Raw genomic sequence first — 57,671 nt, forward strand, 5'->3', positions numbered from 1 at the left:
GGGCAATCTCAAAAAGGTCTGGCCGTCTCTTGCTTACGCAAGACCGCAGAGTAACGAACACCCACCCTGTAGGAGTTCCTACATGTGGATTTTTCAAGAATAGAAAGAAATATTTTCTTGATGTAAGATAAAAACCGGAAAGGATTCACGAATTCGCGACCGGAAGGGAATCCCTTCGGGTCTACCTACATAACAGGGAGCATCGAACTCGAATGAAACGCATTCCATCCTTAAGATTTCTTTTATTAGGGATCTTTCTTTTAACTACCTCGTCCTTATCAGCAGCCGGAACTTATTCCGAAGGTTGGACAGTTGCAAAATTGATCCAATTTGAAAGCAGAGGGGTCATTTTTGAATCTTACGAAGGTCTTTTAGAAGTTTATACTATAAACGATTCAGAAGCTTGCGACGAAATGAAGGACGAATGTTTTGTTCCGGCAAAACAAAAGATCGAATTCAGCGTACGTCCTGAAAACGCAGATGTAGTGAACTTCTTAAGCAAAAGTTTAAACCAGGAAATTTTAGTCCAATATAGGATTCATAGATTAGAGCCTCTTGCATTGTCTTCCGACTACGAAGTGGTAGGAGCTCAGCTTCAGGAAAAATCCCTACCGAAAGGCCTTCCTGATAAGATTGTAAGCAAAAGTAAGTCCGGAGGAAAAAGAAATTTTTCCGTTACTGGACGTATTCTAAGTTTAGAATATAAGGGAACCTTAATTGGAACCTGGGAAGGCTTATATCTGGATGAGACCAGAAACAAAGTGCATCCTTTCTCTGTGACCGACGAAGAGATTGCGGCCTTCGCCACAAACACTCTCAAGTTCGGACTTAGATATTTCTTAGGTGTTTCCGTGGCTTACGTGACTGGAGCAAGAGATTCTCATTATGATATTTATGAGATCAACTTCAAAGCTCCTGCAGGCGCGCTGGAGCCGGCTGGCAAAACCCAATAATTTACATTAAGATCCTATTAAGTAAAAGGCCGATCTAGGAGTTCCTATATCGGCCTTTTTATTTTAGAGTGTTACGAGAATATCTCTGTAGGAGCTCCTACATGGTTTTGAAGACGGCCCCCACCCTGTCCAGGGTGGAGGAGGTGGGTTAGTGGGAGAAGCCTTTTCCCCTATATCATAAAATTGTAAAATTTACAATTAAAAATTTAGGAAAAATTTGTAGGAGCTCCTACATATAATAGTTTCAATTAAGGATGGAAACTTCCGTCGGACTGGATTTTAGGTCCTTTTCCTGGGAAATCAGATTTAGTCAAAGACTGGATCAGTTCGGTAGTCTTAGCGTCTGGATCCGGAGCAGGAATTCCATTTTGGCTTAATTGTAATGGATGGATCTTACCTTTAATAAAATTCCCTTGTTTATCTAAGTCTGCTTCTAAGACCAAAGAATATCCGCCATATCCTTTCGTAGAGAATACTCTATATCCTAAAAAATTTCCTAAAGAGTAAGCGACCAGTTTTCCTTTATACAATTCGAATGCTCTAGGTAAATGAGGTCCATGTCCGATAAATAAGTCTGCACCTGCATCGATCAAAGCATGGGAAAGAGCGACTAGGTTTCCTCTATATTCTCCGTAAAATCTTTCTTGTTCATTTTTTACGTGTAAAGCAGGTCCACCTTCTGCTCCGCCATGAACGGATATAAAAACCAATTGTGCTTTTTTCTTAGCTTCTTTTACGAGAGCTACACCTTCTTCTATATGGTTCACATGATTATGAGCGCTTTCCATATGGCTGAATCCGATCCAAGCCACTGAAATTCCTTTTACGTTCATATAAGTGATCGCGCCTTTTTTGCCAGTGTATCTAACTCCAGCTTCTGAGAGATTTTTACCTGTATCTTCGAAACCTTGTTGGTGAAAATCCAAACTATGATTATTCGCAATGGAAACTATATCGAATCCAACATCCTTTAGGATTTTTGCATATGATGGAGGAGTCCTGAAAGCAAATATAAGAGGACGATTTATATTTTTAGCACAATGAGGATAATCAGTCAGAGTACTTTCGAAATTTGCAAATAGTATATCCGCCCCTCTCAAACTAGGCTCCACCTGAGAGAACAAAGTGTTTCTAGGATCGGAAGGAAGTTTATTCTCCGGATAATTGGTTCCCATGACCAAATCTCCCACCGCTTTGATCTTCAAAGTTTCAGGTTCTACAGATTCAATCGGCTGGCATTGGGAAAATAAAAGAGAGAGTCCTAAAAGAAAGGACAATGCAAGGATTCTATACATAGGGGAAGGATTTTAGAAACCCTATCCCTGGCAAAGCGGTTTTTCTTAGGTTAAAGCCCCTTCTTAGGGACCTACAACAACTGCAGTAGGAGTTACTATCACAGGAATAACTCCAACAAGGAAGCCTTCGGGAAGATTAATATCCGAACTAGTGCTGATAGCTCTGAATTCAATCACGCAATTGCCAGCGGAGAAAAACGTGGTAAAAAGAGTTTGAGAAGCGTAACTATTTGAACCAGAAAACATGACTGAAGTAGAATTTTCACTACTCTGAGAAGGGCAATTTATATAATCCATAGAAGCTTGCAGAATAGACTCCGAGTTCCCGCTCCATTCGGAAGGGATAGGAGCTTTGATAGAAGCTGTAAATGAACCATTTTGGTTTTGAGCCAAAGTTAAGACGGGAGGATTAAATTGTAAAAGATAAGGACTCAAAACTACTCCGAGCACTGATAATAAGGCTGCTCTCTGCTTTTCCGGATCCTTTTTCTCTTCTTCTGAAAGACCTAAAAACTCTTTTCCCACATCTGTCCCTGTAAGCACGAGTCCACAACTTACGTTATGGGCAACGAGCATAAGGAAGATAAAACTTGTTATAAATTTTTTTCTGAGGCAAAGAGATATTAGCATCTTCTACGTTTAACAATAAATTTACCCAAAAAGCAAGTCTTAAAAATAAGATTAGATCCCCATTTTATGTCGGGAAACCTCTCAAATCACCGATCCTTATACTATGCAATCCATCCCTTGTAATACTTGTTCTAATTCTGAATTTACCCCACTCTTCTCCAAGGCCAGCCCCAAAGGAGAGATCTTCCAAATCGTAGAATGCAAAAAATGTAAATTAGTCCAGGTCAATCCTCAACCAAGCTTGGAAGAAGTTTCTAAGTATTATGAAGACTCATACTTCACCCAAAGAACTGATAGAGGTTATGATAATTATTATTCTGAAGAAACCAAAAAAGAGATCGCAAGAGTATTCAATCTAAATCTGAAGGATCTAGGTTTCTTCGATTGGGAAAGATTATTAGGTTCCGAAAGATCCGCTTTAGATGTGGGCTGTGCTGCAGGATATTTTTTGGATTATCTTAAAGGCAGAAATTGGAAAACCAAGGGTTTAGATATCGCAAGTGGTCCGGTACGTTTTGCAAAAGAGACCTTAGGTTTAGATGTGGAACAAAAAGATTTTTTGACCTGGGATTTGGAAGGAAAAGAAAAATTCGATCTGATCACTCTTTGGGCAAGCATAGAACATCTTCATCATCCTAAAGAAACACTTCAAAAAATCTTAAAACACTTAAAGCCGGGAGGAAGAATGATACTTTCCACTTGTAGATATGGAGTTCTTGCAAAATATCTGGGACCTAAATGGAGATATCTAAATGTTCCGGAACATCTTTATTATTATAGTTTGCCAGGTATTATTTCTTTAGGAAACGAATTGGGTTATATCCCACTCGGCCATATTTCTTATGGAAGTGGACTCACTGCTAAAAAAGGATCCGGAGTCTTCTACAAAACTTCTAAGAAAGTAGCGGATTGGGCAGTCAAAAAATTTGACCAAGGAGATATGATGGCTGTTTGTTTCGGAGTGGCGAGATAGGCGTCTATTGTACGTTTACTTGAAGGTCGCCGATATCAGTACCCACCGGTAAACCATCTCCGTTGGAAGTAATTATCACATGCTTAAACAGACCACTTGTCTTTAAGCTACAAGAAAAACTAATTCCTCCTCCACCTAAAGTCAATGGAAAGAGATCATCACTAGCAACCGTAAATGTTTGACTTGGAGCCAAACATGAAGGATTCCCGGTCCATTGTATCTCAAAAGTAAAATCTCCGCTTCCACCACCAGGCGGTGCGGCCTGGGCCTGCATTCCTAAATTTAAACCTACGACTGTAGTACCGCTTGCCCCACCCGGCCACGATGCAAGTACAATTGAATAGAGACCTTTTCCGGATGCAGCACTAAAGCTAAGAGTGCTCGGATTAAATCCAAGTATCGTGGATGTGCTTCCACCAGCTCCTCCAGAACTCAATCCAAGTGCCGCTAAAACTGAGCTATTATCGTTCTCTTGAGATACCTTTGCAGCTTCTTCTTCCGCTTGGTATCCTAAAGCAAGACCGCAATTTAAGGTCAAAATGGAAACATATATTATAAATATTTTATATATAGGGAAAATCGAATAAAAACGTTTCATAAAGGATAACCCGCAAATTCACTTACAATACGAATACTCCCCCCACGACTGAGAATTCGAGCAAGCAGGTTTCAGATCCTGGAAAAATTTCCGTCACGAAGAGTTCCACATCCCCCATTCGAGGGATGTAGAACATTCATATTTTTTAATATTATTCGAATTAAAGGAATCGAAGAGATATAATAACTGTTTGTTTCGGAGTGACTAGGAAATCTTACGTTTTAGAATATAACGGAAATATCAAGGTGTAACGGTTACTTGTAAAATTCCGATAACTGTACCCACAGTAGGAAGTCCCGTTCCTGAAGAAGATGTTATAACATGTCTTAATTGGCCAGTTCCAGCTACGTCGCAAGAAAAGGTGATACCCGCACGTAAAAGTGGAAATGTGACATCGTCTGGAACTGAAAATGTTTGAGACGGAGCTGAACACGCACCATTTCCAGTCCACTCCACGTCAAAATCAAATTGCCCAGGTCCAGTACCGGGCCAAGACGGAACGGTAAGTGCATACATATCTTTGCTCTGAGAAGCACTAAAATTAAGAGAAGTAGGACTAAAGGTGAGTAATCCGGAAGACGCCCCTCCCCCCAAAGTTCCTCCGGAACTCAATCCTAAGGCTGCCAAAATCGGACTATTACTATTATTTTCGGAAGCTTGAGCAGCTTCTTCTTCGGCTTGGTATCCTAAAGCAAGCCCACAATCCAAAACAAGGATCGCAAATAGGAATATTATAAATTTATAAAATATAGAATTGGATAAAAAACGATACGACAGCATAGGAGAATTCCCCTGACAAGTATGATAGCCGAATATCGGGCCTATACACAAGTAGGATTTTAAGAATAGATAAATTTATTGACTAAAAACGAGAGGCCGCATCCCTCATAGGAGGGATACGATAGTAAATATCAGTGTTTTTCTTTGCCTGTCTCTTTGCCAGATTCTTTTGTAGCAGGAGTATCTTTTACTTTGATGATCTTAGTTGCAAAGATCACTTTATATACTTCCTTTTTTAAAAGAGTAAATTCATGTTTTTGCCCGTTGGAATCTTCCGTTTCTAGTTTAAGGGAATCCACATCTTGGCCAACCACTCTGGCTTCGGTTGTTTTACCGGTTCTCAGAATGATCATGCTGTAATTTTTACCTGCATGTTCTGCCGGGCTAGTTTTATCTAAATACTTACGTAGAGCATCTTCCAATTCTTTTTCGGTTTTGGAGAAGAAATCTGCATGAGCTCGAGCCTTCTCTTCTTCGAAGAATTTTTCGTATTGGTCTTTATGAACGAATCTAGTTCCTAAATCACATTCATTAACCGTTACTTTATAGAATACAACTGTGCTGAAAAAACCGGTGAGCACATTCAAAGTTGCCTGCCATCCATTCACTGAATGTTCTGCGAAGTAAACCTTGCCTTCTTTCTTTTCTATCTCTATATCCCTCGAACCGGGGATACGCCATAGACCATAAAGTGCGAACCAACGATTATAATGTGTTAGTTCTTCGCAGGGTTTACTCCCTGCTTCCAGGCCCAGTTTATCCTCTCCTGCGAATTCTATTCTTTTATCTAAAGTACAGTTTTGGAGATGTAATGCGGTTATACCGATTAGGGTAATAATTTTGCAAAAATTCGAATATCGTCTACTTGGAAGCATACGACATGTTCAAAACGCTATAATAACGTAATCAAATCTATTTTAATTCTGTCCGATTTTTTTTGGAGGATGTGTAGAAGTTTTTCTGACCTTAGGATCTGTGGTTAAAGCCACTGGCCATAAAGTTTTCTTCTGCGGTTTGTCCTTAAACAACCTTACAAAAAAGTAAAATGGTACAGCGATTGCCAGAAATAGAAAAAGGTATCTAGGAAGAGTGGATTCTAGAATGGATTCGCGTATTAAACCCATGGCTCTTCCCTCGTTCTCGGGGATCTTATTTCGATAATCCGAGCCGTATTCATAGGCATAAACTTTCAATTTCAGGCCTCTCCAAGCCTTTTCAATCGGATTCAATCTATTCTCAAATGCGGATTCCGAACTTACCCGATCTAACTTTAATACGCTACCAAGCATTGCGCTTATCAAAAAAAAGCAGAATGGAATTCCTACTAAGAGAAGGAATAAAGGAGAAGAAGATCTGTTATGAGATGGGACCTTCTTTATTTGTTTTTTATTCTTCGGTTTTGCAGGATTCATCGCTTAAAACTTTGACTGTTCGGGTACAAGCTTCCTCTACTAGTATCGAACGAAAGTCCTTGCTTTTCCAAGGAGTTTTTCTAAGGTTCTAAAGAATTGCAAACATGCGACATATTCGTTTCCTTCTCCTTATCCTATTAAGCTCCTGCACCACAGTTGGATTTCACAGGTCTTCTGTGAGAGATACATATGAATACGGAAAAATGAAATTCATCCGAGTATGTGTCTGGAAGGACGAAAATGTCTCCAAGGAAAGAATGAATTATCTATTCGATTCTTGGAATGAAGAATTAATCTTATATAATTTGCAAGCAAAGGTGGCTCAGGTAAAGGATTGGCAAAGGCCAGGGTGGACTGGAAAAGCAATCATGGAAGAACTATATAATGCGGAACTTCCGGAAGGTTGTGATCGGATCTTAGCATTGGCTGGAGTTAGATTCTCCGACATTGTGTACGAATTTGCTTCTTATATACTGGCATTATTTTTTATACCCACATTCGAAGTTTTAGGAGCAGTGGATAGTCCCACCGGAACCAGAGGATTTGTTTTAGCTCATACCGCATCTCTAGGACATTTACTCGTAGGAGGAGCTTCCAATACGATTGTTCACGAAGGATATCATTTATTGGGATGCGGACATGCATTCTATCTTTCAGAATGTTATGGGCAGATCAAAGAACTGAAAACAACCTCGGAAATCGCAGGAGATTCTTTTTTCCCCGCTACTTATCCTGGAGGAGGGTTTATCACTTCTAGGAAACAATTAAATTATTTCTTTTTAGGACGTTAGCGTATAAAAACCTGGAAGAATGAGCCAAACTTCCGAGAAAACTAAAGAACATTTCTCCTTAGGATTCAGCGAAGAAACCTTGGGCTATCTATACGCTCTGGCAGGAACGGTATTATTCTCCTCCAAGGGAGTGATCGTAAAACTAGTTTATAAATTTGGAATAGACTCAGTCACGGTTCTTGCACTCAGAATGATATTTGCCATTCCGTTCTTCGCATTTGTTCTATACCGAGAATCCGGTAAAAGTTCAAACAAACCGATCAACCGGAAAGATTATGGAATCGTAGTTTTACTCGCATTCATCGGTTATTATATGGCTAGCTTTTTCGATTTCTGGGGTTTAGAATACTTATCCGCCTCGATGGAAAGACTGGTCCTATTTACATTCCCTGCACTTGTTCTTCTTTTAGGTTTTGTTTTTTTAAAGAAGAAGGTTCACAAGATCGAGATCTACTCCGTTGCCCTCACATACTCAGGCATACTATTGGCATTTTTACCAGACGCGGAAGCCCAAGGAAAATCCGCTTGGATCGGGGCAACCCTTGTGTTTCTTTCCGCATTGGCTTACGCAGTATATTTAATCGGAAGCGGGCAAATGATCCCGAAACTTGGTTCTCGAAAATTCACCGCACTTTTGATGATTTGGTCCGGAGTTTTTGTACTCATTCATTTTTTCTTCACGAAAAATTATGAGATCCTAATACAACAACCTTTGCCCGTTTATGGTTACGGATTTGCCTTAGGGTTTTTGACAACAGTATTACCTGCATTCTTAACTACAGCCGGTATCCAAAGGATAGGTTCTAATAAGGCGTCCATTGCAGGAAGTGTCGGCCCTGTCTTTACTTTATTTTTAGCGGCAATTCTTTTGGGAGAGATCATCACCTGGGAAAATGTGGTCGGAACCGTTATCGTTCTTTCTGGAGTATTTTTGTTAGGAAGAAAGAAAAAAGTTTTGGAATAATGAATTCGCACAATTGAAGCGAAATCCATTTTATCTTCGCGGCTTCGTGTGAAAATACTACCCTTTAATATCGATAACAAGCATTGCCATATCGTCTCCGAAAACACCTTCCGAAAATTGGAACACATCTGAGACAACCTGATCTAAATATTCATCTAAATTCCCAAGATCTCTATGTTGAAATAGAATGTCCTGAAAACCGGGAAGATCCAAAATCCTACCTTCCGCATTGAATACCTCATACATCCCATCCGAGTAGAATACTATTCTATCATCTTTTTGTAATTTAATGGATTCATTGAAATATTCTATAGAATCGAAGATCAAAAGAGGAAGGTTCATACCTTTCAATTCCATCTTCTCTTCCCCTCTAAACACTACAATAGGAGGGTGACCCGCATAAGAGTAGACAAGCTTCTTCTCTAAAGGAAAAAATCTGGCCCATACGGCAGCGATATGATGTTCCACTACCATAGGTTTTAGATCTTTTACGAATTGTTGGATACCTTCTGCAGGAGAAAGGCCTGCCTTTGCATGATGCCTAAAAGAAAGAACGGCCATTCCGGAAACCATTGCGGAAGAGATCCCATGACCGGAAACATCTCCGAATAATATATCCAGCACACCATTCTCATGCTGGATGTACGTTATGATATCTCCTCCCACTTTTTCGAATGGGCGGAAATAACTATCCATTTTATAAAAAGGTGAACTAGGAAATTCTCTGGAAACTAAGGATCTTTGTGTGAGGCGTGCTAATTCCAGATCATGATTCATTCTTTCATAAAAATCATTCAGATCGGATTCTCTTTTTTGTCTATCGAATGCCAGAACGATCAAATCGCCTACTAATCTCAGAACATAAATATCTTCTTCCGTCCAAAGTTTTTGGCCCTTTACGGAATCGAATCCTATAAAACCAAGCTCTTCGTCCCTGGAAGAAAGACCTACCACTACTAAAGAACGAGTTCCTCTTCTTTCCAAAAGATTCCGTAAGGAAGCATGTGTAGAAGGAACATTATCCAAAGAATCATAAACGATATGACCCTTATTACTAATCGTATCGTAATCCGATTTTGGAAAAGTTTCTATAGGAAGATTTTGTAATAGATGGATCCTATGTTCTATTCCATCCGCGCACCATTCATTCGTATTGGAGATGGTAAGACCTGCATGAGTGTATAAAAATAAAAACGCTCGATCCGCTCCGCAGAATTTTCCAAGTTCTCCTAAAGCGTGGTTCACTGCGTCCGTTGTGTTTCCGGGTTCTACACTTAAAAAATATCTGGAGAGTTGGGTGAGTAAACTTTCTAAAGCGATCGTTCTTTTCAGCCTGGATTCTGCGGCACGAATGGAAGTTACGTCCTTCTGCACTCCCCAAGCTCTAAGTAAAAACCCATTCTCCACTACTCCCAAAGCAGTGCTTAGAAAATATTTACGTTTTCCTCTTAGATCTATCTCTTCGGATTCGCTATCGTGTATCTTATAACCGGAACGAATGAATTCGTTAATGCCGAACATATTCATCTTGTTAGTCGGTCCAACAAGATCTTTTAAAAGAACACCTTTTATCTCTTCTGCGTTATGATACCCATAGATCCTGGCCATGGTATCGTTGCAATGAGTAAGCCTTGCATTCTCATAGATCAATCGGCACTGTTCCTCGATCGGAAGAGTGGTGTCTAAAGGAGAATCCAACTCGTAGGACCAGATCCCTTCCGGAGACCTGCGAAAATAACCGTCTACCTTCTCGATTTCCTCGAGTCGGGTTTTGTAATCCAATTCCATTCGTACCAGGCGGCCCTTGCCATTTTTCTATTTATTATCGGGTGAGACAGCCGGGGAATTTTCCCGGTTTTTTTATTTTCTGCCCACCCAATTTGTCCGGGGCCCGCTGTATTTTTATATACGGACCACAAGGAGGCGCCAATGAAAACCGAATATAGAAACTCGATCAACCAAGAAAAAATATCTGCTCTTGCCGAAATGCTCGCAGACAAACTCATCGAAGAAATCCGCAAAAGAGCCCTTGAAAAACACGAAAATTTCCCAAAAGAGGCGGCATAAAACAGAATGTTGTCAGAAAAAACCGATTGCCAAGGGACGTTTTCCTTACAGAATTCCGCTGGTCGGAGGTGGGAATGTCCCAAGGCGATTTTTTTCGGATCCGTAAAAGTTTTCTGATCGGTTTTACCGGTCTGACTCTGTTTTTCACAAATGCATGCGGCTATAACACAATCCAAGTCCAAGATGAGCAGGTAAAAGCTGCTTGGTCAGAAGTAATTAATATGTACCAGAGAAGAGCGGATCTCATCCCCAACCTGGTCAATACAGTCAAAGGTTACGCCGCTCAAGAAAAAGAAGTATTGATCGAGGTCACCAGGGCAAGAGCTAGTGTGGGCTCCGTCCAGGCCACACCCGAAGTATTAAATAATCCTGAACTGTTTGCAAAATTCAACCAGGCACAAGGACAAATGACCTCCGCACTATCCAGATTGATGGTGGTAGTAGAAAAATATCCTGACCTGAAATCAGACAAAAGTTTTATCGGGCTACAAGCTCAATTAGAAGGTACTGAAAACAGGATCGCCGTTGCAAGAAATCGATATATCACTTCAGTCCAAGAGTATAATATCACAGTGAGAACATTTCCAAACGTGATCACCGCTAAAATTTTCGGCTATGATATAAAACCGAATTTCAGCGTAGAAAACGAAAAAGAAATTTCTAAACCTCCTCAAGTCCAATTCTAAAAACCGGATTTCAGATGAGAAGGTACCTCTTTCTTCCAATTTTACTATTCTGTTCCGGGATTTTCGCGGATCAGGTTCCTATTCCCAAATTGGTCCATAGAGTCACGGACCTGACTTCTACATTAAACGAAGAAGAAGTTTCTAATTTAGAAGATAAATTAAAAACATTCGAAAAACGTAAAGGAAGTCAGGTTGTCTTGGTCATCATTCCAACAACTGGAGATGAGACCATAGAACAGTATTCCATTCGCCTTGCGGAAGATTGGAAAATAGGAAGAAAGGGAACTGCAGACGGAGTTATTTTTTTAGTCGCAAAAGACGATCGTAAAATGCGTTTCGAGATAGGGCGAGGGTTAGAAGGAGCCATACCGGACGTAGTCAGCAAAAGAATACAGTTAGAATACGTTAGGCCTTTATTCAAGGAAGGTAAGTATTTTGACGGAATTGACCAAGGAATAGAAAAAATCCTAGGACTAATAGACGGAGAACAATTACCTGAACCAAGTTCAACCAGCTATGAATCATCAAGCGGGTCGGCAGAAGATGATAATTTTGGACTATATATAGGTGCATTGATCGCAATAGGGATCGCAGTTGGATTCTTATTTAAAAAGTTATTCAGCCTACTCCAGGCAGGAGTCGCGACGTACGCGGGGTATTGGGTGGGAGGATTATTAGGTTTTTCGTTAGAAGTAATGCTTCCACTTTTGGTGATCTTCTTTATACTGCTATGCATCATCTATATTGCGGCTAAAAATCCAGGCTCCGGCGGAGGAAGTGGATGGTCGGGAAGTTCTTGGAGTTCCTATAGTTCCAGCGATTCTGGTTGGAGTTCTTCATCATCTTCAAGTGATTCGTTCAGCGGCGGTGGCGGAGATTTTAGCGGAGGAGGATCCTCTTCGGATTGGTAATTCTTATGAGCAAAAATCCTTCTTTAATCGAAAGACTTATACGCAATATTTTAGCCGGATTCCTTGACTTATTTAGAATAGGAAATGGTCCTTTATCAGGTTTTACTTTATTACGAAAATATTTTAGTCCCAAAGATCTGAGAGAGATCACATCTGCAGTTGCAAATTCTGAAAAAACCCATAGAGGTGAATTAAAAGTAGCAGTAGAAACAAAGATCCCAATTTTCCAAATATTCTCGAATAAAACTGCAAGAGACAGAGCTTTAGAAATGTTTTCTTTCTTAAAAGTTTGGGATACGGAAGAAAATACTGGAATATTGATCTATATTCTTCTTTCCGAAAAGAAAATTGTGACCTTGGCTGATCGCGGGATCTACAAAAAGATAGGACAGGAAAAACTGAATCTGATCTCCACAAAAATAGGAGAAGGTTTCAAGTCCGGTGCCCCTAAGAATGCGGTACTTATCGGGATTAAAGAGCTAACTGAAGAATTAAGTAAACATTTCCCGGCGAGAAAGGAAAATCCGAACGAGATATCAAACGAACCTTATATAAGTTAGAAATATTAGAAACTTCTAATCTTATTCACCATGGAATAAAGACCGTTTCTACGGCTCATGGATAGATGTTTATCCAAGCCGATCTCTTTTAAGAATTCCAAAGATGCAGACTTGATCTCCTCTTTTGTTCTTCCTGAAAAAACCCTTAGGAGTAATGCGATCATTCCTTTTGTGATCGCAGAATCGCTATCCGCTTGGATAAATAATTTGCCTTCTTTTTCTTCCGGAACGACCCAGACCCTGGACTGGCAACCTGGGACCAATCTATCTTCCGTTTTTAATTCCGGGGCCAAAACAGGAAGCTCGTCCCCTATCTCGATCAGCATCTGGTATCTTTCTTCCCAGTCTGCAGCTTCCGAGAACTCGGCGATAATTTCTTTTTGAGCTTCTTCCAGAGTCGGCATTTTTTCCCTCAGGCTAATTTCTTCTAGGCTAAAAACCATGGTTTCCCCGGAAACAAAATAATTTGGAATACTTGTGTTAAGTAAAACCCTATGAAAGCTGGTTCTCGAGATACATACAGTGTTTAACTATATTGACGCAGTCATTTTTCTATCAACCTTAGGTTTGGTCTTAGGAGTTGGATTCTACGTAGGCCGAAAAGAAAACTCAGGAGAAGATTATTTCTTAGGAGGAAGATCCCTTCCTTGGTGGGGAGTTGCGGGTTCTCTTTTCGGAACAAACGTTTCAGCAAACCATATCGTTGGGATGTTAGGAATAGGTTACTCGGTAGGTTTTGCACAAAGTAATTATATGTGGGGAGCTATTCCTGCTCTATTACTTCTTTCTTATATATTTCTTCCATTATATAGAAGGAAAAAAATTTTCACTCTCTCCCAATTTTTAGGAAATAGATACGGAGAATCTTCCAAACTACTCTATTCCGGAATACTTCTGGTATTGATCGCGATCCAATTGGCGGCAGGATTATATATCGGATCAAGATCACTTCTACCTTTCTGGAAAGACCTAGGCTGGGAGAATTTAGGCTACGCAGAAGGTGTACTGTTACTCGGAATTTTCTCTACCGCCTATACATGGTTTGGTGGATTAAAAGCGGTTGTTTATACGGACGTAATCCAATCCATTCTGATATTACTCGCCGGAGTTTTACTCGCCTATCTCACAATCCAACACCCTGCAGTAGGAGGCTGGGAAGGTTTATGGACCAAGGAAGCTATAGCCGTCGCCTCCGAAAAAAGAATGGATCTATTTTTACCAAGCGATCATTCCTCTCTTCCATGGACAGGAGCATTGACTGGATTATTTTTTCTGCATATATTCTATTGGGGGACAAATCAATATGTTGTCCAAAGAACTTTAGGAGCCAAAAGTCTAAGAGAAGCCAGGGCCGGGATCTTAGGAGATGGTTTTTTAACTTTAATAATTCCGTTTTTTACAGTTCTTACTGGAGTTGCCGCCTATCATCTTTGGAATCAAACGAACTTAATCTCTGAAGTAGATCCTGACGAAGCATTTTCTAGATTAGTATCTTTAGTGGTTCCAAGCGGTTATGGCTTTGGAGGATTGATACTCGCTGGCTTATTAGGAGCTATTTTTTCTTCCGTGGATTCTATGTTAAACTCGGCATCCACATTATTCACTGTGGATTTTTACACCAAAATAAAAGAGACCCCTTTAGGAAAAAAGTTCCTAGGAGAAAAATTAGAAGATGAAGAAGCCGTTCGCGTAGGAAGAATGTTTTTGCTCTTCTTCTCCTTCTTAACTATATTTTTAGCATTATTCACTTATACTCCAAATTCTAAAGGGAATTTTTTCTTAGAGATCTCAGGGCAAAGTGCTCATTTCACTTTAGGATTACTTTCCGTATTTCTGGTAGGAGTTTTCTGGAAAAGATCCAATTCAAAAGCGGCATGGGTCACAATACTGATCTGTCCGATCTTATCTATTTTTTTACCTTTTATTTATTCGATCCTCGCTTCCGGAATTCCTGAAATTCAATCCGCATTCGGAGAAAAATTAAATTTTCTGCATAGAGTGTTTATCGTTTCTATTTTCGGGATATTGTCTCAGATCCTATTAAGCCTTATTTTTTCTAAGGATGAAAGTGAAAACAAATCAAGACCTGGGTTTTCTGTCGGAATTCCAACAAAGACTTTTTACTTAACATTCCTCTTTTTGTTTGTTTTCGGACTATTAGTATATTCCAGGATAGGATTGGGTATAAATGCTAAAACATGCGCTTGGACAAGCTTTGCATTTTCAGGATTATTCTTTTTTGGGATCTCTTTATATAAAACGAAACGTTTCCCTAAGAAGTATAGAGTTAGGGCATTTTTTAGGAATGATATATGGGCCGCAGGACTTTTGATCTCTGCGACCCTTTGGTTATACTTTATATTTTCTTAATTTATTTGAACCATTTATTTCTGGCAAACTTCACCAGGAATAGAATTCCGACGGCAATCAATGCTAAAGGAATAATATAGATCAAAGAAAGTATCAGCTTCAGGCCAAGACTTGCCAGATCAATAAACGCATCTCCAAAACTAGGAACTTCCACGACCTTCGGTTTTTTAGGACCGTACATATGGATGCTGATCTTTGCCCAATTGACTCTATCCATAATTTTCCATTTTTCGAACTCGGCAGAGTCGGCAGAATCTTCGGATTGTCCTAATAGTTCTTCAATTTCAGCTGCGTTTTTAGGAGTGGACCTGGCACCAAGATCCGTTCTTCTTGCGATCCTGATCTTCTCTCTTTTGGCATGGATCTGTTCTAATGTATAATTTTCAGTATGGTCTTCTACTTGGATATTTTCCGAAGTGAGAGTGCCGATCTTCTCCAATTCCATCAAAACCTGATATAGATCGGATGACTTTACATGAATGATTGCAGTCATACTTGGTTCGGTGTCCCCTCCCCAATTCTGAAGGCTTTCACTCTGTACGAATCCATACTTGCCCGAAAGTTCTAATAAGAATTTTCGAGCAGCGATAAAATCTTTGGTCTCGAAATTTAGATCTACCTTATATTCTAAAAGGCGACCTATCTTTAAGTTTCCGATTTTAGGAGTGGCAAAGGTTTTGATCTGATCCTCTGGAGCTTCTTCCCTTTCCCCCGCTTTGCCGGCCAATTTTTTCTCGGCCTCCTGCATCGGTTGTTCGTCCGCAGAAGAAGGCATTGGTGCCGCTGCAGACCTAGAGCGTCCGTCTGAAAGTTCTCCGGACTGTTTTTGGGAATTTTCGGCCTTACAGACGAAAAGAAAAGATACGATTAAGATTGAAGTTAGAAAGCGAAACATTCATTTCTCCTAAAAATCCTATACGTCCCGCATCGAACCTCGGACATATTTAGGAAACTTTCTATTAGAAACAAATGGATCGCTTTTTATTCCTTCGGTTTTTATCGAATGTTCGGCTGAAATACTTTCCCTTTCATTTATGGAACGGGGGCAAAGATCACGCCCAGTTTATCAATTTCGTCCCCACTTCTTCCATGAAATCCTACAATTCCCCAGCCATTCGGTGCCGTGTATGTAGTACAACTGGAGGTACTAGATCCTCCCGTAAGAAGTCTCCCAAGGTTCGTGTGGAATTGTGCATAAAAAATACGAGTTTGACCACTTTTTTGCCCACTACAAAGTTTTACTTGGTCTAAATACTCTGTCGTTCCCAAACTTAAAGTTTGCAAACTTCCTCCTGTTCCTCCGTGATTTAAAACTGCTCCATTCGTTAATTGTAAAGAAACCGCATCTACTCTTGATCCGGATCTTAAACTTAATTTCGATGCAGATGGAGAAGAAGGCAGAGAATTCACATCGTTAAACGCAGTTCCATGTGGCCCTCCGAATGCGTCGCTATACAATAAATTCTGCAGCAAAGAATAATTGAATGTAGAAGAGACGGCGTAATGGTCAGAAAGAGGAACTCCAGTCACAGGGTGAACGAATCTTGCATCTTCAATCAAATAAGAGCTAGGTGATAAGGAAATATAGGAATTACCACGATAGAATATTTTATCCACTACCTCGCAGCCTGCACTTGTCCTATGACCTTCGCAGTCCATCAAAGCATCCGCTCCTTGTGTAGGATAAGATCCTCCCCTGATCAATTGGATCCAAACATCGGTAAATCCATGATTGATAAATTCCCTGATATTATCTCCGGATCTAGTGTATCTTGTATTCGTATCTCCCATCACGATCACTGCGTTTCCTGCAGAATTGGATTCTATAAAATTCAGAATTTGTAATACGTTCGACCTTCTCGCAGCAAGATCTGCGGTTTCCGTACTCGCGTTCGTATGCAAATTATACACGTCCAAAAACACTCCCGGCGCGACTTTATGCCTTGCTAAAGTAAATCCCTTAGGAGTTAAACAATCGGTTCCGTTGCATGCATCCCAATCCACTCTCTGGAAATCCGAGAACGGAAAATAGGAGAGAGTATTCAAACCGTCACCTATCCCCATTCCTCCGCTTGTGGCGGATCTATAAGGATGTACATCATTTGCGTACAGACTTGCGTGGTAATTAAAATCCTCCTGGACTTGGATCAGATCGAATGGAGTCATCAAAGGCCCCATATAAGGAGTGTTCTCACTAGGATTCGAACTCGAAAAAGGTTCCAGCAATCCTGCCACGTTATAAGTGAGTAAAGAGAATGTTCCAGTCCCGTTTGCAGTATTAATGACTGCCAGGTCCGAATAATTTGTGTCAATTTTCGTTTGGTCCGGTTTCTGGATCAGTCCCAGTAAACTTTCCGTGTTTATGACCTTCTCCCCGTTACAATTGAGTAGGAATAATAAGATTCCTAACAAAAGGGGGGCTCCCTTTTTGCTTTGTTCGATTTTCATTTTGGATTCTCCGTTTTTGATATCGAACGAGCAGTATAAATATAAGTATTATATTCTAATTAGAAATTTCTTATATGGTCATTTTTTTATATTAGGGAACTCTTTTACCTGTTCCCGCTTCTAAAATTTGAAACCATTCCTCTCTTCCTAGTTGAACTTGAAATGATTTTGCAGCGGATCTAATACGATCCGGTTCATTCGTCCCTAAAACTGGGACTAACTGTGCGGGATGGAATAGATACCAAGAGAATAATACTGCATCGATAGTTGCGCTTTTCTTCTTTGCAATCTCTTCTAATGTTTTATATAAAACAATTTCTTGTTCTGTTTTAGGTTGGAAAACCCTGCCCCCGGCAGTTGGGGACCAGATCATCGGCTTAATCGACAATTCTTGGGCCTGATCGAATACTCCATTTGTCAAAGGATCCGGATAAAATGGATGGAACTCCACTTGGTTTGTAACCAAAGGAAAATCCAATCTGGATTGTAAAAGTGAAAATTGAGAAGGAGTAAAATTAGAAACTCCGAAATATAAAACTTTTCCGCTTTCTTTTAGAGATCTAAAGGTTTTCGCGATCTCGTCCGCATCCATCAAGGGATCAGGCCTATGGATTAGAAGTAGATCTATTTTATCTACATTCAGTTTTTTTAATGAATTTTCCGCAGAACTTATCAGATATTCTCCGGATGTATTATAATGTTTTACCGAAATTCCTGGACGATTTGGCCCAGGTAACTGGATCCCCGCCTTAGTAACTATCTTGATCTTATCTTTTAGCCCAGGCTTGGATTTTAATACTGCGCCGAATTTTTCTTCGTTCCCGTACTCACCGTATAGATCCGCATGATCGAAAGTATCTATCCCGGATTCGAGGCAAACTTCGATCTTTTCTAAAATTCGATCAACACCTGATCCTTTTGGATCCGTATGTAGTCTCCAACAACCGTAGACTAATCTGGAAAAATTTGGACCTTCTTTAGAAAGTGAAATTTTCATTTTCTCTCTCCAGTTGTTAAAGGAGTCACAGGCTCTCTGTCCGGAATTCTGCCTTGGGCCTTCGGTAAAGAAACCGTTTGTATATGAGGCAGCACTTTTTCTGCAAATATTTTACATTCGTCCATCAAAGGATATCCTGAGAGTATAAATGCTCGGATCCCCATATTTATATACCTATTAATTTTTTCTAATACTTGTTCCGGAGTTCCTACAATTGCAGAACCACAACCCGATCTGGCAAGACCGATGCCTGACCAAATATTAGGTTCTATGAATAGATCAGAACCTGCATTCTTCCTGAGTTCGTCTTGTCTTTTGACTCCGGCAGAATTAGAATCCAAGGCTCTATGTTTGAGTTCTTCCGCTTTTTGCAGATCCAATTTGGATAATAATCTAGAAGCTGCATCTTTCGCCTCTTTTTCTGTATCTCTTACGATCACATGGATCCTTAAACCGAAATCAATTTTTCTTCCTGCAGACTTTGCTCTCCCGCTTAGATCTTTCATTGTGTCCGCCAATCTTTCTTCGGTTTCCGGCCACATCAAAAAAACATCACAGTATTCCGCGCAGAGTTGTCTTGCATCTTCCGAAATTCCTCCGAAGTATAATAAGGGTCCCCCATTTGTTTGGTAAGATTTAGAAGGATCAGAACTCAATTTGATCTTATAAAATTCTCCTTGGAAATCGATCTCATCTTTAGTCCAGGATTGTTTTAATATTTCTATAACTTCTTTAGAGATCTTATATCTTTCTTTCGAATCTCGGATCGTACCGGGAAGATCGGATGATATAATATTAATATTCAATCTTCCCTTTAACATATGATCCAATGTAGATATGGTCCTTGCAAGCATTGGAGGATGTATTTCTCCACAACGCACCGCGGTAAGTAACGAAATGTTTTTAGTAAATTGAGACGCCGCAGCAGCGAATGTCAAAGTGTCTTGCCCCACTTGGTAAGAAGAAGGAAGAAGAATATTTTGATAACCTAGCTCGTCTGCGAGTCGGATAATCTCCGCACAATGTTCGAAACTGGATCTTAGTTTTGGATCCGGAACTCCCAGATATTCGTAGTCACCGTTACAAAGATCGCAAAACCATGCCATCTCAACCTTAGGATCTTCCGAACGAATTACAATAGAACTCATGGTATACGTATTTTAGAAGAAGCCACCGAATCAAGACGGATTTGTAGGAATTCCTACAAGAGTGGAAACTGGGTTTAACTAAAAATGGTAAGCTTGATTAAACCGACCTCTAGTTTAGAGAATGAAAAGACTTGCCTTTCCCCTCTACGGTTTTATAAAAGTTTTCATTCTCTAACGGGAGAGCCTCTATGAAAACAAATACAATTTCCCGATCTGGCAAATCCGCAATTAAGAAAGTCTCCGCTAACAAAACTAAGCCGAAAGGTATAGGCCGGGTAGAAAGATCTTTTTTCCCCGGAAAAGAACTCCCCAGGATTTACGGTCCTGGAGACACGAACGCTTTAGAGTCCGGATTTTTACCTGCATGGATCTCTAAAAATAAAAAATCAATCGAAGCAGATCTATTAGAATATGGCGCAGTATTATTCAGAGGTTTTCAAATTTCCTCCGCCCAAGAATTCGAAGACGTTGCTCTCAGCTTGGACAAAAATTTAAAGACCGACTATTTAGGAACTTCTCCCAGAAACAAAGTTACTCAGTTTGTCCATACAGCTAGCGAACTTCCTCCTCATTATCCGATCATGCAACATGCTGAGATGAGCTTTTTGGATAAACCTCCCCGCAAACTGATGTTTTTCTGCGCTGTTGCACCTAATGCAAACGGCGAAACTCCAATTGCAGACCTACGAAAAATATACGAGGATCTGGATCCTGATCTATTGAAAAAGTTCGAAACTAAAGGAGTGAAATATATCCGCAAATACGACGGACCGAATGCTTCTCGTTATAATCTTTGGAAAACAAAACGTTGGGACGAAATGTTCTCCACTAAAGAAAAAAAACAAGTAGAGAAGATTGCCGCGCAGCAAAGATTCCAAGTAGAATGGTTACCGGAAGACGGATTAAAACTCACTAATAAACAGGTTGCCGTCCGTAAACACCCTATCGCCAAAACAAAAGCATGGCATAATCATAGCCAGGTATTTCACCAAGACGCGGCAAGATTAGAATATGCAAAAATCCTAAAACAACAAGGAACTATCCGTAGCTTTATCCTAGCGGGAGTTCTATATGTTCTTACATTCTTAAAGAAGAAGTTAGTAGAGCCGAAAGACCAAGACACAAATGTGATCTTCGGAGATGATTCAGAGATCAGCGTTTCCGAGATAGGAAAGGTAAGCCAGGCATTCTGGAAACACTTATCCATATTTTCCTGGCAAAAAGGGGACGTTCTTTTGATAGACAATTATTCCGTTTCCCACGGAAGATTACCATTCTCCGGACCAAGGGAAATTTTAGTCACCTGGACGGACTAAAATATAGTTTAAAAAAATCTAAAATATTAAACGGCAGCGGGCTGCTCATCCGCTGAAGGAAATACATGCAAGATTACGATTTAGTCAGATTGAATTTCAGTCCAGGAGGACTTTTTGTCCTGAATATATGTTTGGGACTGATCATGTATGGGGTCTCTTTAGAATTAACAATCGCCGATTTTACGAACTTAAGAAAACAGCCTAAAGCTGCAATTGTAGGTCTATTTTCCCAATTAGTCTTATTGCCTGCGATCACCCTAGGCTTACTATATATCTTAAAACCTCACCCGGGTTTGGCTTTAGGAATGATCTTAGTGGCTGCCTGCCCTGGCGGGAATATGTCCAATTTTATCAGCCTTCTTGCGAAAGGAAATGTTCCTCTTTCTATTTCGTTAACTGCGACTACGACGGTTCTAGCTTGGTTTTTTACCCCATTTAACTTTTTCTTTTGGGGAAAACTATATACCCCTGCAGCAGATAGATTAAAGGAGATCAGCTTAAATCCTGTAGATGTATTTCTTTCTATTTTTCTAATATTGGTCTTACCTTTAATTTTAGGCGCTCTTACGAATCGTTTTCTTCCTAAGGTTGCTTCTTCTTTAAAAAAGCCGATGAGGATCGGCTCCACAGTTCTGCTAGGTATTTTTATATTGATCGCATTCGTTGGTAACTGGAAATCCTTCGTAGACTTCGGACCTGTTTTGTTTTGGCTGGTACTTCTTCATAACGGCTCCGCCTTAACGGTAGGATATCTTGCCTCTTGGATCGCAGGCCTCGCTCATAAAGAAAGAAAAACAATCTCTCTTGAAACAGGACTACAAAACTCAGGGTTAGGACTTATCTTAATTTTTACATTCTTCCAAGGGATTGGATCCATGGCACTCATCGCAGCTTGGTGGGGAGTATGGCATTTGGTCAGCGGACTTCTTTTAGCTGCTATTTGGGGAAGAGAAAAAACTAACTGATCTTCATACTAGTCAGAGATACGGAACTCTGGATGATATCATTATAAAAACGGATCTCTTCCTTTTCCTCTGCTAGTGCCAAAGCATATAACATCGGAAGATAATGTTCAGGTGTAGGAATTGCAATCTGCACTGCAGTCCCTAATTTTTGATAATTCGCTAGGCTTTTCCAATCTCTTTTCTGGATTAGATCCTTGAATGTTTCATTCGCGTCCAATGCCCAGTCATGTGCCTTGTCTTGGTTTTTCCAATCATAAAGGCGTAAATTATGGACAAGGTCTCCGCTTCCCAAAACAAGCACACCTTGTTCTCGAAGTTTAGATAAAGACTTTGCAAATTCGTAATGCCATTCTCCAGGCTTGGTAGCATCCAAACTCAATTGAACTACCGGAATATTTGCCTTAGGATACATATTCCTAAGAACACTCCATGTCCCATGATCCAATCCCCAAGAATCATCTTGGATCACTTGTGCATCTTTGGATTTAGAAAGTTCTTCTGCAAGTTTTGGATCTCCAGGTGCAGAATACTGCACATCAAATAATTCCTGAGGGAATCCATAAAAATCATGAATAGTAGGAGGAGATTGGTTAGAGGTTACGTATGTTCCTCTTGTAAACCAATGAGCAGAAATGCTTAGGATCGCTTTAGGTTCCGGAAAATCTTTCGTAGATTCCGCCCATGTATCGGCTAACGGATTCGGTCCGAGAGCGTTCATTGGACTTCCATGGCCTACAAAAAATACCGGTAATTTCTGCATCGTTTTTTCTCCTCTTATATTTTCAAAAAACCTATGGATCGCGGCCGAACCGAATAAAAGTCCGGCTATCCCCATTAGGAAATTTTTTCGGTTCAATATCATACGATTAAAATATCATTTTTTAAAACGATATCATTTAGACTACTTGTAATAACCATAGTTACAAGAAATTCTATTTTTTTACTGAGAATTGAAATTAAAATCCGAATTATTTTCCTTTGTAAAGTTCGAAAACCTTAGGTCGGATCTTGGATTTGGAAAAATGTTGGTTGGAAGCTGCTTTACCTTTTCTTAATTTTTTCTGCTCTTCCAAAGGCAAAGAAGCGATCTTTTGGCATTCTACAGAGCAACAATTATCGAATTTTTCCGAACATGATAAACATTGGATAAATAGAATATGGCAAGCAGGATTCGCGCAATTGATATGCCTTGCAGATTTTTGATCACATTGGTGGCATTCGCTTAGGATCTCATTTCCTACGGTTTCTTGGAGTCTCGCGTCGAACACGAAATTTTTCCCCTTAAACTTGGAGTCCAGTCCCTTCTCCTTAATTTCGGAAGCATAGGAAATAATTCCTCCATGCAACTGATACACATTTTGGAATCCATGATGTTTCAGATAAGCGGAGGCTTTCTCACATCTGATCCCGCCGGTGCAATACATTACAATTTCCTTATCCTTTTTATCCTGCAGAAGATCTATTATTAGAGGTAACTCTTCTCTAAACGTATCTGCCTGAGGAAGTAACGCTCCTTCGAAATGTCCTATCTCAGATTCATAATGATTGCGAACGTCCACTACGATTGTATCTGAAGATTCCAATTTTTTATTAAATTCTTCCGCGTTTAAGTGAGTCCCCACATTGGTTACATCAAAAGTATCATCTGCAAGACCGTCCGCTACGATCTTGTTGCGGACTCTAATGTCCAATTTTAAGAATGAATAAGATTTTTGTTCCACTGCGATCTTGAATGGAACATTTTTAAATTCTTTTCTGGCATCTATTGAATCCCTGAATTTTTGAACATTGAATTCAGGCACGGATAATTGAGCGTTAATCCCTTCTCTTGCGATATAGATCCTTCCGAGCACCCCTAAAGATTCCCATTCTCTATACAGTTCGTTACGGAGAAGGTCCGGATTTTCTAAGATCACATATCTATAAAAGGAAATAGTAGTACGCTGGAAATCCTCCGCCTCGATCTTCTTTCTGAGAATATCCTTACTATAAATATTATGAAGAGGTTTATGTTTCATACGAGAGTGGATCTTTCCTAAAAATTAGGATTTGTTGGACCTCCTAACTGGCAAGCCCAAAAACCGAAATTTAGAACATGACATTTGTCCTTCTATAATGCTTGCCCTCCCCATCTGCCAAAAATAGATTTTGTCCCATGCCCAAATCCAAATCTATATTCCAAAAGAAATTATTGGGAGGAGAAACTTCCAAGGCGGAGGAAGTGATCGAAGAAGTCCGAAAACTCTCCGATCCAAAAGCGGTCGAAATACTCTCTCGATTTTTCAAAACGGGAAAGGGGCAATATGGAGAAGGTGATCTATTCCTAGGAATAAAGGTCCCACCACTTCGAAAAATTTCCAAATTATACAAGGGACTCCCGTTATCCGAACTTCAGAAAATCGTAAAATCAAAGTACCATGAAGAAAGACTTTTAGGTTTTTTTATACTATGTGAGAAGTTCCAAAAAACTCCGGAAGAAGGTCGCAAAGAACTTCATCTATTCTATTTAAAAAACTTAAAATACGTGAACAATTGGGACATCGTAGATCTAAGCTCCAGGGAATTGATCGGAGATTATCTGATAGATAAGAAAAGAGACATCTTATATAAACTAGTTAAATCGAATAATCTATGGGAAAGAAGGGTCGCGATCATCTCCACTTATGCTTTCATTCGTAAAGGTGACTTTAAAGACACATTAAAGATCTCCGAAAACCTATTAACGGATAAGGAAGATCTTATTCATAAGGCAGTGGGTTGGATGCTAAGAGAAGTTGGTAATAGAAGTTTAAAACCTGAGACTGACTTTTTGGATAAACATGCTCACAAAATGCCCAGGACAATGCTTAGATATGCGATTGAAAAGTTCCCGACAAAGCTAAAATTGAAATATATGAAGGCTGGCAAGGAATAAAAGATCTTTAATGCTATGCCGCACAAGCGGCTTTGAATTGATGGAAGAAACGATACTAGAGCCTAAATCTTTCCTTTATGTTTAAGTAGGACCATTCTACAAAGATCCAAGCTCTTAGCCAGACAGGCATAATCGTAGGGACCCGTAAAAATTTACGCGAGTATCCCAGGAGCAATCTTTGAAACCCAAAAAAACATTCCATGAACTCGGACTATCCGAGGACGTCTTAAACGCAGTATCAGATCTTGGATTTACGGAACCTTCTTCCATTCAATCCGAAGCTATTCCTCTCATTCTTTCCGGAAGAGACGTAATCGGCCATTCCCGCACTGGGACAGGTAAAACAGCAGCATTTGCAATTCCAAGTTTAGAAATATTGGAAGAAGGAGAACAGTCTCCACAAGTATTAGTACTCTGCCCAACCAGAGAATTGGTAGTCCAAGTCGCGGAAGAATATAGAAAATTAGGAAAATATAAAGAAGATTTCCAAGTAGCCGCAATCTATGGTGGAGATGATATCACCAAACAATTCAAGGCATTAAAAAGAAAACCACAAGTAGTCGTTGGTACTCCTGGAAGGACCATGGATCATATGGACCGCAAAACCTTGATCCTAAACGAGATCAAAATGGTGATCCTAGACGAAGCGGATGAAATGTTAGATATGGGATTTTTAGAGGATATGGAAATTATCCTCGCAAAAGTTCCCGAAGAAAGACAAACAATTCTATTCTCCGCGACTCTTTCCGCAAAGGTGATGGGAATTACTAAAAAATTCCAAGATTCCCCTAAGATCGTAGATGTCACAGGTGGAAAAGCGGACAGACCTAAGATCCAGCAGATTTATTTTGAAATGAGAGAAGGTCTTAAGCCTGAAGCATTAATCCGTCTATTAGAGTTTCATACCCCAAAAGCTTCATTAGTATTTTGTAATACTAAAGTCAGAGTCGACGAAACAGTGGAATTCTTAAAATCCAAAGGAGTATTTTCCGAAGGATTACACGGAGATCTTTCCCAAAACCAAAGGAACAAAGTGATGTCCGGATTCCGTGCAGGACTTGTTACAGTTCTTGTAGCAACGGATGTAGCTGGAAGAGGGATCGATGTAAGCGATGTTGAAGCCGTAGTCAATTACGATATTCCAAGAGATTCGGAAGATTATGTGCACCGTATCGGCCGGACAGGAAGAGCCGGGAGAAAAGGACTCGCCCTCAGCTTTGTTTCAAATAAAGACTTTAGAACATTGCGTAAGATCAGAGAAGACCACGAATTCGAAATGGAACTTGGAAAAATTCCTGATATTGCAGAGCTCACTGAAAAGAAATTTTTAGAATATTCTCATATAGTTAAAGAAGTCGCGGAAGAAGGAGATGTTTCCGAATATTCTAAACTTGTCAAAAAACTTACTTCAGAGGGAATTCCTGCAGAACGATTAGCTGCAGCTCTATTCAAATTAGCTCTCGCAGAGAAGTCGGAAAAATTTGACTCAGGTGCCCGCTTCGACCAAGACCAAAGAGGTTTCCGAGAAAAAGAAGGTTCTTCCCGCAATGACCGTAACGATAGACGTTTTGGTGGAAAATCCAAACAAAAAGGCAAACGGGATCATAAGGATAAAAACCGAAACTCAAATCAATACCGTGGCGGCGGCGGTGGTAATGGCGGCGGAAGAAAAAGTTCCGGCTCAGGGTCCGGCGGCCCTTCTCGCAAAAAAGGAAAACGCTAATTTTCTAAATTAAAACAAAAGGCCCCAGATTTGTCCGGGGTCTTTATAAAATGGAAATTCTATCCTGGAATATGGTATCCTGAATTGTACCGAATTCCAAAAAGGAGTCAAAATGGAATTTGCAATCGTATTACTCACCGGTCTTCTCATCGGCTTTGGCCTCGCCTTCTTCTTGGCAAAAGCCCTCTATTCCAAAGAGTCTGGGATCAATCCGAATGAACACGAAAAGTTAAAATTAGAAAGAGCGGGACTTCTCACCTCAGAACAAAGATCCAAGGAAAGGATCCTTCAGTTAGAAAAAGAATTTAAAGAGAATTCTGAAAAAACGGAAAAAGCAATCGGCTATTACCAAGCCATGAAAAAGGAATCCGATCTTTTGAAAGAAAGATTGGAGAACCAAAAAAAAGAATTCGAAGATCTAATGTCCAAGCTGGATGAAAAATTCAAACATGCAGCCAATCAGGCGTTATTAGATAATTCTCAAAAATTCAACCAGCAAACTCACGAAAAGATGAACGACCTACTTCGTCCTTTTAAGGAAGAAATAGAAAAGTTCGGAGTGAAAGTAGAACTTTCACATAAAGAGCATAAGGATGATACCGCAAACTTAAAGGCTCAGATCAATAATCTATTAGAAATGAATAAAACACTTTCGGAAGACGCCAAAAGCCTGGCATCCGCTCTGAAAGGAAACTCCAAGACCCAAGGGGATTGGGGAGAAGGGATACTCGAAAATATCCTCCAAAATAGCGGTCTAGTCAAAGGAAGAGAATACACTGCCCAAGAGTCCGTACAAACCGAGGACGGAAGGCTAAGACCGGATATAGTAGTCAAACTTCCTTCCGGAAAATCAATCGTGATAGACTCTAAGGTTTCCTTAACTGCTTACGTGGAATATGCTTCTGCGGAATCGGAAGATATAAAAAAGGCAGCTCTTCAAAGACATCTCAAAAGTTTATACGAACATGTCTCCGGATTATATAAGAAAAATTACCAGTCACTCTACGGCATAGAATCATTGGACTTTGTTCTGATGTTCCTACCGGTGGAACCTTCATATTATGAAGCAGTTCGAACAGATCCAAAATTTTTAGAAGATGCTTATGCAAAAAATATTCTGATCGTCACTCCTTCTACCCTGATGGTCTCCTTAAAGATGGTCGCCAACCTTTGGAGAAAGGAAAAACAAAACAAAAACTCGGAACAGATCGCAGAAGAATCCGGTAAGATGTACGATAAGATCGTAGAGATAGTCACTGCATTGGAAGTTTTGGGAAAATCCTTAGATAAGTCCAAGGACAATTATGATGCGGTGCTCGGAAAATTAAAATCAGGCAGAGGAAATCTTTTAGGAAGAGCGGAGAATATCCGAAAATTAGGAGCCAAAGTCCGTAAGTCTTTGGATTCCGCTTCTGAAGATTCCCAAGAAGATGCGGAAGAAACCTTGTTTTTAAATGGGGAATGATCTAAAAATTTAAGCTAGATCCGGACCGGGCTGCACTTTTACATTGGAAGAATAAATTTGCTCCGTGCAACGTTTTAAGTATAAGTTGGCGGCCCTGTCTCCGGAATAGATCCTCAAAGCTTCTCTGAAAGATTCTCCTGAATCCAAATATTTTCCATAATGAAAAAGTTCCACCCCCCTTTCAAAATTACTTTTGGAACTTAGGAACGCTTCTTTTTCAGTCTTAGTTAAATGATCGCCTAGCTCGTAGATTGCTCTATGTGCTTCCTTTCCTCTAAACTTGAGCTTATCCAATTTTCTAAGCAAAAAGTTTTGGGGAGATTTTAGTTTAGAATAAGTATCTTCACTGATCAATATATTAGAACCGTAATATTTATTCAGAGCCTCTAATTTAGAAGCAAGATGGACTGCATCAGAGATCACAGTGCTTTCCATACGATCTCCTGAACCGACAAGCCCCATCATCAAGGAACCGGTATGGATCCCGATCCCGACTCCGATTGCACGATTTCCTTGGTCCATTCTTCTTTGGTTATAATCCAAAATACGATTTTGCATAGAGATAGCGGCATTCACTGCGTCGTCGGAACTTTCGGGAAAAAGAGCCATGATTGCATCGCCGAAATACTTATCCACAAAACCGTGATTGGAATGAATAAGAGGTTCCATCTCCGAAATATAAGAATTTAACAATTCAAAACTTTCCTTGGAATCCAGACTTTCAGAAATTTCGGTAAAGGATCTAATATCCGCAAACAGGATGGTCATTTCCTTTTTGATCTGGTCCCCAGGCCTCATATCCTCCAGCTTTTCTTTTCCTAAAAATTCCAAAAAGCTGATAGGAACAAATCTACTATAAGTTGCATTCAAACGTTGTAGGCGATCCGAAAGTTTCTCTTTTTCGTTATATAGATCTCTGTATCTAGAAGATAAAATGAATGTCTGGGTCAGAATGGCCACAAACAGTCCGATCGGAATAATAAACCTCGCGAATATGATCTGCCTAGCGGCAAGCATATCAAAGATCCCTGCTACGATCAAAGCTAAGATCGCAAATCCAATAACAAGAGAATATTGTTCCTTGTGGATGATCGCCCTAAGAAGTACCACAATTGCAAATGCCACGCCCCCTAAAAATACGAACTGAAAATAAGGAACCGGCAGAGAAGGAATCGGAAAAGGAAAAAGTGTACTTAACGAAAATATAAATGAGATCAGATAAAATAATAACATCCATTTCCGAGGGAAATACGTCGGAAAAGAATGCCGCAAAAAATGAAGCCCTAACGGTAAGGCGGCATACATTGTCAGATATTCCAAGTTCATAGAAAGCGGATAATCTGCCCAAGGGAAATAAAATTGGATCAGCTTTTCCTCAGTCACGAATAAACGAAGGAATAAGCAAAAACAGAATAACGCGAATACCAATGGGGTACGGTCCTGCCTCCTCAGAAAGAAAAGACCAAGATGGTAGATAGTGGACATGAAAAAAAGTCCGGATAGAAAAAGATCCCAGTCCCTAAGTATTAAAGTTTCCTTATAAAGTGATCTTGCATCCCCGAAACGGATATCAAACCAAAGACCCGTCAACCTATGATGAAAATTAGAAATTTTGAAACTAATATCCACTTCTTTAGTGGATTCGTCCCATTCATAATATACCGGCCTATTATCCGGAGAGCTGGTCTCGAAACTAGTTCCAGGTTCTCCGGAAGTACCTGCAGAAACTCCATTGATCAAAATTTCAAAAGCAGTTGCCTGGTGTTTGGAATAGATCGCTAAACGTCCATGTTTCTCCGGAAGAAGTATTTTTAATTTAAGAAGTGCATAACCTGTGCCAGGCCAAACCCCAGGAATTTTACGAAACTCAGGAGATTTTTCAGAATTAGGATCAGGCTGGAATGTATTCGGAAAAAAAGACCAATCTCCCTGCAAATTAAATGTAGGAATAGATCTATAATCCCAATTGGTTAAATCTAAAATCCCTTTTTGAGCAACTGGTACATCCGCAGATGAGCAAGAAACTAAGAAGATACAGAAAATTATAGAAAGTAAATATCGAAATCGGAAAGCTGTCGGCTCAGGATCCATCTTTTTTTATCCGCTCATTGGTCTACGAAAACGACGACTTTGTCAAGATAATATGAATTTCCTTTTTTTTCTTTACCCTTTTCAGTAGAAAACTAACGTAATTCAAATGTTTCGAAACCGTTTCAAAATATCTGTAATTCTCTTAACCCTGTTTGGTATCCTCATAAACTGTGGAGATAGTTTAAAAGGAAAACCCACTTCGGCAATCCCGGAACTGGCAGGATTTTATGTAAATGAAAGATCCAAAGAATGGTTCGAAAACGGAAAAATCAAAATACAAACCCTTTGGATCCGACGTACCGCAAAAGGAGAGATGGAATTTAGCCATCAAATATTAACAAGACTCCAATTCAGCGTAAGCGAAAACAGAGAAGAATTAAAAGTCAAATCCGGAAAACTTCAGACCAGTGATAGAGAACTTTTATTTTTTGAAACGAATGGTAAAGAGTTCCATCGAAATTATCACGGTCACAATTCGCCAAATCCTAAAAGCTGGGCGATCCGTTCCTTCGGACCTTTTATGAAAGTAAAAGATTTTAGCAAATTAATAGGAGAAGGGACCGGAAGATCCGCAGAACTTGCCCAAGATAAAAACTCAATCGTATTCTCTAATGGAGACGTTTACAGAAGGATCGGAAATCCGCTCTTAGGTAGGATCTCCATCAATCTAGGAAAATTTAAAAAAACCTTAGATAACGAAGTGGCAGGAGTAGTACTGTTTACTTTAGATGGAGAAGCATTTCCACAAACGGAAGGAAAACAAAACTTTTTCGCGCTGTTCTCCACTACGGATAATATAGCTGTAGGAACTCCAATTAAGATCGCTGAATTCCCGGGCCAGGTACAAGAAGTTTTCGAACATGTAGCTGTGGTAGAATTGAATAAAATGAAACCGGGGATTGCGGCACCTGGTGTGCAAAACTTCTCTTCCGTAATTCTAGATGGGGTTGTGGATACTAAAACTATATCCCAAAAAGAGAGCACTGACGAACTCATCCGAAGATTAAAACAGGATCCGAATGTTTCTAAAGAGGAACTGATCCGAGAACTGGAAAAACTGAAAAACAAAGAATAAATCGCAATCGCTTAAGTCCAAGAGCCTGAACCTTAGGAAAGGCTCTTTGGCCCTTCCCATTATTTCCGGGAAAGTATCTGCAATCCGCTAACCATATCTTTTCTTTTCCCGCCTAAAATGGAAAAGAAATCCTCATCAAAATCTTCCACAACTTTGACAGCTTGTTTTAAAACCTTCTGCCCTTCTCCAGTTGTCTTCACTAATTTTGCACGCGTATCGGTTTCATGAGAGATACGTTTCACCAACTTCTTAGATTCAAGAGTTCTAAGTACGGTAGAAGTAGTCATAGGATCCGTTTTAGCTCTATCCGCAATTTTGATCTGAGTAGTCTCTTCTTCGTGGAGTTCCAACCAATGTGTAACTGCTAAAAGAACGAATTGAGCATGGGTGAGATCCAAAGGTTCTAAAACCTTTCGGATCTCCCTTTGCCAAAGATTCGTGACCTGCCATAACAAAAATCCAGGACTATCGTCGGATTTATCGTATCTAAATACTTTTTCCTTGGACACTTAAACCCATCCTTGCAGAAATCAGCCCGAAATCTTTCGGCCCGATTTCCAAAAATCCGAAACGGAACGGAAAACCCCAGGACTTTTTATTTTGGATAAAATCCAAAGAATCTACCAAAGGTAAAATGTCCGTTTCTTCCGCCTGATAGTATGTAACGTTTCTCCTAAACGGACAGAAATCCGGGCTCATTTGAAAAGAATAGACCGAATCATCCCGAATACGTCCGATCGATGTAAATTTTCGATAAGGAGTTTTGGATCCGAAGTTTTCTTTGGAAGAATATACTAAGACCCAATCCCCTTTTTTCATTCTTGCGAGAGGCGCCTTTTTTCCATGACATGCTTGGACAATTCCTTCGGACATGCCGATAGCAGAATGTTCCTTGGAAGCGACTACGATCCAGTATCTGGAATTCATCGGATTTCCTTCCGAACCAATTCTGAAAATTGTCGAATCTCTTCTTCCATCCCCTTAGCTTGTTCTTCGCCTATGATTTTTTTCCAAAGAAAACCTAGAGGTCCTGAAATACTCAGCTCCACCTTTATCTCCGTTCCTTCTGGGCTCGGTTTAAAAAAATGTAAAAATTTCATTTTTGCCCCAGGCAAATAGGTCACATCCCCGAACACAAATGGTTTCTCTGCTTCCGTAATCAAAACCTTACAGGCAAATCCTCCTTTAGGCTTCAGGACGAATTCTTTGCCTACGGAAACTTCTCCTTCTATCTTGGTCCATTCTATATCAGAATCCCATTTGGACCAATTGGAAACGTCCGATCTGGCTTCCCAAAGTGATTTAGCATCGATTCCTTTTACTGTTGTATTATATTCATACTTCCACATTTTATTCCTCCAGATAGTAAGTATGCTTACTATCTGGATTCCTTATATAATAAGTGCACATATAATGCAAGCATTTTAATAAGCACACTTACTATATTGAGGATAAAAAAAACGCCTCCCAACGGAGGCGCATCTATTTTACGAGATCGAAACTGGCTTCTTATTGATTACTTTTTGCGTTTGAAGCCATTTTTAAGAAATAACCGTTAGTATCATACCAAGCTTGTCCCAGGTATAATGCGTTGGTTGCTTCTAAGTGGTCCACACCTGTAGTCAAAACTCCGTAAGAAGGACCACCTTTCCAGGTTCCCCATCTTTGAGAATCGTCAGGGACCACACCGTCATTCCATACACTCATTCCGTAGAAAGGTGCTCCGATGGAACAAATAGGTGCAAGAAGTCCCATTGCAGGGTGCTGGATAAGATCATTACCGATCATATAAGATCCGTAAGAGAAATACTTAACTCCAGAAGCATTCGGAACACTTGCATTGAATGAAGTAGCACCGCTTACTGTTAGAAGTTTTAATGCAGCAACTGCATTTTGGCTAGATTGTCCGTAAACAACTCCCACCAAAGTATTTACCACTGTTCCTACATAAGGAAGCGCCCAATTCGGGATCACAGCTTCTATCACGCTTGCAACCGGACTTCCTTTGTGAGGAGTGTTGATTGTGGTGAGAGTTGCTACTTTGCTTGCAAAACTAAGATTCGAAACTAGGTAACGAGCGTCCAATCCACCTTGGGAATGTCCAAGGATATGAACTTTTCCAGTATAATTATTAGCTGCCATTGCAGTTTGGATCGCTGTTTTCAACTGAGCAGCTCTTGCTGCAGAAGAGTTTGTAGCTGTTACAGTAGGAGTAAGAACAGTGGCTCCTTGGGATTGAAGATAAGCTGCGTTTCCGCCCCAATAGTCTACAATACCGGTAGATTTACCCCAACCGAAAATACCATGAGTCATTACGATTGGATAAGCTCCAGCTAGAGGTTTACTTGAAGATCCTCCACCAGACGCGCTCACTGCTCCCGCTGCTAGGAAAAGTACCCCAGCTACCATTAACTTTGCTCTTTTTAACATTCTCCTTAACCCTCTTCTTTTAAACTATTCTCTCTACGGATCTCTCTTCCCGGGCTTTGCCTCTTCTGGAAGGAGTTCTTTTTATATATAACAAACAATCGATTTAAATATTTAATTTCGAACGTTCGCTATTTGAACTCCCGTTCGTTATTTATGAACGCAAGCTCACAAAGGTGATTATAGAACAGTGTTAAATTGTCAATTGAGAAAATAAGAGAATTATAAGTGTAAGTGAAAAAATAATCTTAAATCGATCGTTCAATTAAAAATAAAAAGAAGGAATATTCTGAAATTATAATATGTTTTATATCATTTGGTGTAGTAGAAATTATGTAACGCACGCTACACAAGGTGGGGCTCATTTAGAACACATACTCTCAATCTGTTCTGAAATTGATATAGAGTCAGTACATCCCCATGAGCATGAACAACCGCCTTTACTCCAAACACTAAGTTTTATGCTACAAAAACATCCGTACTCACAACTTGCAGGGCGGCTTGAAAGTTTTTTCAATGGAATTTCGTTTTTCAGAAAAACGACCGATTCCCGATTCGAATTCGCCGACCAAAAGATCGGGATTGGACCGAAAATAAACCCGTTCTTATCATTAGAATACTCTTTATGGTAATGTAAGGTACAAATGCCCTTAGTCTCAATCCGTAAAGGTGGATACGCAGATATAGATTTTTGGTATGAATTGATATCGTTAGCTTCAAATCGGTGCTCTATATAGCCGTTTTTTGCAGAGTATAACATCAATCCAAAGCAGTTATACTGAGAAATTATCAGGAAAGTTAATAGAAACCGATTCCAACAAAATAGCTTCATAGAAATGAATATCCGAGACTAAAGACGTATCTACGATCAGAGTTTCAGTATAGATCATATATTCTTTGGAATTAGAAGAAGGACAAAAAAAGGCCCGCCTAAGCGAGCCTTTTTCTTTAAATGACTTTTCGAAACTGATTATTTGGCAGCGCGCTTTCTTGCGTTTGCATCCAAATGTCTTTTACGAAGACGCATACTCTGAGGAGTTACCTCTAAAAGTTCATCATCGTCCAAGAATTCGATATTCTGCTCTAAGCTGAACTTGCGAGGAGGAACAAGTCTGATCGCCTCATCCGCTCCGGAAGATCTTACGTTAGTAAGCTTTTTCTCTTTTACAGGGTTCACTTCCAAGTCATTGTCTCTGGAGTGGATACCTATGATCATTCCAGGATATACAGCAGTTTGAGGATCGATTAATAACTCTCCCCTTTCCTGGATTTTCCAAAGGGCATATCCAGTAGTTTCTCCTGAGTCCATGGAGATAAGTGCGCCGTTCTTTCTTCCAGGAATTTCTCCCTTATAGGCGTCGAATCTCAAGAATCGGCTGGATGCGACTCCCTCACCTTTAGTCTCAGTTACGAAGTAACCTCTGAATCCGATGATACCTCTGGTAGGGATTACGAATTCTACTCTGGTCATTCCGGATGGATGAGCATCCATCAACTGAAGCTCTCCTTTTCTACGGTTTAACTCTGAAATAATACTACCTGTAAATTGGTCCGGTAGATCCATTACAAGATACTCGTAAGGCTCTAACTTTTCTCCGTTTTCTCCCTTCTTGATAATCACCTCAGGGCGGGAAACTTGTAGTTCGAAACCTTCTCTTCTCATTGTTTCGATCAATACGGAAAGATGTAATTCGCCACGACCTAAAACTTTGAAGCGGTCTTTATCTTCAGTTTCTTCCAAACGCATCGCTACGTTTGTTTCTAATTCTCTGTCCAGACGTTCGCGAATATTTCGGGTAGTTACGAACTTACCTTCCTTACTCGCAAAAGGAGAATTGTTTACCATAAAATACATGGATACGGTAGGTTCTTCTACCTCGATCGCCGGCATTGGTGCCGGTTTTCCAGGTTCGCAAACCGTATCTCCGATGAATACATCAGGCAATCCTGCGATAGAAACGATATCTCCTGCTTCTGCTTCTTCGATCTCGTTTCTTTTGAGTCCTTCGAAATTATAAAGTTTAGTAATTTTTAAAACTTGGGTTTCGTCCCTACCGTTTGCCTTAGGGGAAAGTTGAACTACACTCATTCCTCTTTGTAGTTTTCCGTTATAGATCTTACCGATCGCAATACGACCTACGTAATCATTATAATCCAAAGAAGTAACTTGGAATTGTAGAGGAGCCTCTATATTCGCTTTTACAGGAGGTACATGAGAAAGTACAGTATCGAGTAATGCATCCAAATTTGTACTAGGAGCATCTTCTAATTTGCTGACCGCCCAACCTTGTTTTGCAGAAGCATATACGATTGGAAAATCCAATTGTTCGTTTGTTGCTCCCAAATCGCTGAACAAGTCGAAAACCATATCGACTACAGCGTCAGGGCGAGCTCCATCACGGTCGATTTTGTTGATAACTAAGATAGGTCTATGTCCTAATTGTAAGGACTTTCCGAGTACGAATCTCGTTTGAGGCATGGGCCCGTCGAAAGCATCTACAAGAAGAAGACAGGAATCCGCTGTGGAAAGTACTCGTTCAACCTCTCCTCCAAAGTCCGCGTGACCAGGAGTATCTACTACGTTGATACGTGTGCCTTTATAAACAACTGCAGTGTTTTTGGCTTTGATCGTGATCCCTTTTTCTTTTTCGAGATCATTACTATCCATGATCCTTTCCCCGTCTTCCTTGGCAGTAACTGCTCCGGTTTGACGTAAAATACCGTCTAGAAGGGTTGTTTTACCGTGGTCAACGTGTGCGATAATGGCGATATTGCGGATTTCCATGCTATGACCAAAATTTACGTAAGGGCCAGGGTGACAAGGTGGAATTTTAGGAAATTCTTTTCAATAAGATGAAAAAGAACGCATCAAATCGCTATTAATAACCGGTTTTAAACGATCTTAGGATTCTTAATGTTCAGGCAAAGGGATCCTTTCAGTCTCCCCTGGCACATGAGCAAATCGATCTTCTTTCCAATCCACTTTTGCTTGTTCTATTCTTTCCAAAGAACTGGATACAAAATTCCAATACATATGCCTTGGGGTAGAAAGTGGGACCCCGCCTAGGAGTACAATTCTAGAAGTTTCTTCCGCTCTGAATTTTACTGCCCCACCCTTTGGATAGATGGCCATATCCCCTACGGAAACAATCTTTCCTTCTGCGTCTGCCTTACCCCTGGCAACATAAATGCCTGCTTCCTGTTCAGCCGGAACCGGTAGTTCTACTTCTGCACCTGCCTCTACTTCTAGGTCCGCGTAGAATAATGGAGAATATACTTTAACAGGAGAAACTTCTCCCATAAAGGAACCTGCGATCAGCCTGAGTTCCCAGCCTCCACCGCTGACTGTGGGCAATTCTTCTCTTTCATGGTGGAAAAATTCAGGAGAAGTCTCTTCGAATTCTTTGGGAAGGGCTACCCAGGTTTGGATACCTTCTAAAATATTAAATTCAGGATCTAATTTAGATCTTTCACTATGTACGATTCCGGAACCTGCAGTCATCCAGTTCACTTCGAAAGGACGGATATCTTCTACCTTTCCTATACTATCTCTATGTGTGATCACTCCATCATATAGATAAGTAACGGTTGCAAGACCTATATGAGGATGAGGACGGACTACAATTTCGGCTCCGGTCTTGATGGGAAGAGGACCCATATGATCCAGAAAAACAAAAGGCCCCACATTTCTGGCTTCGATCTGTGGAAGTACCCTTCTTACAAAAAAACCGTCTCCCAAATCTTTTTTCTTAGCGATAAGATATCTCATAATAGTATAGACTATTAGATCTGATTCCTGTCTATCTAAGCAAGATTTAAAACCCGAATAACGGAAGGTTCTAGGTGAAAGCCAATCTTCTTCCTTGCAAATCGTACCCCAAAACCCTTGACACCGGCTCGGACCGGTCAAAACTGGTCAAAACTCGAGAAAACTAGGCCAGTAATCATGTTCGCGATCATCTCTGTCGGCAATCGACAATTCAAAGTCACTCAGGATCTTGAATTCCTGACTGAAAAAACCGGTAAAAATGCTGGTGACACCTTCGATGCTAAGGTTCTACTATTCGCTGAAAATAATAAGGTCCATATCGGATCTCCGGAACTCAAATCCGCTAAAGTCTCCTTGAAAGTATTGGAAGACGTAAAGGGAGAAAAAGTAAGAGGATACGTTTACAAAAAACGTAAAAACTCTCAGAGAACCTGGGGACATAGACAACAACTGCAAAAAGTTAAGGTAGTTTCTCTTTCGGCAGTTTGATCCGGATTAAGATACTCCGAAAGGGAGAAGAAATCCTTGGTTTGGAATCTTCCGGGCATGCTTCTAAGATGCACGGATCCAAAGGACAAAATCTTCTCTGCGCCGCTGTCGGAGTACTCATCCAAACTCTTTACCTGCACTTAAGCAAGGAAGGTTTGGCAGAAGAAGCGGTGATCGGAGACGGACTCTTGGACTTCAAGATTGTCTCCGGAAAAACGACCGATCCAATTGTTCATACGAGTTTCGATCTCGTAAAAAGTGGATTGGTTAACTTGAAGGAACAATATCCTTCAGAAATTGAACTCATAGGAGAATAAATATGGCACATAAGAAAGGTGGCGGTTCATCTAAAAACGGACGCGATTCCCAATCCAAACGTCTTGGTGTAAAACGTTTCGGTGGAGAACTCGTTCTTGCAGGTAATATTCTCGTTCGTCAAAGAGGAACTAGATTAAACGCAGGAAAGAACGTAGGTGTAGGTAAAGATCACACACTCTACTCTCTTGTCGAAGGTCACGTTAAATTTGAACAAGTTTCCAAAACTAAAGTTCAAGTTTCCGTTTACCCGAAATAAGCATTAGATCTCAGATTTAGTGCGTGGAAAAAGAAAGGCCTTCCGGGGATTTTTTCCTCGAGCCTTTCTTTTTTTATTTTTAGGGCTCTGATTCAACATGGAAAAGTTTTTAGATGAAGTATTGATCGAAGTTACCGCCGGACATGGTGGAGCCGGATCCATGCATTTCAGAAGAGAGAAGTATGTGGAATTCGGAGGACCTGATGGTGGTGACGGAGGAATTGGCGGCAATATTATTATCCGTGCCAACCTTTCCATGGTTACCCTAGATCGTTATCTTACTAAAAGAAGATTTAGAGCCCAGGACGGATTCCCTGGAGAAGGTAACGAAAGATCCGGTAAAAAGGGAGAGGACCTAATCCTTTTTGTTCCTCTCGGAACCCAGGTCTTCGACGAAGAAAGTGGGGAACTACTTTACGATTTCGTAAAGGATGACGGAGAATTCCAAGTTGTAAAAGGTGGAAGAGGAGGAAAAGGGAATACCCATTTCAAATCTTCTACCCACCAAACTCCTAAATTTTCTCAACCTGGAGAAGATGGAGAATATAAACATCTACGTTTCAGCCTAAAACTTCTAGCGGATGTCGGAATTGTAGGACTTCCTAATGCAGGAAAGTCTACCCTACTTTCTAAAATTACGGAAGCTCACCCTAAGATCGCAGGATATGCGTTCACTACCCTTTCTCCTAACCTAGGTGTGGTTAAAAGAAAGGGAGATATTTATCGTTATACCATGGCTGATATTCCCGGCATTATTGAAGGTGCAAGTAAAGGAATTGGTCTAGGTCTTTCTTTTTTAAGACATATAGAAAGAGTAAAAGGTATATTATACGTTTTTGATGCTGCTGCATTGGACATCCAGGAAGATTTCAGGATGCTTCAGTCAGAATTAAGATCTTATAACCCGGAACTTCTAAACCGACCCCATTTGATCGTTTTAAATAAAATAGATATCTGGGAAGACCAGAGTTTTACGGAAGAACTACTCAAATCAGTTTCTTCTTTGGGAAGGGTGATCCCTATTTCCGCACAAGAAGAAATCAATTTAGAAGAATTACTTTCCGTAATGGATTCCACTTTCTTCCAAAAAGAATTGGAAGAATTACATTTTAACGAAGAAGAAGACCGGGAAAATTCAGATGAACAGAAATGATCTGAACGAGAGAATCAAAACATCCAATAAAATAGTAATTAAGATAGGTTCCGCAAGACTTTCAGGCTCAGAAGAGGAAGTGAATGATTTCCTTTTCAGTCTTGTATCGGACATACGACATCTAAGAGATCTTGGAAAACAAGTGATCTTAGTTTCCTCCGGAGCGATCGCAAGAGGAAGAAAACTTTTATCCTCACTTTCCAACCCGACACAGGCCGGAGAATCTCTCCCCGAAAAGCAAGCTCTGGCTGCAATGGGTCAAAACCGCTTAGTGAACTTATACGATAGTTTTTTTTCTAAGGTAAATCTTCCTATCGCTCAAATACTTTTCGGAGTTCTGGACATGGAGAATCCGGAAGGGTTTAAAAATCTGAAAAATACTTTCGGACAACTTTTGGATTGGGGCATTCTACCGATCGTAAATGAGAACGACTCGGTCGCCACAGAAGAAGTAAAATTCGGAGATAACGACGTTCTTTCCGCTATCGTAAGTCTAATCGTAGAAGCAGATCTTCTGATCATACTTACAGGTGTAGAAGGTTTTCTAAAAGATGGAAAACTTCTCCCCTTCTTGGAAGAAGTAGGAAAATCCGAACTTTCCCAAGCGGGAGGCCCAAGTGGCCCGGGCACCGGAGGAATGTATACAAAACTCAAGGCGGCTTCTATTTCCAGTGAGGCGGGAATTCCTTGCGGGATCATAGACGGGAATATTAAAAATTGTGTGCGCGAGTTTATAGAAACGAATACACTAGGGACATTGGTTGTCTCTAACGGTAAGAAGAAAAACTTTACGGAGGAGGAAATTAAATCCATTCTCCGAGCTAAACGTAACGGAGGTCAGGAATGATCCAAAGATCCGCAGAATCCATCTACGTGGACGAACTTTGTAAATCCGCGAAAGATGCTTATAGACAAATTCGATCCATCCATACGTCCCAAAAGAATAAGGTTTTGGAAAAGCTTGCCGCTGCGCTAATTTCCAGAAAATCCGAAATTTTAAAAGAGAATCTTAAGGATCTAGAAGCTGGAAAATCGAAAGGTTTATCCTCTGCACTTTTAGATAGATTAACCTTGGATGAAAAAAGGATCCAAAACCTAGCGAACGCAGTTTTAGAAATTAAGGCTCTTCCTGATCCTGTGGGAGAAACCGTCAGAGGAACTACTCTTCCAAACGGGATCAGGCTAAATACAAAAAGAGTTCCTTTAGGTGTGGTCATGGTGATCTATGAATCCAGACCAAATGTTACCATTGATGTAGGCGCCCTATCTTTCAAATCAGGCAACGCATGTATCCTCCGCGGCGGTTCGGAAGCAATCCACTCGAACACGATACTTGCTAAAATTTTCCAAGATTGTTTAAAGGAAGAAGGCCTGCCACCGAATGCTGTCACCTTCGTAGATAGAACGGAAAGAGAATATATGATCCCTTTCCTAAAACAAACTTCTTATATTGATATAGTAGTTCCGAGAGGTGGAGAAGGTCTCATCCGTTTTGTTTCTGAAAATTCTCTTATCCCTGTGGTAAAACATGATAAGGGAGTGGTGAATCTTTATATAGATAAGTCGGCTGATCCTAAAAAAGTTTTACCTATCGCGATAAATTCCAAGGTGCAAAGACCAGGGGTTTGTAATGCTGCGGAAAACTTAATTATACATTCCGAATATCCTTATACCAAAGAATTATTAGAAGGACTCGCATCTAAAGGTGTACAACTTCTTTTGGATCCAAGATCTCTTGTTATCTTTCCGAAAGGCCAACCTGTTAAAGAAGAAGACTATCTAGAAGAATTTTTAGATCTAAGATTTTCAGTAAAAACAGTTGATAAGATAGAAGAGGCGATCGAATTCATAGAGGCAACAAGCTCTGGTCATACGGAAGCAATCATAACGGAAGACGTAAGCGCTGCGAATTTTTTTAGTCGTTCCTTGGATTCTGCTGCAATCTTTGTGAATATCTCCACTCGTTTTCATGATGGAGGAGAATTCGGACTCGGTGCAGAAGTTGGAATTTCAACCGGTAAATTACATGTAAGAGGTCCTATGGGTCTTGTACATCTTACAACTACAACAACATACGCGGAAGGAGAAGGACAGGTCCGAGGATAAAGGGACCTTCTACTTGCATGAACTCTTCCGGTTTGGTCGGAGTTTTTGGCGGGAGCTTTGATCCTCCTCATCTAGGCCACGCAGAAGTCGCGTCCAGTTTCTGGGATAATTTTCCGAATGCGCAGGAACTCCTAATCGTTCCGAACCATACATCTCCTTGGAAGCAGAATAAAAAAACAACTCCGGAACTGATCCTAAATCTTGTTCAAGTTCAGTTTCAAAACTTTCCGAATACAAAAGTTTGGGACTGGGAAATCAAAAGAGAAACTCCCAGTTATACGGAAGAAACTATTTTAGAACTTTTGAAAGTAAAACCGGGTGCTGGGCTCGCACTTCTAGTCGGAGAAGATAATTATTCAGAATTTCATAGGTGGAAAAACTGGGAGAATATTTTGAATAAGATCCATTCACTTTTGGTATTCAGAAGATTTTCAGAATCTATTCCTCTAAATGAAAACCTGCAAAATTTCCGAGATAAGATCGTATTTTTACAAAATAAGATCATAGAAGCGGCTTCCATAGATTTAAGAGAAGAACTTCCTAAATGTATTTTAGATCATAGGAAACCGATTGCATTGTCGGATGAAGTGTGGGATACCATACTTAAGAATAGATCTTATACTTAAACGGTAATCCTACTTATCAATGTTTCCGAATACTACTCCAGAACAGATAAAATATTTTACTGATATTGTTCCAAAGGAAATCACTAAAACCCGTTGGGAACATAGTCTTAGAGTGGCCGAGATCGCAGAAGAACTAGCAAACATTCATTCTCCCAACGAAACAAAGGAAGCCTATTTGGCCGGTGTGGTCCACGATATCACCAAACAAAAAACCAAAGAATTCCATTTAGAACTTTTTGCTAAACTAGGAGACTCTGAATCTCCTAAACTTCCGGAAGCTGCCTGGCATTCCAGATCCGCCGCTTATTATTTAGAAACAGAATACGGCTTAAAAACAAGATCAGTTTTAGACGCGGTGAAACACCATACTCTTGGTGGAGAGGATCTGAATTTATTGGATTATATCTTATATGCGGCCGACTTTTTAGGTTCCGAGTTTGCAGAAAGACAAAAGGAATATTCAGAATGGAGAAACATGGCTAAGGAAAATCTATATAATGCCGTTTTGAATAAGGCGGTCCATACTATGCAGGACCTTTTGGATCATAAAAGAGAAATCCATAAAAGAACCATCTCCATGTATCATTTCGCCTTGGGAAAATTATCCAATTGACAGGGTTAATTTTTCTTTCTGAATGGAATCCGAGGCTTTGATTTGAGTCCTAACAAACCGATTCGACCTTTTAATCTTATTCCATTATGGATCGCTGCAGGCTTTCTATTTTTGGCGTTATTATTTTTCCTATTTCGTAATTTCAGAAGAACAGGCCTGGACGAAAAGATCAGCTCGGGCAAACCGATCCATATACTTTTCCATGCTGTAGGAAATGACGATGTATACGAGTTCGGATTTTTAGCGACCATCTTCCCTTCCCAAGAAAGAGTCGGCTTATTCTTCTTTCACCCGATCACTACATTCGAAGACCCGGAAGATAGTTTAGAACAAATTAAATCCAAGGCTACATCCGCAGTGAAAGATGCTGTCCAAGATATCTTAGGTTCTAAGCCGAATTATACAGTAAAGATAAATGCTTCTTCCTTTATTAAGATAGTAGATATCTTAGGTGGCGTGAATTTATACACTGATAATCGTACAAATAGAATTTCCCCTTCGTATGTAAGAGAACCCGGTTTGTATTCTTATTCCGGGGAAGATGCGTATGATTACGTTTCTTATATGGATAAAAAGGAAACTTTGGACTATCTGGATCGTATCAGCAGACAAGAAAGTGCTGTTCTATCCGTTTACGAAACTTTATACGAAAACAAAGAATTACTGAATTCGTTTTGGTCAGAGATGGTTTTCGGTCTGATAGATTCCGATTTTTCCAAAGAGGATTTTTACACTCTTCTAAAATTTGCTACTTCTCATAGACTTGCATTCGGGATTACCGAGCTTCCCGGAGAGCCTGCATTAGATCCAAAAACTAGGCGTTTATTCTTAACTGCGGATCCAGCTAGGGCTTCCGTAGCCATCCGAAAATTTCATAAAGATGTATCTGCGGAAATTTTTACGGACGGAGAATACGCTAGAACCGAAGTGCTGAATGGAACGGAAGTTGCAGGTCTAGCAAAAGATGTAAGAACCACTTTAGCAGACAAAAGGATCAAAGTACTTTCCGTTGACAACGCTTGGACCAAAGATATCGAAAAAACTGTCATCTTGGATAGATCCGGGAATACCGCAGTGGCGGATAAAATTTCCTCCATATTAGAAAAAACAAAAGTATATCACGTATTAAGAAAGGATCTAGGACTCGACTCTACCGTGCTCTTAGGATCCGATATAGAGCCTAAAAAATAAATATGAGTCCTTCTCCCAAAAATAACCCAGAAAACACAATGGAAATCCTGAAAACTATTCATAAGATCATGCAGGATAAAAAATGCGAAGAGATCGCGGTTTTAAACCTGGAATCCGTACATTCTTACTTAAGTTATTTTTTGATCTGCACTGTGAACTCTGCAGTGCAAGCAAATGCCGTAGCACGAGAGATCAAAAAAGCATTAAAAGGTTTTAAACTACCTCATAAGGAAACCGATAAAACGGGAACATCCTCTTCTTCCGGTTGGACTCTGTTGGACTACGGCGAATTCATAGTCCATATCATGACTCCAGAAAAAAGAGAATATTATAATCTAGACAGACTTTGGAGAGATGCAGAGAGAATCGAACTCTCTTAATCTTCTACCAATTTTGCTCTCAGACTAGCCCAGTCCGATACGGGAAGTTCGCAGTGAAATCCTACGCATACGTAAGCTTTCACTCCTCCTCCAGAATTCCTGTTTCTTAGAAGTAGGAATTTTTCTCCATTCTCTTCGGCTTCTTTATCGTTCGCCCAAACAAGTACTGTTTCCGGTAAAAATAAAGAACCAACACCTTTCCAGATAGGTAATAATTCTTCTTGGGAGGTATATACTACTGCGAGTTCTCTTCCTGGAGATTTTCTAAGCCATAATGCGGAAAGCATATATGGATAATTCATCGGATATGTTTCCATCTCAGGTTTGAAATAGGAGAAGATTAAATCCGCATATTGCAGATATTTTTCAGAATCCACTACGCCTAATTTAGAAAGTAAAACAAATGCAGTCGCAAAAGAACTATTTGCAGAAGGTTCCACTCCATCATATCCATCTACAGTTCTTCTGAGTAATGCCTCTCCATCGATTCCGGAATCAAAAAACACTCCGGAAGGACTTCTAAATAATCGGATTGCTTCTTCCGTATATCGGACCGCATTCTCTAAATATCTGAATCCTTTTCCTGCTTGGAATAGATACAAAGATGCCAATACAAACTCGGCATAATCAGTACTATATGCCAGAAATCTTGCTTCTCCTTCTCTAAATCTCCTGAGTAGTCGGCCGTCCTCTCGGATCAGATTGTTTTCTAAAAACTTATAAGTTTCTTCCGCTTCTCTTAATAGATCTCCATCTCCGAATGCCATGGCAGCTTTCGTGAGCGCCTTAATATACAAACAATTCCAAGAGAATAAGATCTTATCATCCCTAAGAGGCCTGATCCTACTCGAACGTTTTTCTAAAAGTTTTTTTCTGTTCCGAGAAACGATTTCTTCCAACTCGGAAGGTTCCAAACCATGGAGTCTGGAAAAATTCATCCTGAATGTTTCGTGTAGAATATTTTTCTCTTCGAAATTTCCTTTTTCGGTGATATTCCAAAATTCATCTAAAAGAGAAGAGTCTTGTCCGCAGACTTCTCTTATTTCTTCCTTTGTCCAAAGATAGAATAATCCCTCTTCTCCTTCCGAATCCGCGTCTTCCGCACTTGCGATCCCACCACCTGGTAATCTCATATCTCGGCGAATATATTCGATCACATCGTAGGCATAGTCTTTGTATTTTTCTTCTCCCACCGCTTGGTAACATTCAACCAATGCTTCTAAGAAGAGTGAATTATCGTACAACATCTTCTCGAAATGTGGAACCAACCAATGATGGTCCGTGGAATACCTACAAAGTCCTCCTCCGATCTGGTCGTAGATCCCGCCCTTTTGCATTGCAGTCAGGGTCTCTTCTACCATTTCAAGAGCTTTAGGTTCTCCGGTAGACTTATGATAACGTAATAAAAAGCTAAGGCCCATACTGGGCGGAAATTTATTTACTGAATTTGATTTGAAACCGGCATACTCCGGATCATAGAGTCGATCATATAATAAAAACCCATTCTCGAATACCTCCGATCCCGGGGCTGAAAGTTCGGATGTATCCGTGAGTGCTTTTGTTTCCTCGGATTCTTTTAAGTGTTTGGTCAGATCTTCGGAAGCCTCGAGTAATTCTTCTTTTTTATCCTTCCATAATCCGGTCAAAATTCCCAAAACTTCTGTGAAACTTTTTCTACCATATTTAGGGACTGGAGGAAAATACGTCCCACCTGTAATCGGCTTACCTTCAGGCGTTAAAAACATATTCAAAGGCCAGCCTCCCTGCTGTCCCATGGCATGTAACGCATCCATATAGATCCGATCCACATCCGGTCTTTCTTCCCGGTCCACCTTAATGGAAACGTAATCCTTATTTAGAACTTCTGCAGTGGTTTCATTCTCAAACGATTCTTTCTCCATTACATGGCACCAATGGCAGGTGGCATAACCGATGGATAAGAAGATCATTTTATTCTCGGATTTGGCCTTTACAAAGGCTTCTTCGGACCAGGGAAACCAATCCACAGGATTGGTAGAATGTTGGAGTAGATAAGGACTTTTTTCAGACGCGAGTCGGTTCAATTTTTTATCTGGAGTTTTCATCGATTTTAAGCTGTCTAGACTTTTACTTTAGATTTTTCGATTTGGCAAATTCTTCCGAACCAAAAACCATGCTCCGTAGGAAGACCAACGACATATGCTTAGGCCTGCAAATATTCCTTCGTTAAGGAAATTTTATCTGCGACTCTTGCTTGTCGGAGCTTTCGGTTTTCCAGCTTCACAATTCGCCCAAGAGTTAGACCCTTCTCTTCAAAGTAAGCCGAGAATTCTGAAACTCTCTTTGAAAGAAGCGGTCAATTATGTCCTAGCGAATAATATCACAGTTAGAAATGCTGGGATGGAATTCGTGAAAGCGGATACTGCCGAGTTAAAAAATCTATCTCAATATGCATGGACGCTGGTCGGCGGTTTTTCGAAAACAAAAACTAATCTTCCTCTGAATAATAATAACGTTCTCTCCGGAACTAAGATCTCCAACGATCGGATAAACGTAGGGATCCAGAAAAACTTCCAGACTCTGACCTATTTTAGCTTAGAACTTAGCCATACTCGATTCGATGCGGACGCTTTCGAGACCCAAGCTGCCGCTGCCAGACTAGGTGCAGTGGGTTCTTATCTAGCTGCTCCTCCTCAATACACGGATGCTTTGACCGTCACTCTCGGTCAGGAACTTTTAAAATATTCTTTCGGCCAGACTGAAAAAGAAAAACAAAAGGTCTTACAACAAAACGCAGTCATTCGTAGGGATGAGTTAGTTAATATTCTCGCTCAACTTGTAGTAAAAACCCTGGTAGACTATTGGAGCTTGAGTGTTTACGATTCTCAGGTAGAAACTTTCGATAGATTAGAAAAGAATACCAAAAACATCAGGGATCTCACTGTAAGAAAACGTAATCTTGGTCTTTCAGAAGGATTCGAGGTTAACCAATGGAACAGTGCTCTCACTCAAACTGAAAATAGTTTAGAAAGAGCAAGACTTGCTAGATCGGAAGCGGAAAGAAATTTGATCCGAGTTTTAAATGTGGATCCAAGTTCTAAAATTTCCGGGATTACTGATCTTCAAGAAAAAGTCCCGAACGATATCAATCCGACTAAAGATTATCAATATGCATTGGATCATAGGATCGACCTAAAAAATTTGATCCGCCAAAGACAGATCGCTGAATTAGAACTGAAGATCAAGAATGCTGAGGATATGCCTTCCTTAAAAATTACAGGAAGTTATTCTACAAGAGGTCAGACTTTCTTAAATCCTCAGACAAACTATATAAATCCTGATACCGGGATGATGTCCTTTAAGTATCCTGAAAAAACTTTTAACTTCGCATTATCTTATCCTTTATTCGATACCGGGATCCAAACCGATATTAGAGATGCAAAACTCAAACTGGATATCCTTTCAAAACAAGAAACGGAACTCAGAACTCTGATCAAAGAAGAGTTGGACAATAGATATTATGCAATTGTTGCAGGACAGGACCTTTTAGAAACCGCTAATACTCGTAAAGAAGAAGCGGAGAAGTTTTACAAAGGTGTCCAAGCACGATTCAATCAGGGAAGATTCACTGCAGTTTTAGTTAAGTCTGCTTTGGACGGTTTGATCCAAGCAGAGTTACAAGTAGCTCAAGCAAGGATCAACTTTAACGTGGATATCATCCGTTACGAACTGGCAAGAAACTCTGTTTTTGAAAAGTTCGGAGTAAATGTGGATGAGATCGTAGACACGATCATCAAAAATGAAGTAGCTCGAGCGCAACAAGCTACTCCTTCTAATAATTAATATAATCTATTAAGCTTTCGGAATAGAAGGGATTTCCAATTGGATTGGCTCCCCTTCTAATGCTTTTAAGAATTCGATCAAATCCTTCTTATCCTGATCGGAAAGTTCCGCAGGTCTTAACATAGGATCATGCACCGCTTTGGAATGACCACCTTCTGCAAAATGGTTCACAGTATCTTCTATCGATCCGAAAATCCCGTTATGCATGAAAGTTTTCTTTTTGGTAACATCCCTTAATGTAGGAGTTCTAACCTTGTCCTTGATCCCTGCAAGTCCGGTCGTATGTAATTCTGAATCGGAGAAGTTCGGACCCTGGTGACATTGGATACATTTTGCCTTGTTCTGAAATACATCCCAACCACGGATCTGCGCAGGAGTGAGGGCCGTTTCTTCTCCCATCACGAATTTATCAAAACTCGAATTTTTACTTACGATGGTTCTTTGGAAGGTAGAAAGTGCTAAAACAATTCTTTCTCCAGAAATTCCAGGATCTCCATAAGCCTTCTCAAAAAGTTCCTTATAACCTTGGATAGAAGAGATCCTTTGGATAAGCTTTGTTTCATTCTGGAATAATAGTTTAGAATGCACCTTATCTTTAACAAGATCCTCTAACTCTTTCGCTTCCGGATCTTTGAATACATCCTTATACAATGCTACGTTTGTAAGAGAAGGAGCGGGATTATGGATCTTAGTACGAGGAAAACCTTCGGAGGGAGAAGCAGTATTATGGCAACTCGCACAACTTACATCTTGGTTGAAAGAAAGTCTGGAATCGAAATATAGAGTCTTACCCAACTCCACCTTTTCTTGGTTGAATGGGTTATTACTGGGATGAATTACACTTTTAACAACGAATCCTTCCAGTTCAGGGATCGGCTTTTTTTCCTTACATACAATCAATCCTAAGATCGAAACCAAGAATAGGATCAGGAAAAAAATACGCTTCATAGTCCCTTATCCAGGATGCGGACAAGAATGCCTCTGTCAATCTCCTAATCAGAACCATTCCAAAAGTCACCTGAGACCATATCTCAAAGAAAATCCAAAACACTGTCACAAACATTCCCCAAGACACGTCTTGATTTTAGAACCGGAGGCAAGTATGTCAAAGAAGAAGGTATTGATCATCGGTGGAGGTTACGCAGGGATCGTTGCGGCAAACAGATTGTCCCGCAAAAATTCAGAGGTGGAAATTACTCTGATCACTGCAGAACCTATCTTTAGAGAAAAGATTAGAAACCACCAAGTTATTGCAGGAACCAAAGGAAAAGATTTCCAGATCCGAAATTTATTGAATTCGAAGGTAAGTCTGATTATCCAAAGAGTAGAGAAAATATTCCCGAAAGAAAACAAAGTTCTCTTAAATGACGGGACCACTTTCGAATACGATTATTTGGGTTATACCGCAGGAATGAGAGCAGGAGATCCAGGCACCAAAGGAGTTAATTATTTTTCAGTCGCAAGTTTCCAGGATTCGGAACGATTGAGAAAAGAATTAAATGATCATCCCGATGCAAATATTACAGTATTAGGTGGAGGACTTTCCGGGATAGAAGTAGCAACAGAACTCGCAGAAAATTATCCAAGTGCAAAAATAACACTTTTGGATTCGGATAAGATCGGAAAAAATTTCTCTTCAGATGCTGTTCTTTATATGAAAGAAGTCCTGAAAAATCTACATGTAAACCTGATCGAAGGAGAAAGAGGAGAATATCTATTAGAAGATAAGATCAAAACTTCTAACGGAACACAGGTCCTTCATGATTATTGTGTGATCTCCGCAGGGCTTGTTGCCTCCGACCTTGGGAAAAACTCAGGATTGGAATCCAATAAGATCGGCCAAGTGTATTTGAATGAATATATGCAGGTTCCTGAATATTCCAATATTATAGGAGCAGGAGATGCAGTAAAAATTTCTGGTGAAGAATATTCCTATTTGAGAATGGCATGTGCCACTGCTCTTCCAATGGGGATCTACCTGGGAGAAAGGATCTCCAACCTTTTAGGGAAAAAATCAGAGATAGGGCAAAAACCTTTCGAGTTAGCGTATGTAGGACGTTGTGTAAGTTTAGGAAGAAAAGAAGGACTATTCCAATTCTTAAACTATGATGATAGCCCTAAAGAAAAATTCTGGAAGGGAAGACTGGGAGCATTCATAAAAGAGCTTATTTGCAAATTTACTGTCTTCTCCTTTAAAGCCGAAAAATATTTCGATTTTTATGCGATCCCTCAGCCTAAAGAAAAAACTTTAGTCAAAGAAAACGAAAGATTAGCGACGGCAGAAAAATGAACACCCAAGAAAGACTAGATCAATTTATAGAAAACAAAGGTTTGGTCTTTGGGATCGCCTATAAGATGACAGGAAGTGTGGTAGAAGCCGAAGACATAGTGCAGGAAACTTTTCTGAGATGGGAAAAATCCAGGGAAGAAAAGATCAGATCTCCAAAAGCATTTTTATCTACGGTTGCGGCCAGACTCTCTCTGGACTCTTTAAGAAAAGCAAAAAGGAAAAGGGAAACCTATATAGGTCCCTGGTTACCGGAGCCATTGGCTCCGGAGCCTATGCAAGAAGAGCCTGATTCCGAAACCCTGGATCTGGCATTTCTACATCTATTAGAAAAACTAAATCCGATTGAAAGAGCGGTATTCCTACTCAGAGAAAGTTTCGAGATGGATTATGATTCCATCTCGAAAGTAGTGGGGAAAAACCAGGAGAATTGTAGGCAAATCCTCAAAAGAGCCAAAGAATCGCTTAAAGCCGATCGTAAAAAGTATGATGCGCCTTCTGAAAAAAGAAAAAAGATCTTCCGAGATTTTTTACTCGCTTCTTCCAAAGGAAAACCGGAACTACTTGTTCCTTTCTTAAAGGAAGAGATAGTTCTTTGGTCAGATGGCGGCGGAAAAGTAAATGCCGCTAGAATACCGATCATTGGGAAAGATAGAGCCTCTCATTTCTTTATTCGGACAGGAAGCAACAAACTCAAATATACTTTGGATTTCTATTTCGGGATGGTAAATGGCTCTGAAACATTGATCGGTTATTATAATGATCAACCTGCCTATCTGCAAAATTTCCTAATAGATGAAGACGGGATTTCTAAAATTTATTCGGTTTTAAATCCGGATAAATTAAAATCCATGGAGAATAAACATAAACTGATAGAAGAAGGACTTATCTTTCCTCTGGAGAATTTCTTATTATTCCCTCATACCTACCATAAGAAGGTTGCGAAATGGTTAAACCCAGTAGCCAAACTAGTCAAATGGGCGATCGTGAGGTGAAAAGCTATTAACATAGGATAATCCGTTTATCTCCAAATCCTTATCTCCTTTCTTGACTTGGAGCCGTCTTTAAGAGAAGATCCAAGCATGAAACGAATATTAACAACAAGCCTATTATTCGGTTTGTTACTCATTCAATGCAGTGGAGGAGAGAAGATGGAAACAGTTTTAGAAAACAAGACCGTGTCGCCAAAATTACCAAGCGGATATTATACCTCTAAGTTAGGAAAGATCGCTTATTGGGTAGAAGGAAAAGGAAAACCGATCTTCTTACTTCATTCCGCCGGTCATGATCATAATGATTTCGAATCAATTTTACCAAGTTTATCAGAAAAATATAAAGTGATTTCTCTGGATTGGCCGGGCCATGGATTATCCGAGAATCCACAACCTGCTACTTCTGCTTCCGCGGTGGAATATGCGGAAATATTACCTGACCTTGTCGCTAATTTAGCTCCGGAAGGTGGAATTTTTATAGGGAACTCACTCGGAGGATTCGCTTCCATGAATCTTGCTTTAAAAAGACCTGAACTTGTAAAAGGCCTCGTGATCGTAGATTCGGGCGGACTAAACGATCCGGATTGGATCACTAAAAGTTTCGCAGGATTAAAATCCAAGGTTTGGTTTACAGGACTCGTTTGGAACTTCTTCCCGAATCATTATATAAAGATCAGAAATAAATACACTGAATCCATTCTAACTAGGATTAAAGAAAGAGAAGATGTAGAAGGCGCGAAAGAAGTGAATGCTTCTATCTGGAAAAGTTTTTTAGACGAAAGACATGACCTAAGAGAAAAAGTCTCCCAGATCCAGGCATCTACATTGATCGTCTGGGGAGAATATGACCCGGTAATAGATCCAAAACTCGCCCAAAGACTTCATGAAAAAGTAAAAGGTTCAAAGTTGGCCTATCTTAAAACAGGCCATGTACCATTCGCAGAAAATCCAAAAGAATTTCTGAAAGTTACACTTCCCTTTTTAGATTCCATCTGAGGTATTTTTGGATTTTTCCAATAATTAGATTTGTAAAATTTCCGTTTTCGGACTTTCTTTAGAAATCCGTTAACGGGAATTGTATGGATCAGAAAGATCTAAATTGGGAAAAAATTTATCAAACAGTGAACCGGATCTCCCCCATCCCAAAAGAAGTTTGGAAAAAATCGGAACAATTATATACGATCCGTAAATTAGAATACGGAGATTTTCTGATCAAACAAGGAGCCAGGCCCACAGAGTTTGCATTCGTATTTTCCGGCGTTTTAAGAGAATATTATCTAACCGACCAAGGAAACGAGTACATCAAAAGTTTCAATTTCCCGGGAGACTTTACAGGATCCTATTTCGATCTACTCACCGAACAACCTTCTACCTGCAATATCAGGGCAATTACAGACTGCGAACTTGCAGTCGCAAAGTTTTCTGAATTCAGAAAACTATTCTCACAAGACATTGCGTGGGAAAGACTTGGGCGGATTTTCGCGGAGAATTTATTCTTAAAAAAGGCAAGAAGAGAATATGAACTCTTAGCCTTAAGCGCGGAAGAAAGATACGATCTACTTTTAGAATCCAGACCCGACATCGAAGAGCTTGTTCCTCAATATCATATCGCTTCTTATTTAGGGATCACTCCAGTATCCTTAAGCAGGATTAGGGCGAAGAGAAAATAAAAAAGGCGCCGGGGAAACCGACGCCTTCTTAAAGCTTTGCAATATTAGAAAATTCTTATTTTGCTGAAGCTGCTTCACGGATCACATAAGCTGCGATCTCGTTTTTCTGAATTTGAGTAGTTCCTTCGAAGATACAAAGGATTTTCGCGTCTCTCATCAGTTTTTCAACTGGATACTCTTTAGTGTAACCGTATCCGCCGAAAATTTGAACCGCATCGGTAGCAGCTTTCATTGCTGTTTCAGAGCAATAAGCTTTTGCGATCGCAGAATATTTCGGAAGACGAGGATCCTCAGCATCGGACATACGAGCAGAAAGATAGCAGATCTGACGTGCAGTTTCTACACCGATAGACATATCTGCAAGCATGTGCTGAACCGCTTGGAAGCTGGAAATTTTAGAACCGAATTGCTCTCTTTGACGAGCATATTTAGATGCATGATCTAAAGCAGCTTGAGCAACACCCACTCCCATAGCAGCAACGTATGGACGAGATGCATTCAGAGTTTGAAGAGCGTAGATAAATCCAAGATTTTCTTTTCCGATCATAGTAGCTTCTTCAACTGCACAATCTTCGAAAATGATCTGACGAGTGTCAGATGCACGAATACCAAGTTTATCTTCTTTTTTACCAACGATCAAACCTGGGGTATCACGTTTTACGTAGAAGCAGGAAACTCCGCGAGTTCCACGACCTTTATCGGTGTAAGCAAAAACTGTATAAGCTCCAGCGCTACCACCACCGGTGATCCATTGTTTGGTTCCGTTGATGACCCATTTGTCGCCTTTTTTAACTGCAGTAGTGCTCATACCAGGAACGTCGGAACCTGCACCAGGCTCGGAAAGACAGAAAGAAACTCCGTATTCTCCGTCGATAACTGGCTGGAGCCATTTTTTCTTTTGTTCGTGGCTTGCACCTTTCATGATCGGAAGGATACCAAGACCGGTATATCCGAAACAAAGGCTGATACCGAGGCATCCTCTTGAAAGTTCTTCGGTAACTAAACACTGTTCTACGGAACCAAGACCCCATCCGCCGTATTCTTCGGGGATAGTGAGTCCATTGACTCCTAACTCAGTTCTCATTCTATTAATAAGTTCTTCTGGATGTTTGTTTTCTTCGTCCCAGTGGATAGCAACTTCATGCGTGATTTCCTTCTTAACGAAAGCACGAATCGTGTCCCTAATCTCGATCTGCTGCTCAGTCAGTTCCTGATACATTTTTTCCCTTCTTGCGAGAGTTTCTAGTCCTAATTTTTCGCCAGGGTCGATTCAATCAAGAAAAACATGGCTGATTAAACGTTCATTTTAGCCCTAATGGGACAGAATTCTTGGAAATCTCGTTATTTTCCTAGATTTTGGCGATCCGAAAGCATATAAAAAACAGAACGTTCGTTCTGTTAATGTTTTTCACTTCTAATTTCAAGAAATAAATTGAGTAAACCAAAGAGAAGCAGCTTGCGTAATAGATTGTTCATCAGCTTCGTTATCAGAAGCCCAAGCGATAATTCCATCGGGTCGTATTAGCACTGCACTTAAGCTTAACTGCTCCTTCGCCCGGCCAGAAACATACTTCACTTGATCTCCGTATTCATTCGCCAAGGTTTTAAGAGAAGTTTTGGTATCAAAATCTAGAAGAATTCCTTGGCCATCTTGCATAAATTCGCCTATCCTTCTACCGTCTTCAAACTCGAAATTCGGAACGCTATAACCTACCAAAGGATGAACATCACCTAGATCATAATGTGTGAAAATTCCCCATACTCTTGCTGCCATATAAGTTGCAGCATCACGAGTATCCATAAGATCCCGAATAATTGAATTTAATGCACGAGCTTGTGGATCTGGCTTCATGATCATAACCTGAGCGCGAGACCAATCTAAAACCTGTGCACCAATTGGATGTCTTTCCTTATAATAACTGTCTAACAAACCTTCTGGCGCTTTTTTATGAATGGTCGCAGCAAGTTTCCATCCAAGATTCATAGCATCTCCCAATCCAAGATTCAATCCTTGGCCTCCTAAAGGAGAATGAATATGAGCTGCGTCTCCAGCTAAAAGGATCCTTTCATTTCGATAGCTTGTTGCCTGTCTTGCTCTGTCAGTCCAAGTAGTTGCGAAATGGAGAGCACTGATAGTCACATCCGTATTAGAGATACGTCGTAGGACTTCCTGCACATGTTCCAATGTAATTTGTTTTTCCGAACTATGAAAGGCTCCGCCATCAAAGTCCTGGATAACTATGAAGCCAGGTTGAGATTGTAAATACATTCCTCTTTCAGTTAAATTTCGCCCTGAGCTTAACTTTTCAGGATCGACGATATCAACTTTGGTAGAATAGCCAGTAAATTCCGGGTCAGTACCTGCGAATTCAAAACCTCCCAATTTACGGACCACACTTCGAGCACCATCACAACCAACAAGCCATTGGCTTTGAAAAGTCTGATCACCGGATTGAACAGTCACCCCATCGTTCGTTTGATAAAAAGAATCCAATGGAAGTCCTCTCTTGATCTCTACACCCAACGCTACCGAGCGACGAGTCAGAATAGTTTCGATCTCTTCCATCTCAGAGATCAGATTGGTTTCTGTAGAACTTTCTAAACGATGTTTCCACTGTGATGTGTCGATATTACCCTCAAGAAATGGAATACCCGCGAAATGTCCTACTTGACGACGAGGGCCTTGTTGAACCGAATTTACGTGAGGATTTTTAAGACGTTTATGTATTTCAAGTTCTTCTAATAATCCACGATGATAAAGAGCTTCAATACTAGGAGCAGAGAGTCCACGCACCCCGAAAGGAAGTTGTTTGAACGGCGAATGAAGACTTTCGGATTTTTCCAATATAAGAACTCTGCATTTTGACAATGCAAGTTCACAGGCTAAAAAAAGTCCAACCGGGCCTGCTCCAGAAATAATAACATCGTATGGTTGGTCTTGTTTCATTTATTCCATCCATTTTTTAAAACTTTAAACGTGAGATTTAATACATCCTTTGGGGATGGTGAGTTACACGCAAAACTCACACCTTCTAAAATCAATTTTGCAATACATTCCGCTTCCATCTTATTCACACCGGAATCGTTTTGGATCTCTTTAGCCAAAGAATTTTCATAACGTGCCCATAACCCGCGTAGATAGGAAGTAAGTTCAGGTGAAGATCTGATAAGTTTTCCAAATCCGGAGAATGTTTTTTTATCAGGAGGGTTGAATAACTTGCTTGAGAAAAAATATTGATAAAGAGCATCCAAAATGGATTGGCCCTTCTTTCGTTGCCGAATCGCATTCAAGATATCCGCATCTATCTCATCCTCAAGATCGAAAATGAGAGATTCTTTGGTCGGAAAATAATTGAAAAGTGTAGTAACGGCAACTTCCGCCTTTTCGGCTATTTCAGAGATAGTAACAGCGTCATATCCTTTTTCTATAAATAGATCACGAGCAATATCCGAGATAAGCTTTCGAGTTTTGGCCTTCTTTATTTCGCGCAATCCCATCCGAATTTGCTCCTACAACCTATATCAATATCGAGCCTGGGCAGACGTAAAACAATATCAAGTATAAAATTGTAGTTACTACATTTTTATATAAAGTCCAATAATTACAAAATGGCAGGAAAACCGCTTCTTAGCATATTTTCATGCTTGAATTTTTTTCTTCGGACCTTAAGCTCCGGGAGCTATTAGCTATGGATAGTAAAGTTCATATACTTATCTCCTTCATCGTTTTCGTATTTTTTGTTATTGGAACCTTCCTTTTCTCCTATTTGGATCGCCGAAAAATTCGAAAGGAATTAGAGGATCCGTCCGGAACTTTGATCTCACCCGATGAGCGTATCATTGCAGATCGAACTAAAATGTTATTCATTGGAATTGGATTAACGCTCTTCGGAGGTTATTCGGTTCTATTTGTTCGGATCAATACAACTTATATGATAGCTGTAAGCATAATGCTGTTCGCAGGTATTTTTATTCTGTTATTGTTTTTACGTTACGGGAATATACAAATCGAGGGAGCCAATAAAAGTGCGCCCCGCCATAGCACATTTCCTTCTGTTTGGCGAGAAAAATTTACTGCTACTTCCGTTGTTGGAATTCCTACAACGGAATTCAGATTCAGAAATTTGTTTACTTTCGAAAGAAGGAAGGCTAAATATTTTTCGGAAGAAGTTTATCAGGAGAGATTTTATGATACAAAGTATCGTAGCGCCTATTATTGCAGGGGTAGCTGGATTTATCTGCGCCTTTATTTTTAGTGGCCCTCTTTATTTCGGTCTTTCAAAATTTCTGAATCTACCTACCCAAGAAGAGAAAAAAGATCTTGGAATCCGAATATTTTTGAACTTCTGTGTTTTCCTAGCTACTGCATTTTCTATCTCATTGATCCTGCAGTATATGAGCTTACAAAATAAAGCTCATGGCCAATCGATTGCTTTCATC

57 protein-coding genes (1 of these 57 cut by a window edge) are annotated in these 57,671 nt (G+C 40.1%); 31 read left to right on the forward strand and 26 right to left on the reverse strand.

The window, feature by feature from the left end:
* Positions 1–212 precede the first annotated feature (212 nt).
* On the forward strand, positions 213–953 hold the full coding sequence (gene lsa26 / locus EHO58_RS09090) for a surface adhesion protein Lsa26 (protein WP_135628690.1): 741 nt from the start codon (positions 213–215) through the stop codon (positions 951–953).
* A 248-nt stretch (positions 954–1,201) separates the two neighbouring features.
* Here lsa26 and EHO58_RS09095 read toward each other — a convergent pair whose 3' ends face one another.
* Complete coding sequence (locus EHO58_RS09095) at positions 1,202–2,248, reverse strand: CapA family protein (protein ID WP_167483203.1); 1,047 nt, start codon at positions 2,246–2,248, stop codon at positions 1,202–1,204.
* A gap of 63 nt (positions 2,249–2,311) precedes the next feature.
* Entirely contained in the window at positions 2,312–2,824 is a 513-nt protein-coding gene (locus EHO58_RS09100; protein WP_135679705.1) for a hypothetical protein, read from the reverse strand.
* Positions 2,825–2,981: 157 nt separating this feature from the next.
* On the opposite strand from EHO58_RS09100, the gene EHO58_RS09105 reads away from it, so the two are divergent.
* Entirely contained in the window at positions 2,982–3,851 is an 870-nt protein-coding gene (locus tag EHO58_RS09105) for a class I SAM-dependent methyltransferase (RefSeq protein ID WP_135679706.1), read from the forward strand.
* Between the two features lie 4 nt (positions 3,852–3,855).
* On the opposite strand, the gene EHO58_RS09110 is transcribed toward EHO58_RS09105, so the two are convergent.
* The 4 genes from EHO58_RS09110 to EHO58_RS09125 all read right to left on the reverse strand — a co-directional run bounded on the left by EHO58_RS09110 (position 3,856) and on the right by EHO58_RS09125 (position 6,641).
* Complete coding sequence (locus EHO58_RS09110; protein ID WP_135679707.1) at positions 3,856–4,449, reverse strand: hypothetical protein; 594 nt, start codon at positions 4,447–4,449, stop codon at positions 3,856–3,858.
* A gap of 240 nt (positions 4,450–4,689) precedes the next feature.
* Complete coding sequence (locus EHO58_RS09115; RefSeq protein WP_135679708.1) at positions 4,690–5,229, reverse strand: hypothetical protein; 540 nt, start codon at positions 5,227–5,229, stop codon at positions 4,690–4,692.
* A 131-nt stretch (positions 5,230–5,360) separates the two neighbouring features.
* Positions 5,361–6,104: an LIC_13076 family protein gene (locus EHO58_RS09120; protein WP_135679709.1), complete on the reverse strand. Its 744-nt coding sequence runs from the start codon at positions 6,102–6,104 to the stop codon at positions 5,361–5,363.
* A 42-nt stretch (positions 6,105–6,146) separates the two neighbouring features.
* The gene (locus tag EHO58_RS09125) at positions 6,147–6,641 is read right to left on the reverse strand and encodes a hypothetical protein (RefSeq protein WP_135679710.1); all 495 of its coding nucleotides are present in this window, start codon (positions 6,639–6,641) and stop codon (positions 6,147–6,149) included.
* Positions 6,642–6,844: 203 nt separating this feature from the next.
* Between EHO58_RS09125 and EHO58_RS09130 the strand changes: the two genes are divergently transcribed.
* Positions 6,845–7,432, forward strand: a complete 588-nt coding sequence (locus tag EHO58_RS09130; RefSeq protein ID WP_244241118.1) for a hypothetical protein — start codon at positions 6,845–6,847, stop codon at positions 7,430–7,432.
* A 19-nt stretch (positions 7,433–7,451) separates the two neighbouring features.
* On the forward strand, positions 7,452–8,396 hold the full coding sequence (locus tag EHO58_RS09135; RefSeq protein ID WP_135679712.1) for a DMT family transporter: 945 nt from the start codon (positions 7,452–7,454) through the stop codon (positions 8,394–8,396).
* A gap of 57 nt (positions 8,397–8,453) precedes the next feature.
* Here the strand turns inward: EHO58_RS09135 and EHO58_RS09140 are convergent, their stop codons facing one another.
* A complete protein-coding gene (locus tag EHO58_RS09140; RefSeq protein WP_135628699.1) occupies positions 8,454–10,184 on the reverse strand; it encodes a SpoIIE family protein phosphatase in 1,731 nt (576 codons plus the stop codon).
* A gap of 141 nt (positions 10,185–10,325) precedes the next feature.
* Between EHO58_RS09140 and EHO58_RS19555 the strand changes: the two genes are divergently transcribed.
* The 4 genes from EHO58_RS19555 to EHO58_RS09155 all read left to right on the forward strand — a co-directional run bounded on the left by EHO58_RS19555 (position 10,326) and on the right by EHO58_RS09155 (position 12,620).
* Positions 10,326–10,463 carry a hypothetical protein gene (locus EHO58_RS19555; protein WP_165780177.1) on the forward strand — a complete coding sequence of 46 codons (138 nt, stop codon included), beginning with the start codon at positions 10,326–10,328 and terminating at the stop codon, positions 10,461–10,463.
* A gap of 74 nt (positions 10,464–10,537) precedes the next feature.
* On the forward strand, positions 10,538–11,149 hold the full coding sequence (locus EHO58_RS09145; RefSeq protein WP_135628700.1) for a LemA family protein: 612 nt from the start codon (positions 10,538–10,540) through the stop codon (positions 11,147–11,149).
* A 14-nt stretch (positions 11,150–11,163) separates the two neighbouring features.
* Complete coding sequence (locus EHO58_RS09150) at positions 11,164–12,060, forward strand: TPM domain-containing protein (protein WP_135679713.1); 897 nt, start codon at positions 11,164–11,166, stop codon at positions 12,058–12,060.
* A gap of 5 nt (positions 12,061–12,065) precedes the next feature.
* A complete protein-coding gene (locus tag EHO58_RS09155; RefSeq protein WP_135679714.1) occupies positions 12,066–12,620 on the forward strand; it encodes a TPM domain-containing protein in 555 nt (184 codons plus the stop codon).
* Between the two features lie 5 nt (positions 12,621–12,625).
* On the opposite strand, the gene EHO58_RS09160 is transcribed toward EHO58_RS09155, so the two are convergent.
* A complete protein-coding gene (locus tag EHO58_RS09160; RefSeq protein ID WP_100723019.1) occupies positions 12,626–13,024 on the reverse strand; it encodes a SufE family protein in 399 nt (132 codons plus the stop codon).
* Positions 13,025–13,142: 118 nt separating this feature from the next.
* Here EHO58_RS09160 and EHO58_RS09165 point away from each other — a divergent pair, with 118 nt between their 5' ends.
* Positions 13,143–14,990, forward strand: coding sequence for an SLC5 family protein (locus tag EHO58_RS09165; protein WP_167483204.1), 1,848 nt, complete (start codon positions 13,143–13,145; stop codon positions 14,988–14,990).
* Between the two features lies 1 nt (position 14,991).
* Here EHO58_RS09165 and EHO58_RS09170 read toward each other — a convergent pair whose 3' ends face one another.
* From EHO58_RS09170 to EHO58_RS09185, 4 genes are all read right to left on the reverse strand, one after another.
* Positions 14,992–15,885 (reverse strand): DUF4349 domain-containing protein, encoded by an 894-nt coding sequence (locus EHO58_RS09170; RefSeq protein WP_135679716.1) that lies wholly within the window; start codon positions 15,883–15,885, stop codon positions 14,992–14,994.
* Between the two features lie 137 nt (positions 15,886–16,022).
* Positions 16,023–17,438 carry a jacalin-like lectin gene (locus tag EHO58_RS09175; protein WP_135679717.1) on the reverse strand — a complete coding sequence of 472 codons (1,416 nt, stop codon included), beginning with the start codon at positions 17,436–17,438 and terminating at the stop codon, positions 16,023–16,025.
* Positions 17,439–17,529: 91 nt separating this feature from the next.
* Positions 17,530–18,435 carry an aldo/keto reductase gene (locus EHO58_RS09180; protein WP_135679718.1) on the reverse strand — a complete coding sequence of 302 codons (906 nt, stop codon included), beginning with the start codon at positions 18,433–18,435 and terminating at the stop codon, positions 17,530–17,532.
* The gene (locus tag EHO58_RS09185; RefSeq protein WP_135679719.1) at positions 18,432–19,583 is read right to left on the reverse strand and encodes an LLM class flavin-dependent oxidoreductase; all 1,152 of its coding nucleotides are present in this window, start codon (positions 19,581–19,583) and stop codon (positions 18,432–18,434) included. The genes EHO58_RS09180 and EHO58_RS09185 overlap by 4 nt, the downstream gene beginning before the upstream one ends.
* Before the next feature lie 188 nt (positions 19,584–19,771).
* Between EHO58_RS09185 and EHO58_RS09190 the strand changes: the two genes are divergently transcribed.
* Together EHO58_RS09190 and EHO58_RS09195 are read left to right on the forward strand one after the other, a co-directional pair.
* Complete coding sequence (locus tag EHO58_RS09190) at positions 19,772–20,899, forward strand: TauD/TfdA family dioxygenase (RefSeq protein ID WP_135679720.1); 1,128 nt, start codon at positions 19,772–19,774, stop codon at positions 20,897–20,899.
* A 65-nt stretch (positions 20,900–20,964) separates the two neighbouring features.
* Entirely contained in the window at positions 20,965–21,864 is a 900-nt protein-coding gene (locus tag EHO58_RS09195) for a bile acid:sodium symporter family protein (protein WP_135679721.1), read from the forward strand.
* On the opposite strand, the gene ygiD is transcribed toward EHO58_RS09195, so the two are convergent.
* Both ygiD and trhO read right to left on the reverse strand, forming a co-directional pair.
* Positions 21,857–22,726, reverse strand: a complete 870-nt coding sequence (gene ygiD, locus EHO58_RS09200; protein ID WP_135679722.1) for a 4,5-DOPA-extradiol-dioxygenase — start codon at positions 22,724–22,726, stop codon at positions 21,857–21,859. The two genes, EHO58_RS09195 and ygiD, sit on opposite strands and share 8 nt — an antisense overlap.
* Positions 22,727–22,832: 106 nt before the next feature.
* Positions 22,833–23,882 (reverse strand): oxygen-dependent tRNA uridine(34) hydroxylase TrhO, encoded by a 1,050-nt coding sequence (gene trhO / locus EHO58_RS09205; protein ID WP_135628711.1) that lies wholly within the window; start codon positions 23,880–23,882, stop codon positions 22,833–22,835.
* Between the two features lie 137 nt (positions 23,883–24,019).
* Here trhO and EHO58_RS09210 point away from each other — a divergent pair, with 137 nt between their 5' ends.
* The 3 genes from EHO58_RS09210 to EHO58_RS09220 all read left to right on the forward strand — a co-directional run bounded on the left by EHO58_RS09210 (position 24,020) and on the right by EHO58_RS09220 (position 27,966).
* Positions 24,020–24,778, forward strand: coding sequence for a DNA alkylation repair protein (locus EHO58_RS09210; RefSeq protein ID WP_135679723.1), 759 nt, complete (start codon positions 24,020–24,022; stop codon positions 24,776–24,778).
* A 178-nt stretch (positions 24,779–24,956) separates the two neighbouring features.
* Positions 24,957–26,501: a DEAD/DEAH box helicase gene (locus tag EHO58_RS09215; RefSeq protein ID WP_135679724.1), complete on the forward strand. Its 1,545-nt coding sequence runs from the start codon at positions 24,957–24,959 to the stop codon at positions 26,499–26,501.
* Positions 26,502–26,613: 112 nt separating this feature from the next.
* Positions 26,614–27,966 carry a DNA recombination protein RmuC gene (locus EHO58_RS09220; protein ID WP_135628714.1) on the forward strand — a complete coding sequence of 451 codons (1,353 nt, stop codon included), beginning with the start codon at positions 26,614–26,616 and terminating at the stop codon, positions 27,964–27,966.
* Positions 27,967–27,975: 9 nt separating this feature from the next.
* Here EHO58_RS09220 and EHO58_RS09225 read toward each other — a convergent pair whose 3' ends face one another.
* Positions 27,976–30,057, reverse strand: coding sequence for an adenylate/guanylate cyclase domain-containing protein (locus EHO58_RS09225; protein ID WP_135679725.1), 2,082 nt, complete (start codon positions 30,055–30,057; stop codon positions 27,976–27,978).
* A gap of 106 nt (positions 30,058–30,163) precedes the next feature.
* Between EHO58_RS09225 and EHO58_RS09230 the strand changes: the two genes are divergently transcribed.
* A complete protein-coding gene (locus tag EHO58_RS09230; RefSeq protein ID WP_135679726.1) occupies positions 30,164–31,132 on the forward strand; it encodes an LIC12353 family lipoprotein in 969 nt (322 codons plus the stop codon).
* Between the two features lie 59 nt (positions 31,133–31,191).
* Here the strand turns inward: EHO58_RS09230 and EHO58_RS09235 are convergent, their stop codons facing one another.
* From EHO58_RS09235 to EHO58_RS09260, 6 genes are all read right to left on the reverse strand, one after another.
* The gene (locus EHO58_RS09235) at positions 31,192–31,641 is read right to left on the reverse strand and encodes a MarR family winged helix-turn-helix transcriptional regulator (RefSeq protein WP_135628717.1); all 450 of its coding nucleotides are present in this window, start codon (positions 31,639–31,641) and stop codon (positions 31,192–31,194) included.
* On the reverse strand, positions 31,619–32,059 hold the full coding sequence (locus EHO58_RS09240; protein WP_135679727.1) for an EVE domain-containing protein: 441 nt from the start codon (positions 32,057–32,059) through the stop codon (positions 31,619–31,621). Before EHO58_RS09240 ends, EHO58_RS09235 begins: the two co-directional genes overlap by 23 nt.
* The gene (locus EHO58_RS09245; protein WP_135679728.1) at positions 32,056–32,481 is read right to left on the reverse strand and encodes an SRPBCC family protein; all 426 of its coding nucleotides are present in this window, start codon (positions 32,479–32,481) and stop codon (positions 32,056–32,058) included. Before EHO58_RS09245 ends, EHO58_RS09240 begins: the two co-directional genes overlap by 4 nt.
* A gap of 160 nt (positions 32,482–32,641) precedes the next feature.
* A complete protein-coding gene (locus EHO58_RS09250; protein ID WP_135628720.1) occupies positions 32,642–33,562 on the reverse strand; it encodes an esterase/lipase family protein in 921 nt (306 codons plus the stop codon).
* 967 nt (positions 33,563–34,529) lie between these two features.
* Positions 34,530–36,344: a translational GTPase TypA gene (gene typA, locus EHO58_RS09255; RefSeq protein WP_100723037.1), complete on the reverse strand. Its 1,815-nt coding sequence runs from the start codon at positions 36,342–36,344 to the stop codon at positions 34,530–34,532.
* Positions 36,345–36,470: 126 nt separating this feature from the next.
* The gene (locus EHO58_RS09260; protein WP_135679729.1) at positions 36,471–37,328 is read right to left on the reverse strand and encodes a pirin family protein; all 858 of its coding nucleotides are present in this window, start codon (positions 37,326–37,328) and stop codon (positions 36,471–36,473) included.
* Positions 37,329–37,505: 177 nt separating this feature from the next.
* Here EHO58_RS09260 and rplU point away from each other — a divergent pair, with 177 nt between their 5' ends.
* From rplU to rsfS, 10 genes are all read left to right on the forward strand, one after another.
* The gene (rplU, locus tag EHO58_RS09265) at positions 37,506–37,817 is read left to right on the forward strand and encodes a 50S ribosomal protein L21 (protein WP_008593635.1); all 312 of its coding nucleotides are present in this window, start codon (positions 37,506–37,508) and stop codon (positions 37,815–37,817) included.
* Positions 37,814–38,134, forward strand: coding sequence for a ribosomal-processing cysteine protease Prp (locus EHO58_RS09270; RefSeq protein ID WP_135679730.1), 321 nt, complete (start codon positions 37,814–37,816; stop codon positions 38,132–38,134). Before rplU ends, EHO58_RS09270 begins: the two co-directional genes overlap by 4 nt.
* A 2-nt stretch (positions 38,135–38,136) precedes the next feature.
* Positions 38,137–38,391, forward strand: a complete 255-nt coding sequence (gene rpmA / locus EHO58_RS09275) for a 50S ribosomal protein L27 (protein WP_020771288.1) — start codon at positions 38,137–38,139, stop codon at positions 38,389–38,391.
* Positions 38,392–38,488: 97 nt separating this feature from the next.
* Complete coding sequence (gene obgE / locus EHO58_RS09280) at positions 38,489–39,544, forward strand: GTPase ObgE (protein WP_135679731.1); 1,056 nt, start codon at positions 38,489–38,491, stop codon at positions 39,542–39,544.
* A complete protein-coding gene (gene proB / locus EHO58_RS09285) occupies positions 39,525–40,391 on the forward strand; it encodes a glutamate 5-kinase (protein ID WP_208728770.1) in 867 nt (288 codons plus the stop codon). The genes obgE and proB overlap by 20 nt, the downstream gene beginning before the upstream one ends.
* Positions 40,388–41,650, forward strand: coding sequence for a glutamate-5-semialdehyde dehydrogenase (locus EHO58_RS09290; RefSeq protein ID WP_135679732.1), 1,263 nt, complete (start codon positions 40,388–40,390; stop codon positions 41,648–41,650). Before proB ends, EHO58_RS09290 begins: the two co-directional genes overlap by 4 nt.
* Before the next feature lie 17 nt (positions 41,651–41,667).
* Positions 41,668–42,276, forward strand: coding sequence for a nicotinate-nicotinamide nucleotide adenylyltransferase (locus EHO58_RS09295; protein WP_135679733.1), 609 nt, complete (start codon positions 41,668–41,670; stop codon positions 42,274–42,276).
* Between the two features lie 19 nt (positions 42,277–42,295).
* Complete coding sequence (gene yqeK / locus EHO58_RS09300; RefSeq protein WP_135628727.1) at positions 42,296–42,889, forward strand: bis(5'-nucleosyl)-tetraphosphatase (symmetrical) YqeK; 594 nt, start codon at positions 42,296–42,298, stop codon at positions 42,887–42,889.
* Between the two features lie 42 nt (positions 42,890–42,931).
* The gene (locus EHO58_RS09305) at positions 42,932–44,080 is read left to right on the forward strand and encodes an LCP family protein (RefSeq protein WP_135679734.1); all 1,149 of its coding nucleotides are present in this window, start codon (positions 42,932–42,934) and stop codon (positions 44,078–44,080) included.
* A gap of 2 nt (positions 44,081–44,082) precedes the next feature.
* Positions 44,083–44,460, forward strand: a complete 378-nt coding sequence (rsfS, locus tag EHO58_RS09310; RefSeq protein ID WP_135628729.1) for a ribosome silencing factor — start codon at positions 44,083–44,085, stop codon at positions 44,458–44,460.
* Here the strand turns inward: rsfS and EHO58_RS09315 are convergent.
* Complete coding sequence (locus tag EHO58_RS09315; protein ID WP_135679735.1) at positions 44,457–46,544, reverse strand: thioredoxin domain-containing protein; 2,088 nt, start codon at positions 46,542–46,544, stop codon at positions 44,457–44,459. The two genes, rsfS and EHO58_RS09315, sit on opposite strands and share 4 nt — an antisense overlap.
* A 94-nt stretch (positions 46,545–46,638) precedes the next feature.
* Between EHO58_RS09315 and EHO58_RS09320 the strand changes: the two genes are divergently transcribed.
* Positions 46,639–48,282: a TolC family protein gene (locus EHO58_RS09320; protein WP_135679736.1), complete on the forward strand. Its 1,644-nt coding sequence runs from the start codon at positions 46,639–46,641 to the stop codon at positions 48,280–48,282.
* Between the two features lie 9 nt (positions 48,283–48,291).
* Here EHO58_RS09320 and EHO58_RS09325 read toward each other — a convergent pair whose 3' ends face one another.
* A complete protein-coding gene (locus EHO58_RS09325; protein WP_135628732.1) occupies positions 48,292–49,230 on the reverse strand; it encodes a cytochrome-c peroxidase in 939 nt (312 codons plus the stop codon).
* Between the two features lie 154 nt (positions 49,231–49,384).
* Between EHO58_RS09325 and EHO58_RS09330 the strand changes: the two genes are divergently transcribed.
* The 4 genes from EHO58_RS09330 (at position 49,385) to EHO58_RS09345 (ending at position 53,231) form a co-directional block, all read left to right on the forward strand.
* Positions 49,385–50,572, forward strand: coding sequence for an NAD(P)/FAD-dependent oxidoreductase (locus tag EHO58_RS09330; protein WP_135679737.1), 1,188 nt, complete (start codon positions 49,385–49,387; stop codon positions 50,570–50,572).
* A complete protein-coding gene (gene sigJ / locus EHO58_RS09335; RefSeq protein WP_135679738.1) occupies positions 50,569–51,564 on the forward strand; it encodes an RNA polymerase sigma factor SigJ in 996 nt (331 codons plus the stop codon). Before EHO58_RS09330 ends, sigJ begins: the two co-directional genes overlap by 4 nt.
* A gap of 156 nt (positions 51,565–51,720) precedes the next feature.
* The gene (locus tag EHO58_RS09340) at positions 51,721–52,557 is read left to right on the forward strand and encodes an alpha/beta fold hydrolase (RefSeq protein WP_135679837.1); all 837 of its coding nucleotides are present in this window, start codon (positions 51,721–51,723) and stop codon (positions 52,555–52,557) included.
* 83 nt (positions 52,558–52,640) lie between these two features.
* A complete protein-coding gene (locus tag EHO58_RS09345; RefSeq protein ID WP_135628735.1) occupies positions 52,641–53,231 on the forward strand; it encodes a Crp/Fnr family transcriptional regulator in 591 nt (196 codons plus the stop codon).
* Between the two features lie 55 nt (positions 53,232–53,286).
* On the opposite strand, the gene EHO58_RS09350 is transcribed toward EHO58_RS09345, so the two are convergent.
* The 3 genes from EHO58_RS09350 to EHO58_RS09360 form a co-directional block, all read right to left on the reverse strand.
* Entirely contained in the window at positions 53,287–54,450 is a 1,164-nt protein-coding gene (locus tag EHO58_RS09350; RefSeq protein ID WP_100710386.1) for an acyl-CoA dehydrogenase family protein, read from the reverse strand.
* Between the two features lie 201 nt (positions 54,451–54,651).
* On the reverse strand, positions 54,652–56,178 hold the full coding sequence (locus EHO58_RS09355) for an FAD-dependent monooxygenase (protein WP_135679739.1): 1,527 nt from the start codon (positions 56,176–56,178) through the stop codon (positions 54,652–54,654).
* A complete protein-coding gene (locus EHO58_RS09360) occupies positions 56,175–56,729 on the reverse strand; it encodes a TetR/AcrR family transcriptional regulator (protein ID WP_135628737.1) in 555 nt (184 codons plus the stop codon). Before EHO58_RS09360 ends, EHO58_RS09355 begins: the two co-directional genes overlap by 4 nt.
* 690 nt (positions 56,730–57,419) lie before the next feature.
* Between EHO58_RS09360 and EHO58_RS09365 the strand changes: the two genes are divergently transcribed.
* Positions 57,420–57,671 carry the 5' portion of a DUF1761 family protein gene (locus tag EHO58_RS09365; RefSeq protein ID WP_135679740.1) on the forward strand. The gene runs 144 nt beyond the window's last position, so only the first 252 of its 396 coding nucleotides appear in the window; the start codon lies at positions 57,420–57,422; its stop codon lies beyond the right edge, outside the window.

The sequence above is a fragment of the Leptospira selangorensis genome (assembly GCF_004769405.1).
In the GTDB taxonomy this organism is placed as follows: domain Bacteria; phylum Spirochaetota; class Leptospiria; order Leptospirales; family Leptospiraceae; genus Leptospira_B; species Leptospira_B selangorensis.

Bases quoted from the DNA above. Each gene is read 5' to 3' on its own strand.
- EHO58_RS09360 (WP_135628737.1), bottom strand. From the start codon at position 56,729: ATGGGATTGCGCGAAATAAAGAAGGCCAAAACTCGAAAGCTTATCTCG.
- EHO58_RS19555 (WP_165780177.1), top strand. From the start codon at position 10,326: ATGAAAACCGAATATAGAAACTCGATCAACCAAGAAAAAATATCTGCT.
- EHO58_RS09355 (WP_135679739.1), bottom strand. From the start codon at position 56,178: ATGAAACAAGACCAACCATACGATGTTATTATTTCTGGAGCAGGCCCG.
- rplU (WP_008593635.1), top strand. From the start codon at position 37,506: ATGTTCGCGATCATCTCTGTCGGCAATCGACAATTCAAAGTCACTCAG.
- EHO58_RS09100 (WP_135679705.1), bottom strand. From the start codon at position 2,824: ATGCTCGTTGCCCATAACGTAAGTTGTGGACTCGTGCTTACAGGGACA.
- EHO58_RS09135 (WP_135679712.1), top strand. From the start codon at position 7,452: ATGAGCCAAACTTCCGAGAAAACTAAAGAACATTTCTCCTTAGGATTC.
- EHO58_RS09105 (WP_135679706.1), top strand. From the start codon at position 2,982: ATGCAATCCATCCCTTGTAATACTTGTTCTAATTCTGAATTTACCCCA.
- EHO58_RS09115 (WP_135679708.1), bottom strand. From the start codon at position 5,229: ATGCTGTCGTATCGTTTTTTATCCAATTCTATATTTTATAAATTTATA.
- EHO58_RS09325 (WP_135628732.1), bottom strand. From the start codon at position 49,230: ATGAAGCGTATTTTTTTCCTGATCCTATTCTTGGTTTCGATCTTAGGA.
- EHO58_RS09170 (WP_135679716.1), bottom strand. From the start codon at position 15,885: ATGTTTCGCTTTCTAACTTCAATCTTAATCGTATCTTTTCTTTTCGTC.
- EHO58_RS09140 (WP_135628699.1), bottom strand. From the start codon at position 10,184: ATGGAATTGGATTACAAAACCCGACTCGAGGAAATCGAGAAGGTAGAC.
- EHO58_RS09230 (WP_135679726.1), top strand. From the start codon at position 30,164: ATGTTTCGAAACCGTTTCAAAATATCTGTAATTCTCTTAACCCTGTTT.
- ygiD (WP_135679722.1), bottom strand. From the start codon at position 22,726: ATGATATTGAACCGAAAAAATTTCCTAATGGGGATAGCCGGACTTTTA.
- EHO58_RS09125 (WP_135679710.1), bottom strand. From the start codon at position 6,641: ATGAATCCTGCAAAACCGAAGAATAAAAAACAAATAAAGAAGGTCCCA.
- EHO58_RS09225 (WP_135679725.1), bottom strand. From the start codon at position 30,057: ATGGATCCTGAGCCGACAGCTTTCCGATTTCGATATTTACTTTCTATA.
- EHO58_RS09120 (WP_135679709.1), bottom strand. From the start codon at position 6,104: ATGCTTCCAAGTAGACGATATTCGAATTTTTGCAAAATTATTACCCTA.
- EHO58_RS09350 (WP_100710386.1), bottom strand. From the start codon at position 54,450: ATGTATCAGGAACTGACTGAGCAGCAGATCGAGATTAGGGACACGATT.
- EHO58_RS09150 (WP_135679713.1), top strand. From the start codon at position 11,164: ATGAGAAGGTACCTCTTTCTTCCAATTTTACTATTCTGTTCCGGGATT.
- EHO58_RS09340 (WP_135679837.1), top strand. From the start codon at position 51,721: ATGGAAACAGTTTTAGAAAACAAGACCGTGTCGCCAAAATTACCAAGC.
- EHO58_RS09110 (WP_135679707.1), bottom strand. From the start codon at position 4,449: ATGAAACGTTTTTATTCGATTTTCCCTATATATAAAATATTTATAATA.
- trhO (WP_135628711.1), bottom strand. From the start codon at position 23,882: ATGAAACATAAACCTCTTCATAATATTTATAGTAAGGATATTCTCAGA.
- rpmA (WP_020771288.1), top strand. From the start codon at position 38,137: ATGGCACATAAGAAAGGTGGCGGTTCATCTAAAAACGGACGCGATTCC.
- EHO58_RS09185 (WP_135679719.1), bottom strand. From the start codon at position 19,583: ATGAGTTCTATTGTAATTCGTTCGGAAGATCCTAAGGTTGAGATGGCA.
- EHO58_RS09155 (WP_135679714.1), top strand. From the start codon at position 12,066: ATGAGCAAAAATCCTTCTTTAATCGAAAGACTTATACGCAATATTTTA.
- rsfS (WP_135628729.1), top strand. From the start codon at position 44,083: ATGAGTCCTTCTCCCAAAAATAACCCAGAAAACACAATGGAAATCCTG.
- EHO58_RS09160 (WP_100723019.1), bottom strand. From the start codon at position 13,024: ATGCCGACTCTGGAAGAAGCTCAAAAAGAAATTATCGCCGAGTTCTCG.
- lsa26 (WP_135628690.1), top strand. From the start codon at position 213: ATGAAACGCATTCCATCCTTAAGATTTCTTTTATTAGGGATCTTTCTT.
- EHO58_RS09180 (WP_135679718.1), bottom strand. From the start codon at position 18,435: ATGAAAATTTCACTTTCTAAAGAAGGTCCAAATTTTTCCAGATTAGTC.
- EHO58_RS09240 (WP_135679727.1), bottom strand. From the start codon at position 32,059: ATGAATTCCAGATACTGGATCGTAGTCGCTTCCAAGGAACATTCTGCT.
- EHO58_RS09095 (WP_167483203.1), bottom strand. From the start codon at position 2,248: ATGTATAGAATCCTTGCATTGTCCTTTCTTTTAGGACTCTCTCTTTTA.
- EHO58_RS09345 (WP_135628735.1), top strand. From the start codon at position 52,641: ATGGATCAGAAAGATCTAAATTGGGAAAAAATTTATCAAACAGTGAAC.
- EHO58_RS09195 (WP_135679721.1), top strand. From the start codon at position 20,965: ATGCAAGATTACGATTTAGTCAGATTGAATTTCAGTCCAGGAGGACTT.
- EHO58_RS09245 (WP_135679728.1), bottom strand. From the start codon at position 32,481: ATGTGGAAGTATGAATATAATACAACAGTAAAAGGAATCGATGCTAAA.
- EHO58_RS09220 (WP_135628714.1), top strand. From the start codon at position 26,614: ATGGAATTTGCAATCGTATTACTCACCGGTCTTCTCATCGGCTTTGGC.
- EHO58_RS09315 (WP_135679735.1), bottom strand. From the start codon at position 46,544: ATGAAAACTCCAGATAAAAAATTGAACCGACTCGCGTCTGAAAAAAGT.
- EHO58_RS09295 (WP_135679733.1), top strand. From the start codon at position 41,668: ATGAACTCTTCCGGTTTGGTCGGAGTTTTTGGCGGGAGCTTTGATCCT.
- EHO58_RS09210 (WP_135679723.1), top strand. From the start codon at position 24,020: ATGCCCAAATCCAAATCTATATTCCAAAAGAAATTATTGGGAGGAGAA.
- EHO58_RS09290 (WP_135679732.1), top strand. From the start codon at position 40,388: ATGATCCAAAGATCCGCAGAATCCATCTACGTGGACGAACTTTGTAAA.
- EHO58_RS09250 (WP_135628720.1), bottom strand. From the start codon at position 33,562: ATGTTAAAAAGAGCAAAGTTAATGGTAGCTGGGGTACTTTTCCTAGCA.
- EHO58_RS09130 (WP_244241118.1), top strand. From the start codon at position 6,845: ATGAAATTCATCCGAGTATGTGTCTGGAAGGACGAAAATGTCTCCAAG.
- EHO58_RS09145 (WP_135628700.1), top strand. From the start codon at position 10,538: ATGTCCCAAGGCGATTTTTTTCGGATCCGTAAAAGTTTTCTGATCGGT.
- typA (WP_100723037.1), bottom strand. From the start codon at position 36,344: ATGGAAATCCGCAATATCGCCATTATCGCACACGTTGACCACGGTAAA.
- sigJ (WP_135679738.1), top strand. From the start codon at position 50,569: ATGAACACCCAAGAAAGACTAGATCAATTTATAGAAAACAAAGGTTTG.
- EHO58_RS09190 (WP_135679720.1), top strand. From the start codon at position 19,772: ATGAAAACAAATACAATTTCCCGATCTGGCAAATCCGCAATTAAGAAA.
- EHO58_RS09175 (WP_135679717.1), bottom strand. From the start codon at position 17,438: ATGAAAATCGAACAAAGCAAAAAGGGAGCCCCCCTTTTGTTAGGAATC.
- EHO58_RS09330 (WP_135679737.1), top strand. From the start codon at position 49,385: ATGTCAAAGAAGAAGGTATTGATCATCGGTGGAGGTTACGCAGGGATC.
- EHO58_RS09260 (WP_135679729.1), bottom strand. From the start codon at position 37,328: ATGAGATATCTTATCGCTAAGAAAAAAGATTTGGGAGACGGTTTTTTT.
- EHO58_RS09320 (WP_135679736.1), top strand. From the start codon at position 46,639: ATGCTTAGGCCTGCAAATATTCCTTCGTTAAGGAAATTTTATCTGCGA.
- yqeK (WP_135628727.1), top strand. From the start codon at position 42,296: ATGTTTCCGAATACTACTCCAGAACAGATAAAATATTTTACTGATATT.
- obgE (WP_135679731.1), top strand. From the start codon at position 38,489: ATGGAAAAGTTTTTAGATGAAGTATTGATCGAAGTTACCGCCGGACAT.